We start from the raw sequence: 54,794 nt of genomic DNA, 5'->3' as shown, positions 1-54,794 counted from the left end.
GGGCAGGCGGCAGACCCGCCGGGCGGCTTCCCGCTGCTGAACCTGTCGCCCGACATCAAGGACTTCGCCGACACCGCAGCCATCATGGCGAACCTCGACCTGGTGGTCTGCGTCGACACCTCCGTCGCCCATCTCGCCGGCGCGCTTGGCGTCCCGGTCTGGGTGCTGGTGCCCTTCGCCCCGGACTGGCGCTGGATGCTCGACCGCGAGGACAGCCCCTGGTACCCGACCATGCGCCTGTTCCGACAGGCAAGGCCGCAGCACTGGGACGACACCATCGACAGGCTGGAGCGCGCACTGCGCGAACGCGCCGCCGGATAGGAGGCCATGGCGGGATCGGCACGGCGGGATCGGGTCTGCCAACGGGATCGGGGGCCATGCCCCGCCCGCTGCGCCCGTCATCACCCTGGCTTGCCTGCCTCTCCGGGCGGCCTCTCCGGGCGGGCGGCGCATTCGGGACCGCGAATATAAAAGTGCCACGCCGGAGCGACCGGCGTGGCACAGTTTCGGCTGGAACCCTTTCCCGGGTCCATACAGACATTTGATGATATTTGGCGAACTGTTCAAGCACCTTCTCCTGAACGGCAGCGTTTTGGCTCGGCATCGCCTCTATATTTCCGCAGGGCGGTGGTGGACCCGCATTTGTGGTACCGGCCACCCTTGCAGCATGGACCGTTCAGGGCCGGTGAACCGCGACTCGGGGGGAAACGATACGGTCGAACGGAAGGCAAATGGTGGGCATGATGGCCGCTTGTCAGCCGGACGGGTGTCATGGGATGAAAGCCGCCCCAGCCTGAAAAGCCGACCGCCATGCTCCCCATCCTGCCGCCCGCCGATCTCCAGAGCGATTTGGACGCCGCACGCGACGCCGAGCGGACAGGCGGACCCGAAGCCGCCATGGTGCTCTACCGCCGGGTGCTGGAGCGTGACGCGGACAAGGGCGGAGCCGGAATGGCGGTGGCCCATGACGCGCTCGCCCGGCTGCTGGTCGGACAGGACATGGCGGAGGCGGCCGGCCATGCGCTCGCCTCCTGGCGGCTGACGCCCGCCGACCAGACCCGGCGCTCCAACCTGTGGCAGCTTCTGACCCATTTGGGCAAAGCCGACGACGTGGGCCGCTTCCAGGGCCGCGACGACTGCGTCGGGCTGGTGGCGCTGGGCAATGCGCTGCGCCGCGACGGGCAGGGGCTGCGCGCCGAGCGTGCCTACCGCCGGGCGCTGGAGCTGTATCCGGAGGTCTCCTTCACGCTGAGCCGGCTGGCCTGCCTGTGTGCCGAGCAGCACCGGCTGGAGGAGGCCGACGCCCTGTTCCTCCAGGCGGCGGAGCGCCATGGCGGACGCGATGCCGTCACCCGCACCGCACCGGCCTTCCTGGCGTCCCTGCGCGACGGGCCGCCGCCGGCCGGCATCCGCGCCACGCTGGCCGAAGGGGCGGGAAGCGCCGACCGTCCGCTGGTGGTCTACGCATCCTGCGACGCGGTCTATGCGCGCAAGTTCCTGCCGACCATGGTGCGGTCCATCGTCGAGGACAGCGGCCTGGACTGCGCCATCGCCCTGCACCTGATCAATCCCGACGCGGAGGCCGAGGCGACCGTGGCGTCCCTGGCCGCCGCCCATGGCGCCGGGCGCTTCATGGTCCTGCGCGAGACCATCGACCTGGCGCCGCTGGGCGACAATGCCAAGACCTATTACGCCTGCAGCCGTTTCCTGGTTCTGCCCGACCTGCTGTCCCGCTGGAGGCGGCCGGTGCTGATGCTGGACGTCGACCTGATGGCGATCCGCGACCTGAACCCGCTGCTGGCGGCCTCCGCCCATTCGGATTTGGGGATGATGAGCCATGCGCTGAAGCGGCTGGACATCTGGAGCCTGCTCTATGCCGACGTGCTGCACATCCGGCCGACCATGGGGGCGCTGCGTTTCCTCGACCTGACCCGGCGCTATATCCGCCATTTCCTGGATCGCGGCCTGCCGGTCTGGTTCCTCGACCAGGCGGCGCTCGCCGCCGTGCATCTGGCCGGCTTCACGACGGAGGCGGCCCCGCGCCTGACCGTCTATCCGGCCGACATCCACAGCAGCACGGTGATGGTCGATGGCGAGGGCCGTTATTGGACCGACGACAGCGCCTATTTCTATTCGGTCCGCGCCACCGGCGGCGGCCAGCAGGCGATGCACCGGCTGAAGCGCCGGGCCGGCACCACCGCCGACGTGAAGCCCGGATAAGGCCGGGCGGCGCCGGCCCGCCTCAACGGATCCAGCCTGTCTCCCGGAAGCGGTCGAGGTTGTCGCGCACCAGCCGGGGATGACGGTCGAGCGGCACGACCTCGTACCCCCCACGGGCGCCGGGGGCGCCTTCGGGCAGGGTGCCGCCACCGTCGAGGAAGCTGGCGACGTCCGCCATGTTGCCTTCGCCGAAGGACTGGGCATGCTCCTGGTGGGCATAGGCGTTCAGCTTGGCGGCGAAACGCGACACATCGCCCATCCAGCTGAAATGCCAGCCGGCGTCGCGGATGAGGTGGCCGATGTTCTGCTTGGCGAGATAGCGCACGGCGTTGGGGCCGGTCTGCCGGATGAAGCGGAAGGGTGCGGCCCCGGCGGCACGCCAATCGCGGGAGAAGCGGTAGTTCAGCCGGTAGAAGAACAGGTCGAGTTCGGTGGTGAAGACGGTGTCGAAGGCCGGCCCGCCGCCGCGGAGCCGCTCCACCACCTCGCGCCGCAGGATCTCGTCGACGTCGGAGACGATGACCATGTCGTCATCGCGGCAGCCGTCCAGCCCGCGCAGGATGGCGTCGCGCTGGTAGGCTTCCCGCTGCCAGGAGAAGCTGCCGACAAGCTCGTCCACCACCACGTAGCGGATCTTGTCCATGTAGGGCCGGAACCGTTCGCGATGGTCGCCGAAGGTCAGCGCCTTGGGCTCGCCGGAATGGGTGTGGGACGCCTCCACCACGACGAAGCGCTCGACCACGTCGTAGAGTTCGGCCAGCCGGACCTCCAGGATCTCGGCCTCGTTGAAGAAGGTGCAGCAGTCGAAGACCCGCCGGGATGCCGGTTCCGCCGGGACGGCCGGTCCTCCCGCCATGTCTTTGGCGGCCATGTCTTCGGTGGCCGCGTCTTCGGCGAAGGGATTGCCGGACAGCGGAAGAGTGGGGTTGCGTCCGAGCGCCGCCGCATAGCCGACGAGCGACCGCATGCCGAGCAGGGTCGTCCAGCGCTGCGTCCGGGTCCAGCTGTCGATGCCGGGCGCCTCCAGCAGGCGCTCCATCGTTGCCGACAGGCTGTCGAAGGAGGCACGGGCCGAGGCCTGCCGGTCCATGTCGTAGACATAGGCATAGGCGAAGCCCTTCAGGCTCTCCAGCAGCTCCTCGATGACGAGATACTGCTGGGCCTGCGCCTTGCGCTCCAGTCCGGCCGGGCTGTTCCACAGGTCGAAGCCTCGGCTGTGGGCCTCCAGGGCGTCGCGATAGCCCTGCCGTTCCTGCTGCAGGTCCCCCAGCCAATGCATCGCGGCCGCGGCCGCCTGCCGGCGTGCCTCCGTCCGGCCGGCGCCCTGCCACGCCTCCGCCTGAAACGCCATCCCGCGGCACCGGGTCAGGGCCTCCGCCTGACCGGGCGGGCACAGCCGGCCGAGCGCCCTCAGGAGCGGAGCCGCCGGCCGGTCACGGCCAAGCCACTCGGCAAGGGCGCGGATGCCGGCCGGCATGGCGATGTCGCGCAACTGGCCGGCATGGGCGGTCCCTGGGGCGAGCAGCAGGCCCCGGGCGATCGACATGGCCGCCACCGCCCCGTCGCCGTCGGCGCCGCGCTCGAACTGCCCGACGAGCAGATGCGCCTGGGCGATTGCCGGATCGAGGACCAGCAGCAGCCGGCAGGCGCGCCTGGCGTCGCCGGTCCGCCCGGCATTCGCATCCTCCGTGGCGCGCTGGAGGATCATGGAGATCATGGCTTCGCAGTTGGTGCGAAAGGTGTCACGCGGCGCGCCATATTCCGCGAGAAGGACGAAACACCAGACCGCCACCTCCAGCCGGCCATGCCGGTAGGCGTCGCTTCCCTTCGCAAAGATGTCGGTCAGGACCGTTTTCGACAGCTCGACGGCATCCGTATTCCCGGGATCCCGCTGCAGGATGCGCTGCAGCCCTTCCATGGCGTGCCAGGGGCGCCCCGCTTCGGCATCGGTCCGGACCTGGAGAAAGCTGGCGTCTGTCATACGGCGGATCCTGGCGACGGGATGGCTGAGACGGAGGGATGAGCGGGCTGAATACGGACTCCGCAGGCAGGCGGCGGACGATCCGGGCACGGCACAGCTTGCCGCCGGCTGGGAGCCGCAACGGCTGGGACGGGTGGCTATGCCATGGCGACGCCCGGACTGACAAGCGCCAGGGCGGGGAAGCGCCGCCGTCCCGGCATTCCTCCCGCCCCCCGAAAAACAATTTCATATTTAAATATCATGATTTCATTCTTCTTCTTCATGACGTGAAACCACTTCCATCTTTCCTGTCCTTGCGTGTAGATCCGCAAAGCTCCCGCTCGGGTCACCCCGCTTTCCCCCTCTGCAACCGGGAACCACCGCATGGCTCGGATCATCAGTTTCGCCTCCACCAAGGGCGGCGTCGGCAAGACCAGTCTGGTCATGGCGCTCACCTCCGAACTGCGCCGGCGCGAGGCAAGCGTGCTTCTGCTCGACTGCGACCCCAACCGGCATCTGGCCGAATGGGCGCGGCGGCGGAACGATGCCGGGGTGCGGGTGCTGGACGAGATCACGGAATCGAACGTCCGCCAGACGGTGCAGGAGAACGCGCCGAGCTTCGACTACACGCTGATCGACCTTGCCGGCTTCGGCAACCTGACCATGCTCTACGCCTTCTCGGTCAGCGACGGGGTGCTGATCCCGACCCAGCAGTCCTTCATGGACGTGAAGGAGACGGTGCGCACCTTCAAGGTGGTGGCGGATTCCGTCGGCGTGCTGAAGCACACACCGGCCTCCAGCGTGGTGATCGTCCGCACCCAGGCGGCCATCGAATCCCGCGTCGACCGCCATGCCCGCGGCCTGCTGGACGAACATGGCGTCCCGGCCTTCCGCACCGAACTGATCGAGCGCTCCCTCCTGAAGGAGATGACCTATACCGGCCACGGTCCGGGCGAGGTCAATCCCGACAGCAATGCCGACCTGAACGTCCGCGCCCTGACCGACGAGTTCGTCGCCTTCCTGGAAAGCTCCCCGGCCAATCCACTGATCGCGCGGGGGTGAGGCGGACCGGACGGCTTCCGGCGGGTGTGGGGAAGCGCAGTCGCGGTTTCAGGACATGAGATACATGTCATGGCTTTTCTTGCATATTTCATGAAATGATTTCTATCGCATAACCGGCAGCCTGAGGGTGAGGCGGATCTGCGTTTTTTCGGATTGGCGTATCGGAACCGGAGCCTCACGCCGGTGGGCGGTTCCGGTGCGGGTCGGCTGAGAGATTGGCTGGAGAGATTGGCCTCAGTTCCCCTCCGACAGATGTAAGGGGCGCCATACCCCCGGCAGCGGGGAGGGCAGGATCGGCATCTCATTCCCATTTATCATGTCATGATTTTCAAGCATGATTTCTTGTCAGAACGAGAGTTGATGAAGGCACGAGGCTGAAGCGAGGCCGCGTCGACGCGACCGGAGAAGCACAACAACCCAACCAGCAAAACATGGCTTTTTATCATTTCATGAAATATTGATAGTGCCGGCAGCCGTAAAGGCGGTATCCGCCAAATCATGATCGCCCCCCCCCTGCGAAGCTTCAATCCAGACCGAGGAACTTCCGGACAGGGCAGGACAATCGCGTCTTACCGGATACCCCCGCCAATGCGGGACAACGGCATCCGCCCTTCTCTCAGTCCCACTGCCTCGGGCATGCCGGACAACCGGCACAGCTCCCCACAGCGCCAATCTCTCAGCACATCATTTCATGATTCATTGTCATCATAGCTATCATGCAGGTCTTACCGCCCCGATTGTTCGGCGGCGATGCCTCCGCTCCAGACGGAAAGACCATCCCTCCTCCGCCGATGACCACCCCGCCCCCTCCTGGAGCCTCCGAGGCCACACTTGCTCTCATGTTTTTATGTCATGATTTTTTATGTTGGTGTGATGTCCTGTCATCTATCCCCTGTGCTCCCCGCGCCACGCCGGTCGGCTTTCCACCATGGCACAGGCCCCACCCGCCACATGTCGCGAAGACAGGACACCAAGTCATGATAATGCTTCATGGCTTATTCGGCCGGCCCTCGTTGAGCCGGCATCGCCCCGACCGGAGTGCCCATGTCGACCGACAGCCCCGCCAAGCCGACTGTTAAGCCTGCCGCCAAGCCGGCCCGCCCTCCATTGGGCGGGATCGGGATCGGCGGGCTGGGCACGAACGACATCGATCCGATCCGCCAGTACGGATTGAGCAAGGGCTTCCTGCCGACCGAGACGGAGCCGCCGGCACCGCCGTCGACCGTCTCCCAGCCCGCGGTTCAGCCCGTGCCGCAGCCCCAGCCGGCTCCGGCGCCCACCATCGTCCGTCCGGCGCCGACCCGGCCGTGGCAGGCGATGCTGCCCGATTATCTGGTTGAGGAACTGCGCCAGGCCGCCGCGCGCGAAGGCACCGCCCAGAAGGTGATCGTACTGAAGGCGCTTCGGCAGGCCGGCTTCCGGATCGACGACATCGACCTTCAGGATCTGCGGCGGCGCTAAGCCTCCCGCATGAGCGCCGGGCGGCCTCAAGAAGCACACAAGTGCAGCCGAAGGGACGGTTTGACTCTCCATGAGTAGCCGTCTATGCCCTACCCGCGCTCTGCTCCTGCTCCAAACCGACTGCAGACCACCAGCGACGACGAGAGATGAAGGCAAACATCACCCAGGCCGCCCCGGCGCCGTCCTCCCAGGCAGCCTTGCCCCTTCAGGCCTCGCCGCATCCGATATCGTCGGTTCCGGTATCATCGGTGCCGGCTCCCGCACCGGTCCCGGCCCCAACTCCGGCAGCCAGCCAGGGTGCCCATGGACTCAGCATCGAGATGCTGGAAGGGATGCTGGAGCAGAAGCCGCGGGATCCCAACGTATGGAGCGCGCTGGGCGCCCTGCTGCGGCAGGCCGGCAAGCCGGAGGCGGCGATCGCCTGCCAGCGGCGCGCGCTGGAGATCGACCAGCGCCATGTCGGCGCCTGGACCAATCTCGGCAACGTGCTGGGCGACGTGGAGCAATATGCCGATGCCATCGCCGCGCAGGAGCATGCGGTGGTGCTGTCTGGCGGCAACGCCAACCTGCTGTCCAACCTCGTGGTGGCGCTGCGGCATGGCTGCCAGTTCAACCGCGCGCTGGATATCCTGGACGTCGCCCTGCGCGCCCGGCCCAATGACCCGGGGCTGCTGTGGGACCGCGCCCTGACGCTGTTGCAGGTCGGCCGCTATGCAGAAGGCTTCAGCGATTACGATTCCCGCCTGTCGCTGCCCAGCTACCAGAACCGCATCGCCGACGGCACGATGTGGGACGGCGGGCCGCTCGACGGCAAGACCATCCTGCTGACCACCGAACAGGGGTTCGGCGACGTGCTGCTGACCGCGCGCTATGCGCCGATGGTCAAGGCGCGCGGCGGCCGGGTCCTGCTGGAATGCCATCCGGAGCTGCACCGCCTGCTGTCCGGGCTGGAGGGCATCGACGGCTTCGTGCGCGCCGGCACTCCTTATCCGCCCTATGACGTCCATTGCCCGCTGATGAGCCTGCCGCACCGGCTGGGCACGACCATCGACACGGTGCCGCCGCCCACCCGCCTGACCGTTCCGGCCGAAGCGCGCGAGAGGGCCGCCCGGCTGGTTCCCGGCCCGGACGGCACGATCAAGGTCGGCATCATCTGGTCCGGCCGCGTCACCTTCAAGGACAACGCGCGCCGCGCCACCACGCTCAGCCGTTTCCTGCGCTTCCTCAACGTGCCGAAGGTGCGGCTCTACAGCATCCAGAAGGGCCCGCCGGAGGCGGAGCTGGAGACGCTCGGCACCTCCACCCTGATCACGCCGCTGGGGCAGCATTTCAACGATTTCGCCGACACCGCGGCGGTGCTGGAACGGCTCGATCTGGTGATCATGACCGACAGTTCGGTGGCGCATCTGGCCGGCTCGCTGGGCCGCCCGGTGTGGAACCTGCTGCAGTTCATGCCCTACTGGGTCTATGGCGACGGCAAGGGCGAGTGGGCCGACACCACCCCCTGGTACCCGTCGATGCGCCTGTTCCGCCAGACCACCCCGGGCGACTGGGACAGCGTGTTCGCCGCCGCCGAACAGGCCCTGCATCAACTGGTGGCGCTCAGGACCTGAGATCGGGCGCGCCATCGAGCGTCGGGACGGAGCGGGGTGACCGGCCGCCCCCTACTCCTCGCCTGACGCCCGCGCGATCCGGCCATAACGCGCCAGCAATGGGTCTTGCCGCTTCAGGATGCGCTCCAGGTTCGCAAGCGCATCGTCGACGCCTTCGGCCGGTTCCACCCACCGGTCCGGTTCGGCGGGAGCCACGGGCGCGATTTCGGGAACGGCTCCGGCGGCAACGGCCGCCGCGGACCGCGGCGCCACCTCCCCCAGCATCGCCGCCAAGTCCGCCGCCACGAAGACACGGTGGGTGCGCCGGCGTGTGATCTCCACGGCGATCTCCAGCCGCTGCAATTCCTCCAGCAGGTCGGTGGCGGCACTGGTGGCGCAGCGCAGCCGGGCAGCCAGCCGGGCCGGGCCGATCACGCCTTCCGCCGCCACCGCATCGACGGCACGGCGGATACGGGCGTCGCTGCGCCGGTCGCCGACGCACCGGCGCCAACCGCGCCAGCGATGCAGCAGAGCGGTGAGACCATCCTCACCCTGTTCCGCTTGCCGGGCGATACCGTCGAGGAAAGCAACCAGCCACATTCCGTCCGGTTCGGCGCGGCGGATCGCCTCGACCCCGTTCAGGCAGGGCAGCGGCAGCGGCGTCATCCCTTGAGCGGCGAGGAAACGGGAAACGGCCAGACAGGCTCCGCTGCGATCGCCGCCGGCTTCCAGATGGGCGAAGAAGCCAGTTCCGCACGCGACCAGCACCGCCGGTCCAGCCGTGGCATGGGCCTCCTCCATCCGGGCGAGCGCCCCGTCCATACCGGTCGGCGCGAATGCCGGCGGGCTGGGCTCGGAGAGCATCTGCCGCATCAGGTCGAGGGCCAGCATGGTGGCCCCCCAGTCGCGCAGAGCACGTGTCGGCACCTGGGCCAGCAGAGTGCGCAGTCGGTTGGGATCGACGCGGCGCCCCTGGATATCGGCGATGTCGGCAACAGCCTCGACCCGCGACCGATGCAGCCAAGCGGCCAGAACCGGACTGCCGGTGGTTGCCTGGGCCAGCCGCCCGACAGCCTTGGCTGCTCGCTCCAAGGGACCGAGAAGGAGGAGGGGGTCGGAAAAGCGCAAATCCTTCATATCTTTGTATAACAGTCAGTTATCGATATTTAGCAATGAAAAACTGGCAACATGTCCAATACACCCGGTGTCGGAAATGGGCGATTCCAAGCGCTTCCGCGCGGCGCAATCGACACTCGGGATGTCGGTGCTCACGATGGCGTCGCCCCGGCCCCGCCGGCGATCCTGGCCTTTTGTCGCGCACCAGATACCTGAACCATGAGACGGGGTTACGGGACCGCGATCCGGAGCAGTTTCCCACCTTCGCATCCTGCATCCATGTTCATCTGGGTGGATGAAATCGACTGATATTCTGTACAAAAAGCCCGCCGGGCGCGTCTCCGCCCAGAATGCCCAGGACATCCCGATGGCCCTCGTCGCCTACGCCCGCGTCTCCACCGAAGACCAATCCACCGACTCCCAGCTGCTCGCCCTGCGGCAGGCCGGCTGCACGGTCATCTTCGAGGAGCATGCCTCGGGTGGCGACCGTGACCGGCCGGTGCTGGCCAAGGCGCTCGCCAGCCTGAGGAAAGGCGACACGCTGGTGGTGGCGCGCATCGACCGGCTGGCACGGTCGCTGTTCCATCTGCTGGAGGTGATCGACGGGCTGGGGCAGCGCGGCGTCGCCTTCAAGTCGCTGAGCGACCCGATCGACACCACCAGCCCGCAGGGACGCTTTGCCCTGCAGGTTCTCGGTGCCGCAGCCGAGCTGGAGCGGGCATTGATCCGCGAGCGCTCGATCGCCGGGCTCAGGGCCGCGGTGGCCAGGGGGAAGGAGCCCGGCAATCCCGGCCTGCGCCGACGGGACCCGGCGGCGCTGGAAAAGGCACGGCAGGGCCGTGAGACCGCTCGCGACGAGCTGGTCGTCGCGCACGCCCAGGAGTTCCTGCCGACCGTCGAGGCTCTGCGCCCGACGGCACCATGGGATCAGGTCGTGCGGGCATTGAAGGCGCAGGGGCGGACCCGGCCGTGGGATCGCAAGCCATGGACTCCCAACAGCCTGATCCGCGCCGTCCGCCGGCTGGCCGCAGCGGGGCTGGTTCGTCAGAACCTTCTCGATGCGGCGCCCAAGCGGGTCGACAGCAACGACCTCGTGCTGATGGTGGCGGGGCTGGCGCGGGCCGAGCCCGGCATCACGCTCGATGGCATCGCGCGCCGGCTGCAAAGCATGGGACAGCGCACGCCGCGCGGCGGCCTGCGCTGGAGCCGGTCGTCGGTGAAGAACCTGTTGGATCGCGCCAGGGATCAGGGGATGGTGCGAATGCCGGAGAGCGCGTAGCGAGCGGTCAGCCTTCTGCGCCCCGCCTTGGCGCCCCGGATCGATGCCAGGGACCGGTGATGAGGGGAAAGCACGGGATCAGGCGGGCTCGTCGAGGGCCTGCGGCATCGGATCGGCCGCGGCGATCCTGGTCAGGAAAAGATTGCGGCGAAACAGCAGAGCCTCGGCCTCCCGGCGCTTCACCAAGCCTGGAAGCTGGGTTTTCCTGCCATTGACGGTGGCATAGACCCAGCGGGCGAACTCGCCGGCGGCCCCCTCATGATCACCCATGTTGAGCCGCTTCAGCAGGGTCGAGGATTGGAAGTTGCCCCGTCCCAGATTGAAGACGAAGCTGGCGAGGGCGCCGCGCTGCCCGCCATTCAGCGGCACCGTCACCAGCCTGTCGACCACGGCCGCCGCGGCGGCGAGGTCGCGGGACAGCAGCGTTTCGGCCCTTTTGGCGGTGATGCTCTGCCCGAGCGTCACGCCGGCGGTGTGGCCATAGCCGATGGTGGGGATGCCGGCCGGGCAGAGATAGGCGTCGAGGGACAGACCTTCGAAATGCTTCACAAGGTCGATGGCGGCCTTGCAGATCGGATCGGGCATGGATCGGGACTCCCGGACGATAGGTGGGCCGGTGGGTTGGGAGACAGGGGGAGGACGGACCGGCGGAGCGCTGCCGGGATCGTCGGGGCGGCAGCGCTCCGCCGGATCGGCGGCATGGTCCCGGGGATGGCCCCGGGACCGCCCGCGTCAAGCGACGTAGTCGTAGACGACGTTGACCGGGTAGGGCTTCAGGTTGGTGATGCGGTGGATTTCGGCTCCGGCCGCACCGTTGCGCTTGATCGTGTAATCGATCTTGGCGGCCCCGAGCTCGTACTCGTCGCGGGCCAAAGTCACCGCATCGACGCTGGGCGAGACGTTCGGGTTGGCCGTCTTCAGCGAGAAGGCGAGGTCGATGGTGCTGTAGGCTTCGACGTTCAGGTTCGTGAGGGCAGTCTGCAGGGTCAGATAATCGTTGCCGTTGGTGTCGATGCTGGCCCCGCTGTTGAGGGGCACGACGACCCAGGCCGATCCGTCCCACTTCCGCCACGTCGCCCGGCCGTCGAAGCTGACCAGCCACTTGATGCTGGTGCCGGGCGGGGTGGTCTGCGTGATCGTCGCCGAATGGATCGTGCTCCAGTCCGACACGTCGATGCGGCTGCTGTCGAGCGTCGCCACATAGAAGGGACCGGTGACGTAGCTGCTGCCGTAGGCGAGGGATGGCGGGGTGAAGTTGCCGGTCCAGCGGGCGACATTGGAAACACGGAACTCATCTATGCAGGTGCCACCATACATACCCTGGCCACTGGATGTCGTGTCGAGAAGAGAAAATGCACCGCTCTGCTGGATTAACCCATTAACAGAAGAGAACGAGTTCTTCGCCATACCACCAACATAAATCGTGATCATGCTTCCGCTGCGCACAATTGCAACATGCTGCCATACATTTGCCGTCAGCGTGGCTGAGGCACCGAAACCGTTGCTCGCGGTATCACGATATTCGACTTGCATGGTCAGATTGGACAGATACGCTGATATATCCCACGAGCTATTGGCTGGATTTCCCTTATAAAAGATGCGCCGAGTTCCGGACACATCAGTGGGATTGATCCAGAAATCGTAAGTGAAATCACCGGGTGGAGCGTACGGCGTTCCGTTGCTGACGATATAGTAGGTGCCTGCTGTGGAAGCGTAAAGAGACCCGCTGCCGAACTTGGCATTGCCAGTGGATATGCCGGAGTTGGTCGCGCTGGACGACACCACGGGGGCGATCCACACACCATCCTTCACCGAGCGGGCGTTGCCGTTGGCGGCGATCAGCGCCGTGTTCTGGCTCAGCTCCTTGACCCATTTCTGGCCGACCGCACCGTTGAACTCCCAGAATAGGGTGGTCATATCGTCGGCGACCAAGGTGGCGGGTGTGAAGTTGGCGGTGTAGCGCGGCTGGCCGTTGGTGATGCGGATGGAGTCGATGGCGCCGTTGAGGAATGCCTGCCCGCCGTCCCAATAGGCGCCGACGTAGAGGCGGTAGGCGGCGCTCAGATAGGCCGGGTTGACCTGAGGCCCCATCAGTTGGTTCGACTTGACGCCATCAACATAGACGTACCAGCCGAAGTTGTCGCGGACCAGGGCGATGTGGTGCCAACCCGTGCTCATCGCTGCGTTGGACGGGATGATACTGCCGCTGCCCCAGCCATTGAAGCGCAGGGTACCATCGGTGTGTGTCCATAGCTGCATCGAGTTGGCAACGGTGCCGCTCGCATCGGAGATGTTGAAGATCTGCGGAGAGGTCGAGAAGCTGGCGAAATACATCCAGACTTCGATGCAATGCTTGGTGTTGGTCCCGAAATAGAGCGGGTGGCCGGCACTCGGCTGGGCGAAGGTGATCGAGGCGCATTGGCCGGAGCCATTCAAGGCCAGAGCAGAGCCATGGCCGCCGCGTGCCTGCGCCGACGATAGAGCCGCCCCGCCCTGGAAGGCCAGGGCCGGCAGGGCCGCATCGCCGAAGGCGGTGGCGGTATAGCTCGACCTGCTGCCGTCCAGCGTCACCTTGTCGCCGTTGGAGCCGTCAAAGTGACACAGCAGGATCGTTCGGTCGTCGGCGGTGTAGGGCGCTGCCGGAACAGTGAAGTTGGCCACCCACTCGGCCACACCGCGCTTGATGCGGAGTTCATCCACATAGCCGTTCATGTTGCCGCCACCGACGGCGGGGACATACCCACCAAAGCACCATTTGGTCAGGGCCGCCAATGCCATCGTGCCGATGCTGACGGTGTTCTGGAGCACGCCGTCCTTGAACAGGTAAAGCGTCGACCCGCTGCGCACGATGGCCCAATGGGCAGATGTTCCAACGGTGAAGCTACCCATGGACACACCGTTCACCAAGTCCCAGCCGCTGCCGTTGGTCGACATCCACAGGAGGAGCGAACCGGAGGATGTCTGCACCTGGATACCGAACTGGTTGGTGTTTCCGGCACTGATGAGCACCTGTGCATCGCCGGCGCTGTCGAACCGGGCGTGCAGGTCAATTGTGAAATTGTCCGCACCCAGGTTGAGATCGGCATGGGGTTTGGAGGCGGCGGTTGTCAGGCGTGAGGAGCCAGGCATACGCAGAGAAGAGGCGCCGAACTTCGACCAGCCAGTCGAGATCGTCGCGGTACCTTCGAGACAAAGCTCCTGCCCACTGTTGGACCGATCCTTCAGCACTTGCCCGCCATGGCCGTCGTCGAAGCTGAACAGATGGACAGTATCTGCATCGGTGACAAACGCCGTGGCCGAGGGGGTGAAATTGGTGCTGTAGCGAGCGGTCTTGGAGATGCGGAATTGGTCGAGCCATCCAGTCATCGTGTTGGAGCCAGCAACCGACGACTGGCCGATGACGATCTGGCTGTTGGGCAGCGCATAGGTCTCTGCCCAAGTCAGCGCCGACACGCCATTGACATAGATGGCGGCAATGCCGCTCCGGCGGGTGAAGACGATGTGATAGAAAGCTCCGGTCGCGAGCAGGCCGGTTGCCGTATCCCGGTTGCTGCCGTTGATGGCGATGCGGACCGTGCCGTTGCTCAGGATGATCAAGGCCGGACTGTTTCCCGTGCCGTTGACGCGGGTGTCCCAGACAATCGGATTGGTGCTCAGGCTCTCGAAGCGGGCGTAGATTTCATAGGTGAAGTCCTGCGCCGTGCCGAAGGCCAGCTTGTAGCTGGTCGGCACCGTGAAGTAGGACGACCCGTCGAACCAGCCGCAATGGCTACCGAACGGCGTGATGCCGCGCTCATCGATGATCTCGGTCGAGCCGTTGGCGCCATCGGCGTGGACCAGCAGCTTGGTGGCCGCATCGATGCCGCCGCTGCCGCCCGAAGTGCTGTAAAGCTGGAAAGCCCCGCCGACCTGATCGGTGCCGGTGGCGGCGTTCTCCTGGGTGTATTGTGCCTCGGTGTTGTAATCGACGTTGAAAGCCTGGCCGACGAACTGGCTGTAGACCCCCAGGATGGTTTTGGCGGGAACGTCGAGGCTGCCGGTGGCCGGAAGAACCGTGACGGTCGACTTGGCGACGGTGTTGGCGTTGGTGGCGAGCGGAGCGCCGTTGACGGTCGGGCTGGACTTGAAATCGACGGCGTTGCCGGAGACCGACACCGGCAGGTTGCCCGCATGCCAGACCTTATGGGCGACACCACCCATCGACCAGCCGCCGATCTTGAGCTCGTTGTCGGTGTCGAGACCGACATGCACCGCATAGTTGCCGGGGCGGTGGAAGGACATGAACGCGGCCCCGGCGGGGGTACCGATGCCCTGCGACTGAATTTCGAAACCGGCGGTGTTGCTGATGGCAGACGCAATGCCGGTGTTGGACGGCAAATTCGCGCCGGCTCCGAGTATCGTCTGCTTGCCACTGAAAGTGTTGGCCGTGGCAATCGCGGCATAGTTGCCCGGAACGAGGTTGCCTGCGTGCCAGACATCCTTGTTGTCCACCTGGATGCCGGTGGCGACGTTCAGCTTGGCCCCGCCGGTGGGCATCGCGGTCGTGCCGATGGCAGTCGGCGCCCCACCCTCGGAGATGGCGAAATTCTGCCATGCGCTTGAACCGTAAGCGCCAACTCGACCGAAACCGCCGGATTCATTCCATCCGACGAAAGTGAATTTGCTTCCGGCGCCATTCCCGACATGCATGGCCTCCGCAGATGCCGAGTTCAGGATGCTGACGGTGCCGCTGAGGACGTTGTTGGCGGCAAGCTGCGCATAGCGCCCATCCGCCGCCGCCCGGTCGGGAATGTCGGTCGACGCTGCCGTGCCGATGGCCCGTTTGGCGGCGGTGCCCGCCCCGGTCTGCGTCAGCACGCCGACAGCGTTGTCGAGCGAGGCGAGAGAGGTCAGAAGGGCCGGCTTGTTTTCGACCCCCGACCAGTCCACCGCCGAGGCGCGTGCCGCGGTGTAGGCGCGGTAGCCCGCCGCATTGCCGAGATTGCTTTCGTCGACGACCAGATACATCAGGCCGCCGGTGCCGCCGACCTGCACCGTGTCGCCCTTCTGCACCTGGGCGGTGGTCAAGGCGAAGCGCTCGGCATCGCTGGCGACCGGATACAGGCGTTCCAGCGCCCCTGCCGGCAGGCGGGCGATGTCGATGGTGCCGGTCAGCACCGACGCCGCCACCGCCGTCACCGGGATGACGATGTTCTGCGTGCCGTCGAACGCGGTCGCCGTGCCGGTCGCCCCGCCCGACAGAGCGATGGTGCGCGGCGTCGTCAGCCTGGCCGCCCCGGCCGCCTGCCCGGCACTGATCATGGCGGCGATGGCCGCGTCCGTCTGCGCCTTGCCGTAGGCGGTCGCGGAGCTGTGCAGCTCGCCACCCTTATAGGTCGCCGTCCGGCCGGCGGCCGGGGCGATCTCGACCGCTCCGTCCTCCGTCACCCGCACCGAGCCGCCGCCGTTGGCGATGCTGTCCTGCGACAGGGTGGACAGCCGGTGGTCAATCTCCTCCAGCGCCCCCTGCACGGTGCCGGCGGTGATGTTGCCGGATGCCGCCACCGGCGCGGTCGCGGCATCGAAGCCGAAGGAGACCGCATGGTTGCCCGGGCTGAAGGTGAGCTTGCCGCCCGGGGCCTGCACGAGGTTCAGCAGGGAGCCGGGATTGTCGGCGACGAAGCGTTGCGAGGCGCCGTCGCCGACGATGCCGAAATTGGAGCCGCCGACAATGGTCGCGGCGGTCTGGGCATGGCCCTTGGCCTGCTCCGACCAATGGAAAGCGGAATAGACGCCGGGGCTGGGTTGATAGCCGACGGCACCCTGGGCGAAGGCCTGGGCCAGATCGCGGGCCCCCTGGGCCTCCGTGCGGGCGGCCACGGCCAGATCGCGGGCGGCGGTGGCATCGGACTTGGCCGAGATCGCGTCCGCCGCCGCCGTTGCCGACGTCTGCGCGCTGTTGGCGGCGTTGGTCTGCGACTGGCCGGCCTGGGAGGCGGCGACCTGCGCCGCCGTCATCGCGGTGGCCGCGCTGTCACGGGCCGCCTCCGCCGCGGTCCTGGCCGTGGCGCTGCCGGTCCCGGCGGCCTCCGCCTGCTGCGCGGCGGAGCGGGCGATGTCGGCGGATATGGCAGCAGCGGAAGCCTTGGCGGTCGCGGTCTGGGCGCCGGTCGCGGCATCGCCGGCGGCGGCCTGCGCAGCGGTTGCCGCAGTGTCGAGAGCGGTGGCACTCGCGGCGGCGGCGGCGGCGCTGCCGGCGGCCTCCGTCGCCTTGCCGGTGGCGACGGTTGCCTGGGAGGCCGCGTCCAGGGCATAGGACAGCGCCGACTTCAGGCTGCCGGAAACCGGCGCGTCGGTCTTCACCGCCCAGTCCTGCGCCTGCGTCCGCGCCGTCGTCGCCGCGTCGCGCGCCTGTTGGGCGGCATCCCGCGCAGCGGTCGCGGTGTCGCGCGCCGCCTCGGCCGCCGTTCTGGCGGACAGGGCACCGGTCGCAGCATTGCCGGCTTCGGTCCGCGCCTCCAGCACGATGTCGCGTGCGGTCTCCACGGCGGCAAGCGCCGCGGTGGCGGACGCCTCCAACCCGGCGGCGGCGGCGGCGCTGCCGGCGGCCTCATCGGCATGGTGGACGGCGATGGCCGCCTGGGCGGTCGCGGTCGTGGCGGCGGCTGTGCTTTCGCCGATCTGCGCGGCGACGGTCGCGGCGGCTTGCGCCACGGCCTGCCGGTCGGCACCGACGGCCGTCATCGCTGCCGTGGCGGCAGTGGCGGCCTGCCGTGCCGTCGCCACGTCGTCCTCGATGGCGGCAATGATCTGCGCGGCATGCTCCACCACCCCATCGTCGAGGAGCTGGAGCAGGCGGGCCGGGCTTTCGACCAGACGGGTGACACCCTTGCTGTCGGTGAGCGGATATTTGCCGTCGGCATTCGGGCCGCCGTTCGGGGAGCCGCCCAGCCAGTCGTCATACTGGTCCTCGCGCACCGCCCATTTCGCGACCATCGCCGCGATCTCGCCGGCCAGTTCTGCGTTGGACAGGGTCGCCGACGCGGCGATGACGGCATAGGCGGACGCCCCCGCCGTCTCGCCCTCCCAGGGGCGGTCGAGGGTCAGCGTATGGTCGTTGGCGACCTCGCGGATCTCGTAGAGCGTCCTGCCGTCGGTGGTGAAGGCGGAGCCCGGACGCACGACGCCCATCCACATGGTGCCGGCGCCGGCGACGGCGGCCGATCCGGGGGTCAGGGCGACGGTGCCTTGGCGATACCAGCCGGCCATGTCAGTTCTCCTCGCTGGGGGTCGTGTCGGAATAGGGGTAGAGCGCGCGGATCGCCGAGAAGTCGGCGCGCATGCGCTCCCATTTGGCGGGGTTGCCGTTCAGCATGTCCTGCTGGGCTTCCAGCTGCCGGGCCGCCGGCCATGCGGCGAGGTAGGCCTGCTGGCGCAGCTTCGCGATCTCGTCGCGGGTGCGGGTGTTGATGACTTTCACAGCCGGATCTCCGTGACGAAGTCCATGTAGGGAAAGCGGCGGACCGTCACCCGATAGGTCCCGGGCAGGTCGTCGTATTGGAAGGAGCCGTCGTCGACGGTGTAGCTTTTGGTCGAGCCGGTGATGAGGCAGCGCACCTCCACCACCGCCCCATCCGGCAGTTGGTCGAGACCGGCGATGGTGGGGCGGCGACGCACCGCCGGAGTCTCACCCGACAGGTCGACATAGTCGGTCAGGTGATGCGCTTCCGCGGCGATCACGGCGAGACCGGGGCGGCCGCCGGTCTGCATCTCGACCACGTCGGCGGCGCAGGTGCCGGCACCATGGATGCGACCCTCGTCGTCATAGACGGTGAAGGCGGCGTAGGACGGGTCGAACAGACCGAGCATTCCGGTCAACGGCGGCAAGGGGTCGGCGATGCTGGGCATGGGCTACTTCCGCAGTTCGATGGCGATGATGGTGCATTCGACCTGCCCGTTGGGCGGCAGGTAGGTGGCGAGGATGTCGCAGGCCCGATAGGTGTTCACGCCAGGTGCCGTGCCGATCACCAGCGCGCGGGCGCGAGCGTCGAAACCCGGATCCCACGTCGCGTTTTCACCGCCGCCGCTGCGCCCAGGTACGCCGCTGACGGTGGCGATCAGCGCCACCGGCTTGCCGGTGGTGGCGATGCTGATCGACGGGCCTTCCTGGAAATAGACCGGGGAGGTGATACCGGTCATGTTGCCGGTGGCGAAGTCCTCGATCTTCTGGCCCCGGATCGTCAGATCTTGGATGTGTGCGCTGGAGATCGTTGCATCTCTGATCTTCGCGCTGTTGATCGAGGCGTCCTGGATGAAGGCGGCGGACATGGAGATACGGGACACCCCATCCACCTTGCCGATGACGAAGGGATGGTCGATGCTGCCCCCGAGGCCGGTAATGCCGATCAGGAAACGGTCGGCCCGCACATAGAACTCGGATCGCACCCCGCTCTCGTCGGCCGGGTCCGAGGAAAGTCCGAACCCGCTGACGGCACCATTGTTGTCGATCTTGACCGTCCACTGCCCCGACAGCCCGTCGGTTACTTTCGAGACCTGCTTAATAGACGAGGTGTGATCGCCGACCGTGCTGCTGAGAAGGGTGACCTTGTCGACGGCGGATTTTGCATCCTTGACCGCCAGGTTGACGCTTTCCTGAAAAGACCCTGAAGCATCTTTTATTTCCACGAACGCGCTGTCGATCCGGCTGGCGAGGGCACCGACGGCGTCGGCACGGGCGGTCTGCTCGCTGGTCAGCCCCGCCTTCACGCCGTCGACCGATGCGCCGATCACATCGAGGCGCGTGGTCAGCGCGCCGGTCGCGGTCGCGTTGGCGGTGATGCGGCTGTCATAGCCGGCCAGGCTCTTGTCGTAGCCGGCGACGACGCTGTCGATGCGCTCAGCGTTGGTCCGGGCGTCGTTCGCCGTCGCGGTCAGCTTAGCCTGCACGCCGGCCAGATTTCCGTCCCAGGCAGCGACCACCGTGTCGATGCGCGTCGCCGTCGCCTCGTCCGCCGTCACCAGCGCGGTCAGCTCCTCCTTGACGGTGGCGATCTGTCCGTCGAACTGGGCGGCAACGGTGGTGACCCGGCTCGCCAGCGACTGCGTGTCGTCCCGAACCTGCTTGACGTCCGCCTTCACCTCCGTGACGTCGGCCTCGCGCTTGCCGATCTCGCTGCGGATGCGGCCGTAGCTGTCGTTGACGCGCACCAGACCGGACGTGACCGTCTCGGCGATCTTCTCGATCCCGGTGATCCGCTCGGCCAGGATGGGGACGAGCTTCGATTCCGAGACCAGCTTGTCGGCGAGGTCGTCGTGGGAGATCTGCTCGGTGGTGGCGCCGGTGCCGATGTTGGAATTGACGTCGCTGACATTGCCGCCGAGATCGACGGCACGCACCCAGTAGTAGCGCGTGACCAGCCCACCCAACCCGGCGCGCACGAAGGCGTTGCCCTTGACCGTGCTGATGACGGCGGCGGCCGACAGATCGTTCGCCGCCCCTTCCAGCACCTCGATGTGGGAGAGGTCGGTGTCGGGCGGATTGACCCAGGACAGGGCGATCTGGCGCAACCCGCCCTTGGCGACCAGCCCGGCCGGCTGGCCGGGCGGCGTGCCCTTGCCGCGCACCGTGGCCCGGATTTCCGCCGGCGTCGAGCGGCGGTTGTCATAGGCAAATGCCGTGATGCGGAGGGTGTAGACGCCCTCCGCCGCCGGCTCGATGTCGAAGCTGCCGGCGCGGGTGACCTTCCATTCCTGCCACTGGCCGCCCGGCGTCATCACGTCGGCGCGGTAGCCGGAAATGCGGGCATCGTCGCTGGGCGTCCAGCTGACGGTCAGCCGGGCCTGCGGCAGGCCGTTGACCCAATAGGCGCTTTCCACCGCCGCGAGGTTGGCGGGGGACGGGATGGCGTTGGCGGCGCTCTGGGTCGCCACCGGCTCGATCTGCACGCCCTCCTCGACCCGGGCATATTTGCCGGGCTCGTGCAGCAGAGCGGTGACCTCGTAGACGCCGGGCGACTTCTCGGTGACGGCGCGCACCCGGAACAGGCGCGGGGCGAGGTTGGTGGCGGTCAGGATCCACACCGCATGCGGCTGCGGCACCGCGCCGCCGAGCGGAGCCGCGTCGATGACGAGCTGGCCGGTGGTGTGGTCCTCCAGCACCGGGCGGCGGACCGGACAGTCGACAAGCCGCCCGTCCGGCAGGGTGAGCGCCAGCACATGGCTTTGGTTGGCTTCCAGCGTCACCGTGTCGTCGAGCGTGACGACCTGCCGCTCCGGGTCGTAGCCGACCAGCCGCCCGCCGGTGCGCACCAGCGCCCAGTTCGGGTCGGCCAGCTTGACCACGTCGCCCGGCATGACGTCGAGATGGTCGAAGGAGCAGCGGTAGGTGACGGTCTCGGTCTCGTGCTGCTCGCTGTCGAGCATCCACAGGCCAAAGCGGCGGGCCTGGCTGCGCCGGGTGCAACCATAGGCCGTCGCCTCGATCGGCCGCCAGCCGTAGCGCTGGATCATCCCGGCATTCTCGACGACCTCGACCGTCGGGCGGTAGCCGTCCTCGGGATCGTTGAAGGTGATCAGCGCCGCGGTGTGGCGGGCCTTCAGCGCCGTGCCGGAGTAGGTGAAGCTGCCGCCGATGACGTTGGCCGGAGTGACCAGCTTGATCGGGTCGGCCGGCATGTCGGCGCGGGCCAGCACGCCGCCGGCCGACCAGAAGATCAAGCCGCGGAAGGTCGAGGCGATGGACTGGAGGACGCGGTAGGCCTCGGTCCGGCCGGAGATCACTCCGTTGAAGGTGAAGCGCGGCTCCATGATGTCGCGGCTGCTGGCGTCCAGCCGGCCCGACTTGACCGGCTGGTCGCAATAGACGCCGATGGTGTAGAGCGACCAGCGGTCGACCGCCTCGGCGGAGATCGACTGGCCCAGGCCGTAGCGCCTGTTGGTCAGCAGGTCGTAGAGCACCCAGGCCGGGTTGTCGCTCCAGGCGGTCTTGAGGCTGCCGTCCCACTGGCCTGTATAGCTCCGCGTCTCCGGGTCGTAGTTGGAGGGGACCCGGATCTTCAGGCCCTTGACGTCATAGGCCCGCTCGGGGATCGAGTTGCCGAACTGCTCGGCCTTGACCGTCAGCGCGACCAGCGCCGAATTGTCGAAGCCGAACTTGGCTTCGACGATCTCGCCATAATGGGACCAGGAGAAGCTGTTCTGGACCGAGGCGCGGGTCGCATCGGGGGTAACGCGGGTGACCCGGATGTCGTAGGGCGCCTTGCCCAGCCGGCGCAGCCCGACCTTGTAGGACCGTTCGTAGGCGCTGGTGGTCTTGCCGCTCACCGTGTCGCCGAGCAGGTGCGTCCAGCTGCCATTGGCCGCCCGTCCCTCGATGGTCAGTTCCACCGAAGACCCGTGCAGGTCGCCACTGGACGTGTCCTGCTCGGTCAACGCGTTCCAGCGCAGCACGATGCGTGCGGTGTCGATCTCGTCGCTATGGATGGTGCGGACGACCGGACTGGTCTTCTTCACCTCGACGCCGACCGCGACGGAGGTCTCGCTATCGGTGAAGCCCTCGACGGCGTTCTGGGAGGGCAGCCCATTGAGCAGCTTCCAGCTCACGCCCTTGAAGTTCTCCGTCCCGTCGGAGGCGATCAGCGGCGTGCCGTCGAAATAGATGCCCCTCCCCTCATTCACCAGCCCGACGATCTCGCCCTCGCCCAGCAGATCGATCACCCGGGCGGTCGCATTGGACTGCAGGCTGTTGGCGTCCTCGGTGGCGCCGGAACCGCCGCGGCCGGACTTGCCGCCCTTGGCCCCCTGGATGCCGCCTGCCGGACCTCCGGCCGAAGCGGCGGCGACGACCGATGCCGCCGGCTGGGGCTGGACGGTTCCGACCTGCTCCGTATCCATGCCGGAGGAGATGACCGTCGAACCGACCCAGCAGCGGCCATAGACCAGGGGAACCGACCCGCCCTGTTCGGTGACGTTGACCGGGCCGGAGAACAGGTAGCTCTGCTTGCTGTCCGGCAGGTTGGCCTTGGGGGTCGGCGACAGCATCTGGCTGATGCCGGACAGCATCATCGCCGCGCCGAACAGGGCGATCGAACCGTAGGAGATTCCTGCGACAGCCGGAGCGGACATTGCCGCCGAGAAGCTTGCTGCCGCCCATGGCTGCGCCGCCGCAATCGCCACGACCATGACCAGAGCGCCCATGATCGCCTTGCCGGCGCCGCCGCTCTTGGCGCCGGCCGGAACCGGGATGATGTGCAGGTCGGCGCTGCCCAGCCCGAGCGTCAGGGTGTCGAGGGTCAGGTCGATGCCGCCGCGCGAGCGCGGGCCGCGGACCAGCCGGTAGGAGCCTTCGCGGAAAATCTTCTCGAAATCGGGATGGTTGGCGGCGAGCGCCCGGATCGCCTCGGCGGCGTCGCGGACCTGATAGTCGGCAAGGCGCCCGAATTGGCGGCCGAGCGCGCCGTGCAGATGGATCCTAGCCATGAGCGAGATCCTTGTGACGCAGGATGTGGACGATCTGCCGGTGCCAGGGGCCGAAGGGTTCGCGGCGCGACAGGCGGCGCGGCAGGTGATGCAGCAGCAGGCCGCCGTCGAGGACGACGCCGGCATGGTTGGGCACCGGCGACAGCACGGTCATCAGCGCGACGTCGCCGGCCGCCGCCTCGCCGGAACGGACCACCGAGAAGCCGGCATCGGCGAAATGGTCGAGATAGAGGTTCTTTCCGGCGTGCCACCACTCGTCGTCGCGCGGGAAATCCGGCAGCCGGATACCCCGCTCCAGCTGGAACCAGTCGCGTACCAGGGCGTAGCAGTCGGTCACGCCGTGGCGGAACTCGCGGCCGATCAGATCGGGCACCGGCACGCCGTCGCCCCACAGGATCGGATCGGAGCAGCGCTCCCCGTCGGTGGCCAGGATCGCCCAGGGGACCGCGCTGTCGATCTGGCCGCGCATGTCGGCGGCCGACGGGTGGAGCGGCCCGTCCGGATGGCTGTGGACGATGGCGTCGATGGCGCCGGCATGGGCGAGGTAATCGGCGTCGTCGATGCGGAAATGGGACGCCGGGTCGGCGGCGCGGTTGGACAGGGGCCGGTAGGTGCCGGCCACCACCAGACCGCAGCTCTCACGCGGATAGTCGGCCAGGGCGTGGCGCTTCATCGCGAGGATCGCGTCAGCGGTGAACATGCGCTGCTTGCTCCTCTGGCTGTGAGGGGAGGGGCACCCGGATCAGACCCGGACCCGGGAGACGCCGGGAAAGCCGCCGAAGGGCAGGAGATCGGTCGAGTTGGGGTAGCGCAGGCGGCAGTCGGCCAGCCGCTTGCCGCAGGCATCCCTCGCCGGATCGGTGCGCTCACCGGTCGCGGTGAAGCAGAGGCTGCCGGAATAGGGGCAATCGACCTCTTCGGCCGACCATCCCGATCCCGTCCAATGGCGGTAGCGGCGGGTGCAGCCGTCGCGCAGCACCTGCCGGCCGGGGAGCATGGCGCCCTCCTGGTCGATGGCCGCCGACAGCTCGAACTCGACATGGGTGGCGGTGTGGGCGCTCTTGCGCTCGATCCGGTAGAGGTCGGGCGGGAAGAAGGCGAGCGGGTCGGCCTCCGCCCGGCCGTCGAGATAGCGGTCGAAGGTGCGCAGCCGCCTGACCTTGGCGCCGAGCAGGTCGGAGAACTGGTAGATCAGCGCCGAGATCTGGCGGTTGATGTTGGCGATGCGCAGGCGCGGCGTCGGCAGCGCCCCGGTCGCCGTCCATTCGAACCCTTCGGTCTCCATCTCGACCGGGACATAGGCGATGCCGCCGAACAGGACCTGCTCGCCGCCGCTGCCCGAGGGGGTGAAGTGATGGATCGTGCCGCCGGGATACATGGTCAGGTCCAGCGTGAACAGCGTCACATAGGCACCGGGATCGGGCGACTGGGCGGCGGCGGCAAGCGCCGGCCGTTCATCCCATTTGGGGATGTTGGTCTGGCTCATGGGGATTCCTTGGATGGGCGCCGCCCCCGCCGTCGAAGGGAGCGAAGCGGCCGCAGCAGAGTCAGAGGTCGAAGACCTCGACGAAGGTCGCGGAGATGCTGGAGAACAGGTAATGGGTGCGGGTGCGCTTCCATTTGCTGCAGATCCAGCGCCGGCGGTCGGGTTCGCCGGGCGGCTTCCACAGGAAGCTTTCAGCACCCCGCCGGGCCCGCAGGAACTCCTCGATCGCCCGCGCCTGATCGGTGTCGAGATACTCCCAGCTCAGCGAATACTGGTCGCGGATGTTGTGGATGCCGTCGGGCGCCCGCTGGGTGTAGCCGTCGCCGAAACCGGCGGTCAGCACCTTCACCTCCGGCTCGATGGTGCTGCCGGTCGCCGGCGGACAGGGCGGCAGGAAGACCGGGACACCGTTCTGGCTCGTGGTTTCGCCGGCCATCGCTCAGCCTCCGTAGCTCATGTTGTTCAGCATGCCGCCGGGCCGCATCTGCTGGCGCAGCTCGTTGCCCATCATCGCGCGCAGCTGCTCCTTGACCGACGCGCCGATCCGCTCGGCGAGCGCCTTGTCCTGCTCGCGGTCGCCGGTGGAGCCGCCGGCGACATTCACCGTCACCGACTGGGTCACCGCAGGGCCGCCATCCTGCGCCGCCTGGATCAGGCGGTCAGCGTTCGTCATTTGTTCCGGCGTGAAGACGGCCTCGCCCTTGCGGGCGATGATCGGGATCTCGCCCGCCACCAGACCGCCGGTGTGGAAGCGGGGAGCGCCGGCGAACAGCCCGGCGGACACCATCCGCCCCGGCCGGCCGGTTTCACCGACGATGCCGCCGGTGTGGAAGAGCGCCGAAATGAAGCTGGCGACGCCCGACAGGATGCCACCCAGCGGCCCTTCGGGTTTGAGCAGTGAGGAAAAGAGGCCGGAGATGCTGGACATCAGGCCGCCGAGCAGCCCCTCCGGTTTGAAAAGCGAGGATACCTTCGACCAGATGGTGCCGAACAGGCTGTCGGAGGTGAAGAGCGAGTCGATGAAACTGAAAAGTCCGTTGCCGGTGTCGGCCGTGCCGGTCGATCCGCCGCCGGCTGTGCCATTTCCATTGGCGGACGTGTCGGAGGACGCTTTGGCTTCGTCCTTCTTGTCCGTTTGAGCGGATGACGACGGATCGCCGGCCTTCGCGACGGCTTTACCGTTTTCGGGAATGCTGGTCTTGAAGCCCAGCACGTTGAGCAGCCCGGCGCCGGTCTGCTCCGCAATCGATTTCACGAGGAAATCCCGCAGCTTGTTCCGCATGGTGGTGAACAGCTTCTGAAAAGCGGGACCGATTTGCTGCTTGCCGGTCACGACGCTCAGCACGCCGTCGCTCCAACCGCCGAGCAGGCTTTGCAAACCGTCGCCGAAGCTGGCCTTCACACGTTCGCCAAGCGGACGCAAGGCAGAGCCCATCACCTCATTGTATTTCTTGGCAGCCTCGTCGGTCTTCTGCGCGGGTGCGTCCGACGGAGCGCCCTGCGCAGCCTTCGCATCGGTCTGCCCTTGGGCAAACTGTGCGGCAGCGCTGTAAGGCGCCGCAAAACGGTTCGCCATCGCCTGCGGTGTGATCAGATTCTTGCCAGCCTCATGAATTTCATTGAGCTGCTGGCGCGTCTCATCCAGCAAGGAATAGGTCTGCACTGCAAGATTGTTGACGGTACCATCCAGGCGTTTGATGGAAGCGGTGCAAGATTTATCGAACGTGATTGTCATGATCGGGCCGGCGGCGTTTTCAGCCATGGTTTTCCCTTTCTGTTAGCCGAAGCGGGCACGCAGTCTGGTTCTGGCCTTTTCGGTCAGGCCCGGCTCCCCAACCGCCTGGCCGCCCGCCGGACCGCCATCGGGCAGGTCGGCGAAGGCGAACGGCGTGCCGACCCGCTGGCGCAGCCGGTCGTGCAGTTCGCGGGCACCGACGCCGGCCGCCGTCAGATGCACCGGCAGCCAGTCGGCCATCTCCTCCGCGCGCAGCCGGTCGATCTCGTTGAACAGGGTCCAGAACATCCGCACCGGCAGCGCCAGCAGGCGCAACGGGTCGATGCCATAGAAGCGGCTGACGCGGGCGAAGCAGTAGGCGAAGTCGAGCCGCGTCAGCGGGCCCGACGGCTCCCCCGCTTGCCCGCCCGCGGCTCCCCCGGCTGGCGTTCCGCCGGTTGGCCGTCTCCCACCGGATCGATTCCGCGGATGAAGGCCAGCAGGACCAGGAGCTGGCCCAGATCGAGGCCGAGGATCTCCTCGCGCGGGGTGTCCTCGAGATGGCCGGCGATCACATCGACCAGGATCGGGATCTGCGCCCGGTCGCTGCCGGCCTCCTCGAGCTTCCGCTCGATGTCCCCGGCTTGCAGGAACTGTTCGACGGTCATGTTCTTCAGGATCCGCTCGCGCCCGCCGATGACGACGCTGCGGGAAACGCGGAACTCATCGAGGTTCAGGATGGTGGGCTGGGACATGGAGGGTTCCGGTCGCTGGTGGCGGGCAAGGCCCGCGAGGGCGGCCGCAGGGGCGAAAGCCCCCGCGGCCGTTGACCATCGCGGTCAGGCGGCGACGGGGGCGCCGAAGGCGGCGATGCGGTTGCCGGCGGTGCCGTCCGGATAGCAGCTGAAGGTGACCTCGTAGACGCGCTCGCCGCCGTTCTCGTACTTGAAGGTGAAGTTGGGCAGTGGTGCTGCCTTGAAGGCGATGAAATCGTCCTTGGTGGTGGAGGCGGGCAGGGCGGTGGGGTGCAGCTTCAGCGGGGCGGCGATGGCCAGCAGGTCGATGTTGACGCCGGAGCGGATCTCGACCCCGACCTCGGCACCGGCCGCGCCGACGCCGACCGCCTGCGGCATCACCGCCAGCAGCTTGGTCAGGTTGGTTTCCAGCATCGGCACCTTGACCGACACCTCGGTGCCGGTGATGACGTCCTTGATCGGGGTCTCGCCCATCTGGTCGGCCTTTACCTGATAGTTCGTGGTCTTGACGGTCACTTCGACGCCGCCCTTGGTCGAGCCGAGATCGATGCCGTCGAAGGCGACGTCGCAGATGCCGAGGGCGATGTCTTCGGTGGTGATGGCCATGGGTATAGTCTCCTAATCAGGCGACACGCCAGTCGGCGCGATAGTTGACGATGAAGGTGAAGGTGCTTGCCGTCTCGTCGTGGGGCATCAGCGGCTCGTGCTGGGGCAGGCACGAGATGACGAAACAGCCCCCGGCCGGAGCCGCCCGCAGGGTCAGGGCGTCGGCGATCGCCAGGGCACGGGCCTCCCCGGCGAGATAGTCGGGATCGTGGGTGCGGACCTGGAAGGAAAGCCGGCGAAGCCCTTGCGCATAATCGCGGCGGGTTCCGCCCCGCGGCAGGAAGACCGATCCCGCGGCGGTGTCCTGCGGCGCCCGGCCCAGGAACAGGGTCCCTCCTTCGGTTCCCAGCCCTTCGGCTTCGACGTGTTTGAGCAATGCGTGCAGCAGCATGGCCTCGGGACTCCGATAAGACGGTCAAGGGGAGGCGAATGGCGGGAGGACATTCGTCCCATTGAACCTTCATCCGTTAAAAGGATATAATTCCTTTAAGCGGATGATTATCTTACCGCACGGGCAGGCGCTACATCTTTTTGGAAAAGCATTCAGGAACAAGGGGTTGACCCGAAATTCGGGACGTGGCCGAGGCCACAGATGGCTTTGTCCCTCGAACGGTCAGCGAAGCCCGGTCCGTCCGCTCCACGGCATGCCCCGGCTGGACAGACCGATCCCGATCCTGCCGCTCAGGCTTGTTCGACGCGGTTCCTGCCGGTGGCTTTCGCCTTGTACAGCGCGGCATCGACGCGCTGGAGCAGGCTGTCGATATCCTCGCCGGCCGTGGCCTGGCCCACGCCGATGCTGATGGTGACCGCCCCGCCGCACGCCATCCGTTGCGCGCTCACCCTCTGCCGCAGAGCGTCGAGAACGCCCAGGGCGATGGGCAGGTCGGTCTCGGTCAGCAGCAGGGCGAATTCCTCGCCCCCCCAGCGCGCCAATGCATCCGAGCGGCGCAGCCGGTCCGACAAGGTGGCGGCGACCACGCGCAGGGCATCGTCACCCGCCTGATGCCCATGCGTGTCGTTGAAGCGCTTGAAATGGTCGATGTCCATCAACGCCAGGATATAGGGGCGCCCGTACCGCTCGAGCCTGGCCGCGGCCTCACCCACCGCCTGCTGGAACCGCCGGCGGTTCCACACCCCGGTCAGCGGATCGTGCATCGCCGCCTGTTGCAGTTCCGCCTCCAGGCCCTTGCGGTCGGTGATGTCCAGCAGCACGCCGTTGAACAGCAGGGTGCCGTCGTTCCGGCGGCGCGGCTGGGCGCGGCCCAGCACCCAGCGTCCGCCGGCGATCTCCATCTCGCCTTCCCAGACCCGACCGGCGCGGCCGGCCTGCCGCAGGCCGCGCCGGACCCGCGCCCACCCCTTCAGCGTCATCACAGGCGCCAGAGTCCGCGCAGCAGTCAGGTCGGCATCCGGCCGCACGCCGAACAGGGAGGCTGCGGCGGTGCTGAAATAGGTCGCGCGCAAGCCTCCGCCGGGATGGAGTTCGGCCTGGAACACCGCGCCGGGAAGGGCATTGGCGAGATCGCTCGCCTGGGCTTCCCGTTCGCGCTCCTCCGTCAGGTCGAAGAAGCTGATGACCACGCCGACGATCCCGTCATTGTTGCGGATCGGGCTGGCGGTCAGGCGTACGGGAAAGGACGTGCCGTCGCCGCGGTACAGCACCGTCTCGATGTCGCGCACCGGCTCTCCGGCCTCCGCAACCCGGAACACCGGATGGGATCTGCCACCTTGATCCGGGCCACCTTCATCGGGGCCGCCGCGGAAGGAGTCACGAAACAGGAAGCGTCCGATATGGCTGCGAATCAGCTCGCTTTCATGACGGAAGCCGAAGGAGCGGATGGCGGTGGGATTGACAAAGGTGACGGCGCCCGAGCGGTCGATGCCGCACACCCCGACCTGCACGTTCTCCAGCAGCAGGCGATTGAACTGCTCGGCCTCGATCACGGCGGTGATGTCGTGGATGATGCACAGCAGAAGCTTGCGCCCGCCGAGATGGATGGGGCCGGCATAGACCTGCACATCGCGCACCGACCCGTCGGCCAGCCGATGGTGGAAACGCTGCGGGTAATGGCCGCCCTCCCAGGACGCGATCTCGCGCATCGCCGGCAGGATCGCCCTCCCGAGCTGGTTGATGTCCCAGACATGAAGGCTGCGCAGCCGATCCAGGCTGTGGCCGTAAAAGACGGCGGCCCGCGGGTTGGCATCGACGATGGCGCCGTCGCGTCCGGGATCGATCAGCAGGATGGGAGCGGCGTTGGTGGAGAACAGCGCGTCCAGCACGCCGGCTCCATCCATGCCGCACACGCTGCCGTCGCCCGGCCACAGGGGGAAAGCGCCCGGCCTGGGATCGGCGGACGCCCCGCCGTCCATGTCGCGCTCACCCTGCTCCGCCATTGCGGACTCCCCCCATCGATCGTCCAGGATCGGTCGAACGGCCAGAGAACATGCTGCATATCCTGGCAATCAATAATATAGGGAATCAAGCTTAAACAAAGCGTTGTCGCAGGGTGGGGGAAAGGGCCGGCTTGCATTCCGGCAAGGAGACTTAACCCCGTCCATTCAAGGGTTCCACGGGACGAAGGTTCGGCAGGACGCCGGACCCTGTGGGCGATATCGCGATCCGGTTGGTCCACCCACCCTGTTCTTCTGCCACATCGCCCTGCCCGAACGCGTGAACTCACTCCCGCGGGAGTGGATTTATCCTCGTCTGCGCACCGGCATCCGCCGGCCTTCGGCAACCCTGGCAGCAGTGGGAGGTTGGCATGAGTATGATTAGGCGCAGCTCCGCTGAGTTTCTCGGGACATTTTGGCTGGTCTTCGGCGGCTGCGGCAGTGCCGTCCTCGCCGCCGCCTTTCCGCAGGTCGGGATCGGATTGCTCGGGGTGTCGCTCGCCTTCGGCCTCACCGTCCTGACCATGGCCTATTCCATCGGCCACATCTCCGGCTGCCACCTGAACCCGGCGGTCACGGTCGGGCTGTGGGCCGGCGGGCGGTTCCCGGCCAAGGACATCCTGCCCTATGTGCTGGCCCAGCTGGTCGGCGCCTTCGCGGCGGCCCTGGTCCTCTATGTCATCGCCACCGGGAAGGCCGATTACAGCCTGGCCGTCAACGGCCTCGCCGCCAACGGGTACGAGGCGCATTCGCCCGGCCAGTACAGCATCACCTCGGCCCTGGCGATCGAACTGGTGCTGACCTTCTTCTTCGTGCTGGTGATCCTGGGCTCCACCGACCGGCGGGCACCGGCCGGCTTCGCGCCGCTGGCCATCGGCATGGCGCTCGTGCTGATCCACCTGATCGGCATCCCGGTCACCAACACCTCGGTGAACCCGGCACGCAGCACCGGTCCGGCCCTGGTTGTCGGCGGGTGGGCGCTTCAGCAGCTCTGGCTGTTCTGGCTCGCCCCGCTGGCCGGCGGCCTTGCAGGCGGGCTGGCCTACCGCGCCCTTGCCGAGGAGATGCCGGCGAAGCCCGCCATCACCGGGCAGGCGGAAAGCTCCACCTGAAGCGGGCGCAAGACGCCCTTATCGCCGCCCTTACCGCCGATGGGACCGGTTCGCAGGGATCCGGTCCCGGAATGGCCCGCCTCCCGTGGCACGCCCCCTATACCACGCCGATGTCGCAACGCCTCGCCGCCGTCCACTGTTATTCAGGCAGGACCAACGGCGCAGAAGGCGTATTCATGCGGCAGTTCGACCCCGATTCCAACCCGATGACGGAGGCCGATTACGGCATCGTGCTGGGCCTGTTCATCGGCATCTATCTCGGCCTCCTGGTGATGTCCGCGCTGCCTTGACCGTCACGGCCCCGGCAATCACGGCTGCGGTAATCACGGCCCTTCCGGCAGCATCAGGCAGCGGCTCACCAGATTCATCAGCTCGCTCTGGCGGGTGGTTCCGGTCTTGGCGAAGACGCTGCGCAGCTGGCTGCGCACCGTGCTGATCGCCACGCCGCGGCGCTCGCCGACCTCGGCCGGGGTCAGGTCGGCCAGCAGGTCGGCGACGAGGCCGGCTTCCACCGCCGTCAGGCCGAACAGGGCGCCCAGCCGCCTTCCCAACCCCGGCGCCATTGCGGCCGGATCGACGATGTAGACCATCGCCCCGATGCGCGCACCGCCACCGCCACTGCCCCCGCCGTCCGCATCGTCGAACGGTCCTGCCGTCTCGGGCGGCAGCGGCAGAACGCTCAGCAGATAGGGCGCCCGGCCGGAGGGACGCGACACCCGAAGGTCGGCCGCCTCCCCCCGGCGCGCCGAAGTCCCCTTTCCGCCCGACGACACCGCAGCCTCGAGCAGATGGGCAAGCCGGCGCGCCTCGCCCCCCTGTTCGGCCTGCAACCGCCCCTGCACAAGCCGCAGGCCGTCCCGCCCATCGATCATCGCCTGCCCGGCCCGGTTCAGGCCGGCGATCCGCCCGGCGGTGTCGAGCAGGACGACACCCATCGGCAGCCGGTCGATGGCGCGGCCGCTCCAGCGGGCTTCCTCCCGGCCGTCCCGGTCTGCCAGCAACCGGACGCGCAGCCGCATCGCCCGCTGGAGATGGGGGGCGCAGTCCTGGAGAAGACGGACCGTCTCGTCGGAAAAGGGGAGGGCATCGACGGGCCGATGAAGGCTCAGCACCGGCTGCACCGATGAAAGCTCGCCGCCGTCGGACAGGGTGAGTGCGCACAGCCGGCCCATGCCGTGATCCCGCAGTAGCTCGTTGAAGAAGGCCGAGCGCCACAGAACCGCATCCGGCACCAGTTCCTCGCCGCGGCGGACGACGCAGCGGTTCAGCAGGCCGCGCGCCGCCGCGGCGTTCGTCCAGACATCGCGATGGCGGAAATGTGTGGTGTAGTCGGCCAGTTGCCTGTCCGTGATGTTGTGGCGGGCCCACAACGCGGCGGTCAGGCTGTCATGGCGGGGGGCGGCGGTGAACAGAAAGCCGTGCGTCGCATCGGTCAAGGCGCAGAGCCGCTCCAAAACCCCTCCCCAGCGCTCCGGGAAGGTCACGGCGTCGTAGATGTCCTCGATCAGCTGGTCAGCGCCGCCCACTATAGGGAAATCCTCCGTTTCAGATCAATTTCCCGTAAGCAACGGTTCGCACTCAAGCGCCATCGGTTGCATATGACCATCGTTCGAACGTCTCGTCCGTCATGTGAAGGATGCGATCCCCGGAATTTTCCTCAAAAGTCACCGGACAGAATCCCTGCCGCAGACAGGAGCCTTCGAACCGGAGCACGCCCCCATGACCGCGTCCATGATCGATGACGGCCGAATGGATCATGCCGGCCCATCGCCGCAGCAATGGGCGACCGGAGGCCGGATGCGCTGGGCCCTGGTCGCCGACCGCAATCCGTTGCTGCGCGAGGGGCTGCGGCTTTACCTGGAGACGCTGGGCTGGGGGGTGGTGGCGGGCGGCACGATGGAGGAAGGGCTGGCTCTGCTGGCGCGGTCTCCTGCCGCCTTGTTCGGCGCCATCGGTCCCGACCTGATCGTACTGGGGGAGACCGGACCGGAGCACCGGGAAGCCGGAGGGCCGTGGCCATCCGGCTTCGACCGTCTGACCGCGATCCGCAGTGCCGCCCGCCCTGTCCTGCTGTCCATCGCCGCGACCAATCACGACCTGATGGTCCGGGCGCGGAACCGCGGCTTCGAAGCCATCCACATCGACATACCGCCGCTCAATCTGGAGGAATTGCTGCTCGGCTGCGTTCGCCGGATCGAACGGGGGTGAGGTAATGGTATGATCTCATCATATATTTTCATGAAGACATGCCATTTTATTTTGAGATCGTTTGATTTGGAGAAAGCGGTATCCGGGTTGACAACAAGACTACCCAAGCGGCTTCTCAACCCGACCGACCCTTAGAGTCCCGCCGCCATCATGCCCGACACGTTCCCCAAAGCCCGGAATGCCGACCGCCGCAAGGCCGCCTTCTTCGACCGCGACGGTGTGCTGAACGAAGACATCGGCTTCGCCCATCGTCCCGACCAGATCACCTGGATGCCGGGAGCCAGGGAGGCGGTGAAGCGGCTGAACGACGCCGGCTTCCTGGTCTTCGTCGTCACCAACCAGGGCGGGGTCGCCCGTGGCCTGTACAGCGAGGAGCATGTGCGCACCCTGCATCGCTGGATGCAGCAGGAGTTGCGCGCCGTCGGCGCTCATGTCGACGCCTTCTATCACTGCCCGCACCACCCCGATCATGGCGAACCGCCCTACCGCACCGACTGCACCTGCCGCAAGCCGGAGCCGGGGATGCTGCTGCAGGCGATGGCCGAATGGCCGGTGGAGCCGAAGGGCAGCTTCCTGATCGGCGACCGCGACACCGACGTGCAGGCGGCACAGCGGGCGGGCATCGAGGGGACGCTCTACCGCGGCGGCGACCTCGACGCCGTCGTGGCCGGGATCCTGGCGAGGATGGCGTGAGAGCGTAACGGCTAGACCATCCAGCCTTCGAACGACGGCGCCAGCCACAGCGGGACGCCCGCCGCCAGATAGACCGCCGGCACGTCGCGCTTGATCGTGCGCGCCCATCTCTTTGCCGCCGGGAGCATGATCTGTCCGGCCTATCCCGCCCGCTGAACGGCGGAGGAAAGGGAGGGCGAGCCGGCGAGATGGTATCCCAACCCCGACAGCCCGTGCAGACCGACGTAAAGCCCGACCGCCAGGATCAAAGCACCGGAGACATAGGGGGCTTGGCGGGCGATGCGGCCGAAGGCGCCGGACCAGCGGCGCTCGGCATGGCGCATCCCCACCGCCGCGATCACGCCGGCCGACATCAGGGTCAGCGCCAGCCCGATGCTGAAGCACAGCACCAGAACGCCGCCCAGAGCGACCTCCTTCAACTGCAGGCACAGCAGCAGGACGGTGATAGCGGCGGGGCAGGGGATCAGGCCGCCGGTCAGGCCGAACAGGACGATCTGGCCGGTGGTGACCGGCCGCCCGTCAAAGCGGCGGCGGATTTCCTCGGCATGCGCCTGCGCGTGCGCATCCTCCGGCTCGTCGTCATGATGGTGGTGAGCATGGCGATGGCCGCAATCATGGCCGTGCTCATGATCGTGGTGATGGCCGTCATGATGGTGATGGGAGTGCTGCTCCCGCCATGTCCTTGCCATCATCCACAGCGCCACCCCGACGATCAGCACCGCCGAGGCGACCTGGAAATAGGGTTCGGTCGTCGCGGCGTCCCACCCCTGGCCCAGCCGCAGGCCGACGAGCGCCACCACCCACACCACCAGCGTGTGCGAAACCGTCGCCGCCAGCCCCAGCAGGACCGCCTGCAACACCGTGCCGCGGATGGCGACGATGAAAGCGGCCATCATGGTCTTCGAATGGCCGGGCTCCAGCCCATGCAGGGCGCCCAGCAGGATGGCGCTCGGAACGAACAGCCAGGCCTGCCCGGCTCCCTGCTGCAACAGGGCGGCGAAATCCGGCATTCCAGCCCCCTTAGAGGTATTTGGTGATCGCCTTGAACTCGGCGACGGAGCGGCGGGACTCCTCCGGTCCGGCATCGACCGCGGCGTCCAGGCAATGGTCGAGATGGTCGTGGATCAGCAGCTTCTTGGCCTCGCGCACGGCGCTTTCCACCGCGTGGAGCTGCTGCGCGATGTCCAGGCAGGGGCGTTCGGCCTCGATCATCTCGATGATGCCGCGCAGGTGACCGTCGGCGCGCTTCAGGCGCTTGACGATGTCGGGATGGGAATGGTGCTTGCTCATGCCCTGATCCTATCCCCCTGGAGGGGATAGAGTCAAAAGCAAGGTCTTCCCCGTCCGGGATGGCGCTTGGGGCCGCCACCCCGGATGCGGCAAGGCGATCAGTGGCGGGCGAAGACCTGCGGGCCGCCGGCGGCGCCGAACAGCATGACCTGATAGGGCTGGCCGCTGGCCATATCCATGCCGGGGGCGTCCTGCGGCATACCGGGGACCGCCAGCCCACGGGCCTGCGGCCGTTCGGCCAGCAGCCGCGTCACATCCTCGGCCGGCACATGGCCTTCCAGCACATAGCCGCCGACCCGCGCCGTGTGGCAGGAGGCGAGATCGTCCGGCACGCCGGCCATCCGCTTCATCGGCGTCACATCGTCGACGGTGTGGACAGTGACGTCGAAGCCGGCCGCGCGCATGTGCCGCACCCAGCCTTCGCAGCATTCGCAGCTCGCCGCCTTCCAGACCTCCACCGCCGCGTTGCCGGTTGGGACGGCGGCGCGGACCATGCCCGGCAGCCCCACGGACCCGAGGCCGAGCGCCAGGACGGCAAGCGCCGCCCCCTGCATCATCGTCCGCCGTGTCATGTTCATAGAACTTCTCCTAAGATAATCAATGCCTTGCCCAGAACGCTCACGGGCGGATGGACAGAAGGCGCAGGGCGTTGGCCGTGACCAGCACGGTGGCGCCGGTGTCCGCCAGGATCGCGGGCCACAGCCCGGTGACACCAAGCACGGTGGTAAGCAGGAAGACCGCCTTCAAGCCCAGAGCCAGTGCGATGTTTTGACGTATGTTGGCCATGGTGCGGCGCGACAGCGCCACCAGCGCCGCCACGTCGCCGACCCGGCCGTGCAGGATAGCGGCATCGGCCGTCTCCAGCGCCACGTCGGTGCCGCCGCCCATCGCGATGCCGACATCGGCGGCGGCGAGCGCCGGGGCGTCGTTGATGCCGTCGCCGACCTTCGCCACCCGCTGCCCCCGGGCCTGGAGATCGCGGACGATGCGCAGCTTGTCGTCCGGCAGCAGTTCGGCATGCGCCGCCATCCCCAGCATCCCGGCGACCGCCCCTGCGGTGCGGGCATTGTCGCCGGTCACCATCAGCGAGCGGATGCCGGCGCGCTCCAGTGCTTCGATCCCGCTGCGGGCATCGGGGCGCGGCTCGTCGCGCATGGCGATCAGTCCGGCGGGGATGCCGTCGACCAGCAGGACCGAGACCGTCTTGCCCGCCTCGGCGAAGGCGGCGGCCCGATCCGCCTGTGCCGCACTCAGCGACGATGCCGCGGCCTGGGGCGACAGCAGGGCCAGCAGACGGCCGTCCACCTTGCCGGTCAGCCCGGCGCCGGGAAGGGCGGTGGCCTCGTCGGCCGCCGGCGGAGCGATGCCGCGTTCAGCCGCTGCGGCCAGGATGGCGCGGGCCAGCGGATGACTCGATCCGGCCTCCAGCGCCGCGGCATCGGCCAGCAGCTCCGCCTCGCTGCCCAGCAAGGGGATCAGGTCGGTGACGCGGGGCTTGCCCTCCGTCAGGGTGCCGGTCTTGTCGAAGGCGACGGTGGTGATGCCGCCCAGCGCCTCCAGCACGGCGCCGCCCTTCAGCAGCAGTCCGCGCCGCGCGCCGTTCGACAGGCCGGCGGCGATGGCCGCCGGGGTGGAGATCACCAGCGCGCAGGGGCAGCCGATCAGCAACACCGCCAGGGCGCGGTAGATCCACTCCGTCCAGTCGCCGCCGGAAAGCAGCGGCGGCACCACGGCGACCAGGGCCGCCACCCCGACGATGCCCGGCGTGTAGAAGCGGGCGAAGCGGTCGATCAGCCGCTCGGTCGGGGCCTTGCTCGCCTGCGCCTCCTCCACCAGCCGGACGATGCGGGCGATGGTGTTGTCGCGCGCCGCCGCGGTGACGCAAACGCGCAGGGCACCGTCGGCGTTGATGGTGCCGGCGAAGACCTCGTCGCCTTCGGCCTTCGGCTTCGGCACGCTTTCGCCGGTGACAGGGGACTCGTCGACCGCGCTGCGGCCGGACAACACAATGCCATCGGCCGCCACCCGGTCGCCCGGCCGTACCAGAATGACGGAGCCCACGGCCAGCCCGGCGGCGGGAACGGAGTGCGGGGCACCGCCGTCCTGTTCCAGCAGCGCCGTGTCGGGGACCAGCGCGGTCAGGCCGCGGATGCCGGCGCGCGCCCGGCCGGCCGCCACCCCCTCCAGCAGTTCGCCGACCAGAAAAAGGACAAGGACCGTCGCCGCCTCCTCCACCGCGCCGATCAAAAGCGCGCCGATGGCGGCGACCGTCATCAGCATCTCGATGGAGAAGGGGGTGCCGGCCCGTGCCGCCGCCAGGGCGCGGCGGGCCACCGGAACCAGCCCGACCAGCAGCGCCAGAGGGAAGGCCCAGGGCTCCGCCGCCGGCACCAGCAGTCCCAGCGCCGTCGCGGCGGCCAGGGCCGCACCGGCCGCCAGGGTCAGCCGAGCCTTGCGGCCCCGCCACCAGGGGGCTTCGGACGCATCGTCGTGGCCATGGGAGTGCCCATGGGAATGGTCTTGGGAATGCTCATGGGAGTGGCTGTGGGAATGTGGCTGGGCCTCGGCCCCGCAGCAGCCCCCGCCGCAGCTTGACGGTCCGGCCTCCGCCACCGCATCGGCGGGGGTGGCGCCGTAACCAAGCGCCGTCAGCGGACGCACCACCGCATCGGCGCCCAGCATGCTCTCGTGCGAGACGGTCACCGTCCCGGCGGGCACCGACACCCGCACCTTATGGATCCCCGGCACCCGGCGCAGCGCCGTCTCGATCTTGGCGGCGCAGGAGCCGCAATCCATGCCGGAAACCCGGTAGCGGCTGGTGCGCAGGGCGGTGCCGGCCAGAGGATCGGAAAGGGAGTCGGAAATCGGTCCGTGCATGGAAGAAGCTCCTCGATCATGGCCGTTGCCGGCAGCTCTTCCAAAGCCTAGATCCTCCAGTGACTGGAGGATCAAGAGGGAAATGCCGACCATGTCCAGCCTGCCCGCCACCCCGCCATCCCCCCTGACCATCGGGGCGCTCGCCAAGCAGACCGGCGTGAAGATCCCGACCATCCGCTATTACGAGAGCATCGGCCTGCTGCCGGAGGCACCGCGCACCGACAGCAACCGGCGCACCTACGACGGCGGGTCGGTCCGCCGCCTGCGCTTCATCCGCCATGCCCGCGAGCTGGGGTTCGAGGTGGAGGCGATCCGCCAGCTGCTGGCCATGGCCGACGATCCGGGCCAGCCCTGCCGGGAAGCCGACCTGCTGGCCCGCACCCATCTGGCCGAGATCGAGTCCCGGATCGCCCGGCTGGAAGCCCTGCGCGACGAGGTGCGGCGGATGGTGGAGGGCTGCGCCCAGGATCAGGTGCGCAGTTGCCACGTGATCGAGGTGCTGGCCGACCACGCCCACTGCCTGCACGACCGGCACTGAAGCCCTGGCTTGCGCTGAAAACCTGGCCGGGACGAAGCGCCGCAGCGGGCGGGCACGCCCTATGACCTGGAAGCGGTTGCCCGGCGGGCCACGGGGTTTATAGTCAAGCTCATGCAGTGTCGAAACCTTCCGTAACTCCGGCAGGCGCCACGAGGTGGCCTGCAGGAGGATCGGATCGCCATGGCGACGATAAAGGGAGCAGGCTCGGACATGAGTGGGGGAGCGGCGGCAAAGGCGGACCGGAAGCGGGCCTCATGCTGCGGCTTTTGAAGGAAAACCGCCCGCTCCAGCGTATCGGGGCGCTCGGCATCGGCCTGCTCGCGGTGCTGTGCGGCGGCACCGCGATGGTCCTGGACCGACTGCACGACGAAACGGTGACCGAGGCGATGCTGGGCCTGCGCACGCTCAACGCCTCGCTGGCCGAGCAGACGGCGCGCACCATCGAAGGGATCGACCTGACCGTCAGCGGGATCGCCGAGCAGATCCCGCTTGAGAACCGGCGCAGCCCCGAAGCCTTCAGCCGGCTGCGGACGGACCGGCAGGTCTACGAAATCCTGAAGGCCAAGGCATCCAGCCTGCCGCAGATGGAGGCGCTGAGCCTGATCGCCGCCGACGGCACCCTGGTCAATTTCACCCGCCAGTTCCCGGCCCCGGTGCTCGACCTGTCCCAGCGCGACTATTATCTGGCGCTCAAGGATGCCGATCCGGGACGCGCCTATCTCAGCCGGCCGACGCAGAGCCTGGTCACCCGGGACTGGACGCTCTACATCGCGCGGCGCGTGAACGACCCGGACGGCAGGCTGGCCGGGCTGGTCGTCGGGGTCATCCGCCTGTCCTATTTCGAGCAGTTCTACCGCAGCCTCCATGTGACGCCGGGCAGCGGCTTCAGCCTGTGGTGGCGCGACGGCATGCTGCTGGCGCGCTTCCCGCCGACGCCGGACAGGATCGGGATCGTCGCCGCCGACCCGATCATCGACAGTCAGCTCTCCCAGTCCGGCATCGCCGCGACCACCCTGAAAAGTTCGATCGACGGCGAGGACCGCATCCTGTCGGTCCAGCATCTGCGCAACTACCCGCTGGTCGTCGCGGTCAGCCGGACGCGCGGGAAGATTCTGGCGCGCTGGGAGAGCCAGGCGGTCGTCATCGCCGCCGCCGGGCTGGTCAGCGCGGTGGCGCTCGCCCTGATGCTGTGGGCGATGGCCCGCCAGTTCCTGGCCTACGAGACCGCCAACCGGGCGCTCGGCGAGCGGCGGCAGGCGGTGGAGGCCCGCGACGAGGCGGAGGAGCATGTCCGCCAATTGCAGAAGATGGAGGCGCTGGGCCAGCTGACCGGCGGCGTCGCCCACGACTTCAACAATCTGCTTCAGGCGGTACGCTCCAGCCTGCACATGCTGGAGGCGGGCGGCGAACTGCGCGGGGCGGAGAGCCGCCGGGCCCTGGAGGTCGCGAGCCAGGCGGTCGACCGCGGCGCCACCCTGACCCAGCATCTGCTGGCCTTCGCCCGCCGCCAGCGGCTGGCCCCGGCGCCGGTCGATCTCGGCGCCCAGGTGGCGGGGATGGCGACGCTGCTGGAGCGCACGCTGGGCGGCGCCATCCGCATCCGCATCGACCGCGACGCCGATGTGCCGCCGGCGCTGGTCGATCCCCACCAGTTCGACATCGCCCTGCTGAACCTCGCCATCAACGCCCGCGACGCCATGCCGGACGGCGGCACCCTGACCATCGCCGTCACCAGCCTGCCGGTGGGAACGGTGGGGGAAGGCATTTCCCCGGCCCTGGCGCCCGGCGGCTATGTCGCCGTGACCGTGCGCGACAGCGGGGCCGGCATGCCGGCGCACGTGCTGGCGCGGGCCTGCGACCCCTTCTTCACCACCAAGCCGGTCGGGCAGGGCAGCGGGCTGGGGCTGAGCATGGTGCATGGCCTGACCGCCCAGTCCGGTGGCGGCATCCGGCTGGAAAGCCATCCCGGCCTGGGCACCGCGGTGACGCTGTACCTGCCCCACGCCCCGGCGGAAAACCCGCCGGAAATCAGGTTGGGAAGCAGGGCGGACACGCCCGGCGGCCCGGCGGTCTCGACCGGAACCGACCCCCTGCCTGCGCCGTCCGCCGCTCTGCGCATCCTGCTGGTCGAGGACGACGCCCTGGTCCGCATGGCGAATGCGGCGGTGCTGGACGAGGCCGGCCTCATGGTGTCGGAGGCCGCCGGCGGCGAGGAGGCCCTGGCCCTGCTGGAGGCGGACGAGGGCATCGGCGTGCTGGTCACCGACTTCGCCATGCCCGGCATGACCGGCGCCGACCTGACCCGCCTCGTCCGCCGCCGCCGCCCCGGCCTGCCGGTCCTGATCGTCACCGGCTATGCCGAGAAGGCGGTGCTGCAGGATCTGGGGCGTGAGCCCGGCATCCGCATCCTGTCCAAGCCCATCCCGCCATCGGCCCTGATCGGGCACATCATGACGGCGCTGCGGGACCCCCGCGCCGCCATGGGTGCCGACATCGGGTGCTGAGGTCGCACACCGGCGTCAGGTGTCCTTCAGGCAAGCCCCCACATGGGTGAAGCGGAAGCGCGCATCGATCGGCACATCGGGAAAGGGCAGTCCATGGCCGTCATGGGCGCTGTCATGCACGAGGCAGCAGCCCTCGATCAGCGGCCAGACGACCCGACCGAGGAAGCGCTGGTCCCCCAAGCGTCCGTCTTCGGCGCGGGCGGCAACCTCCACCAGAGAGGCCATCGGCGGCAGAATGCCGGCCCGCCCGCCCCACATGCCGGCCAGCATCAGCTCGGTGTGCATGATGTGATCGCGCATGACGTGGAAGGGGAGGCCGGAGGCCAGCCAGGCATCCACCGCGGCCCGCTCCCGACTGTTCAAACGGGAATCGGCGTCGCGGCACAGGAAATGGCTGACCGTCGGGTCGTCGGAGACGAGGAAGCGCCAGAACAGGCCTCGCACCGGTCCGCTGCCCGCTTCCATGGCGACCAGTTCCGCCCCCGCCGCGGCCAGCTCGTCGAGAACGGATGCCGGCACGGACTCGTCATGGTGGATGCGGCAGGTCCAGCCCGGATAGAACTCGGCCGCAAGCCGGACATTCTCCAGCGCGCCCTGCGTGTACAGGGATGCGGAGCCCCACAGGCTGAAACTGATGATCCGCCGCGTCCGGCCGTCCTGCGAAGCTGCGGGAACCGGTGCCGCTCCGACGCCCTGCTGGCCCTCCCGCGCCGCTTTCGCCTTCCACGTCAGGATCGCACAGGCTTCGCTTGCCGCCTCCGCCATCCGCCCGCAGTGGAAAAGCGTCGCGACGAGGTATTCCTGCGTATCCAGATGATCGGGGGCGAGGGTACCGGCACACCGGAAGGCGGTCACCGCCTCCGCCATCCGCCCGGCGTTGCAGGCGGCGACCCCGGAATTGTACCAGACAAGGCGCGAGGACGGAGACAGTGCCAGGACAGCGCGGTAAGCCGCCAGGGCGGCCTCCCAGTCCTGCCGGTCGAAGCGGGCATCCGCCAGCCCGGTGCGGATGCGGAGATCGCCGGGACGCAAACGCGACGCCTCCATGAAGGCCGCTTCGGCAGCGGTCGGGTCGCGGCCGTCCAGGCAACCTGTGCCGTGATCCAGCAGCAAGCCGGACAGCGGCTCGGCAGCCTGCGGCGCGCCCAGGGCATGCGCCCGCCGATAGGCGTCCATCGCGGCCCCGGTGCGGCCGGCGGCACGCAGCAGGTTGCCGTAATTGAGGAGATACTCCGCCGAGTCCGGCCGCCGGGCCACGGCTTCGGCGATCCGGGCCAGCCCTTCCTCCAGCCGCCCGGTCTGGCCCAGCAGGATACCGGACAGATGAAGCGCGTCCGGATATCGCGGCTCGGCCTCCAGAACGCGGGCATAGAGGGTTTCCGCCTCGGCAAACCGTCCTGCGGCGTGCAGATCAAACGCCAGAAGAGTCGCTTCGGAGAGGGTGGCCATCGTCCCCTACATAGCCGAGAACAGGCCCCCGATCCAAAACGAAATCCAAAGACGCCTTCCGCGGCGCCTCACCGGTCCTGAAGCGCGAAGCAGCCCTTCCCGGCCGTCTTCAGGGCGGTGCAGGCCGCATCGGCCTTCGTCGCGGCGAAGCCGGTCAGCCGGGCCTTGTAGAGACCGCCGGAGCGGACGACCGCAGGGCTGGTGCCGGCGGCAAGGGCGCCCAAGCTCTTGGCCGTGGCGCGAGCGCTACTCTGTGCGGCGGCATGGCTGGCGAAGGCGCCGACCTGGATGGACCAGGGACCGCCGGTGGATTTCGCAGCCGACGGCTTCACCGCAGGGGCGCCCACGCTCACCGCCGTGCTGCGCTGGGCGATCGAGGCGCTGTTCCTGGTGATCAGCAGATCCGGCTGCACGGGCGCCGGCCTGGCCGGGCTGGTCGGGCGCTTGAAGCCGGCATCCAGCAGGTCGGCCACCCGGTCGTCGCGGGAGTTGGCGCTGTGCCCGCCCATCACCACCGCGATCAGGCGGCGGCCGTCCCGCACCGCCGAGGCGGCGAGGTTGAAGCCGGAGGCGGCGATATAGCCGGTCTTGATGCCGTCCATGCCGGGATAGCGCGCCATCAGGCGGTTGTGGCCATAGACCGTGTCGCCCTGCCAGTCGAAGCTGCGGCGCTGAAAATAGGCGTAATGGCGGGCGTGGCCGCGGATCAGCGCACGGGACAGGATCGCCATGTCGCGCGCCGTCGTCCGCTGCAACCGGTCGGGCAGGCCCGACGCGTTGCGGAAGACCGTGCGGCGCATGCCGAGCGCGTGGGCACGGGCGGTCATCTTCGCGGCGAAGGCCGTCTCGCTGCCGCCCAGCGCCTCGCCCAGCACCACTGCCACGTCGTTGGCCGAGCGGGTGACCAGCGCCAGGATCGCCTGCTCCACCGTGATGGTGCTGCCGGGGGCCAGCCACAGCCGCGACGGCGGCATCGACGCGGCATGCTGCGACACCACGAGGCTCTGGTCCAGCCGCAGCGAGCCGCGCTCCAGCGCCTCGAAGGTCAGCATCAGCGTCATCATCTTCGTCAGCGACGCCGGATAGGTCAGGGTGTCGGCATTGCGCCCCTGCAGGACCGTGCCGCTGCCGGCGTCCATCAGGATTTCCGCGGCGACCGGCAGGGAAGTCTTCTTCGCCGAGCGCTTGGCCAAGGCCGGCAGGGGCGTCAGCAGGACCGCGACCAGAACCGTGAGAACGGTCAGGGAGAGCAGCAGCGTCGAGACGCGGGCGAGCGGGTGCATCGTCTCAGGTCTCCCTAGATGCCGGGGGAAAGGCGGGACAGGATGGGGCAGGGCAGCAGGCGTCATCCGCCGGCCGGGCCGTTGGAAGGGCTGTCGGAAAGGCCGTCGGACAGGAGTTTCCGCACCATGGCGCGGAAGGCGTCGACCGCCACCGGCTTGGCCAGCATGCGCATGTTGCGGCCAAGCCCATCCTCGCCGTCGCCGCGCCTGTCGTCCAGGGCTTGAAAGGCATAGCCGGTCAGGAACAGGACCTTCAGATCGGGATAGTGCGCCTGCGCCACCTCCGCCAGCTGACGGCCGTTCAGGCCGGGCAGCCCGACATCGGTCACCAGCAGGTCGACCGGTGGATTTGGCCCGGCCACGCCTTCGGTTCCCGCTTGGGCATTTGTCAGTTGGGCAAGCGCCGAGGTGCCGTCGGCGGCTTCCAGCGTGGTATAGCCGTCGCTTTCCAGCACCTCCACCAGCAGCATGCGGACCAGCTCCTCGTCCTCCACCACCAGCACGGTGCCCCGGCCGGTCCGGCCGGGCGGCAGCGCAGGCAGGGCGGCGGGCTCCGCCTGCCCGGTGCAAGCGGCGGCGGCATGATCGCGCGGCAGGTGGAGATGCACCGCGGTGCCGCGGCCGACCGCGCTGTCGATGCGGACGAATCCCCCGGACTGGTGGGCGAAGCCATAGAGCTGGCTCAGCCCCAGGCCGGTGCCCTGGCCGATCGGCTTGGTGGTGAAGAAGGGCTCGAAGACGCGGGCCAGCACGTGCGCCGGCATGCCGGTTCCGCTGTCGCGCACGGTCAGCACCGCATAGTCGCCGGCCTCCACCCCGGGATCGTTGACGAGGTCGGCCGGTGCGAACGCGGCGTTGGCGGTTTCAACCGTCACGCACCCGCCGTCGGGCATGGCGTCGCGGGCGTTGATCACCAGGTTCAGCAGGGCGCTTTCGATCTGGTTCACGTCGGCACGGACCGGCCACAACGGCTCCCCCAGCGGCTCCCCCAGCCGCCGCTCCAGCCGGATGTGCTCGCCCACCGAGCGGCCCAGCAGGTCCCACAGCCCGGCCACCAGCGCGTTCAGGTCGACGCGCTCCGGCTTCAGCGGCTGGCGCCGGGCGAAGGCCAGCAGGCGCCGGGTCAGGGTAGCGGCCCGGTCCACCGCGGCGCGGGCGGTGGCGGTGAAGGGGGCGATGTCGCTGCGCCCGGCCGACAGCCGCTGGTCGATCAGTTCCAGGCTGCTGCCGATCGCCTGCAGCAGGTTGTTGAAGTCGTGGGCGACACCGCCGGTCAGCTGGCCGACCGCCTCCATCTTCTGCGCCTGGGCCAGGGCCTCGCGCGCCTCATCCAGCGCCTGCTGGGCCTTGCGGCGCTCGGTGATGTCGCGGGTAATCTTGGCGAAGCCGCGCAAGGTCCCGGTCTCGTCACGGATGGGGTCGATGACGACGCTGGCCCAGAAGCGGGTGCCGTCCTTGCGCAGGCGCCAGCCCTCCGCCTCGAACCTGCCCTCCGACAGGGCGGCGGCAAGCGCGCGCTGCGGCATGTCGGCGGCGCGGTCCTCCGGCGTGTAGAAGCTGGAGAAATGCCGGCCGATGATCTCGTCGGCGGCATAGCCCTTCATCCGGGCCGCCCCAGCATTCCAGCTGCGGACGACGCCGGTGGGATCGAGCATGAAGATCGCATAGTCGACCACGCTCTGGACCAGCAGCCGGAACTGCCGTTCGCCGGAGATGGGCTCCCAGGCGGGCGCGACACGTTCGTCCTTCATAACAAAGACTTTCCGGAACACGGGGGAGAGTGAGACACGGGAAGTCCGATGATTCCCGTTCGATGCCGACGGGGTCAATAATCCAATGCGAATAGTCGGGTATTATTCCGCCGCATCACGCGGGATATTCCGGGATTGATCCGGCGCGATTTGAGGGCGGGAAAATTCGATAATAGGGAAATTCGCGGGGGAATTTACGGTCGGGACGGAAAAACGACCGTCGCGAGAAAAGAGCGGGCATGAGAAAGGGGCGGGGCGGCGGACCGCCCCGCAAGATCCCTTTGGCGCAAGCTCAGCGCGGGGCCAGCACCATGACCATCATGCGGCCTTCGACCCGGGGCATCTGCTCGACCTTGGCGATGTCCTGGAGCTGGTCACGCACGCGGACGAGCACGTTCAGACCGAGATCCTGGTGCGCCATCTCGCGACCGCGGAAGCGCATGGTCATCTTGACCTTGTCGCCTTCCTCGATGAAGCGGATGGCGGAGCGCATCTTCACGTCATAATCGTGATCGTCGATGTTCGGCCGAAGTTTGATTTCCTTCAGCTCGATGATCTTCTGCTTCTTCCGCGCCTCGTTGGCCTTCTTCTGCTCCTCGAAACGGAACTTGCCGTAATCGAGGATCTTGCAGACAGGCGGATCCGCCTGGGGCGCCACTTCGACGAGGTCGAGGTCGGCATCCGCGGCGGCTTCCAGCGCTTGGCGGAGCGGCACCACGCCGACCATCTCGCCGTCGGCGCCGACGAGGCGGACCATACGGGCGGTGATTTCACGGTTGAGGCGCGGGCCTTCGCGGACGGGGTCCGCGTCGTAGAGCTTGGCTATGGTGATCTCCTGTGGTTGTGGATAGGTAGAAAGGGACGAGCCCGGGCCGATAGGGTCAGCCCAGGATGTCGAGCACAATCTGCCGCAGTTCGCCCCGGGTCAAGCCGGACGGCTCGGGACTGGAGCGAAAATCGGGCTTTTTGCTCTCAACTGCGGCGAATTGGCCAGCGGTGAGGCGGGTGGAGGCCCGTTGGACCGGCGCAAAGGCGGGCGGGGCGGCAAAATGGCCGGCGGTCTGCGAAAGGGCGGAAACGATCGGGGTCGTCATGAAAATTCTCCAGGCCGGATGGGCGGACCGATGGATTTCGGTGCCGGCCGGCTCTTGTTTGTGTGGCGTCGTGAACAGGAGCCTCCTGCGGCGGTGTTGCGCCGCGGCGGCTCCGATAAAGCAAAACAGGCCCCGGTATGGGCATGTTCCAAACGGCCGGCGCCCCCACGAAGGCTCTCTCCCGTCGGAACGGGAAAGGTGGGGGACGGCACAGCCCGAGCGGTTCTGCCCAGACGGTTTTCGGCTTTTCTCCAGATGGGGAGCGGGGTGGGATTTTCAAGCCGTTCCGCACCGGTTCCCCATCTTGCCGCCGGACCCGCAGGGAACGTGGGAAGCCCTCGATGGTTTCGTCTCCACCGGACCTGACGATCGGGACGGGCGGGGCCGAAGGAGGGTGGCGATGCGGTGGCAGGGCGGACGGGAAAGCGAGAATGTCGAGGACCGCCGCGGACAGGGAGGCCTGGGCGGCGGGGCCGGGCTTGGAGGCGGGGGCTTCCGCATCGGCCCGGGCGGGCTGGGCGTCGGCGGCGTCATCGTGGTGCTGCTGGTCTCGATGGTGCTGGGGGTCGATCCCACCGTGCTGCTGGGCGGCGGCGAGCAGGGCGACCGGACCACGGCGGGCCGCACCCAGATCGGCGAGGCCGCCCCGCGCAGCCAGGCCGACGACGAGCTGAAGCGCTTCGTCTCCGTCGTGCTGGCCGACACCGAGGACACCTGGCAGGGCCTGTTCCAGCAGATGGGGCGCCAGTACCAGGACCCGGCGCTGGTGCTGTTCACCGGCACGGTGTCGTCGGGCTGCGGCCGGGCCCAGGCGGCGATGGGGCCCTTCTACTGCCCGATGGACCGCAAGCTCTATATCGACCTCGGCTTCTACCGCGAGCTGCGCGACCGCTTCCAGGCGCCGGGCGACTTCGCCCAGGCCTACGTCATCGCCCATGAGGTCGGCCACCATGTGCAGAACCTGCTGGGCATCTCCGACAAGGTGCAGGCGGCCCAGCAGCGGGCGGGCGGCCAGGCCGAGGCCAATGCCCTGTCGGTGCGGCTGGAGTTGCAGGCCGACTGCTTCGCCGGCATCTGGGGCAACCACGCCAACCGCGACCGCAAGATGCTGGAGCCCGGCGACGTCGAGGAGGCGCTGACCGCCGCCAGTGCCATCGGCGACGACCGCCTGCAACGTCAGGCACGCGGCACCGTCAGCCCCGACAGCTTCACCCATGGCAGTTCCGCCCAGCGCGTCCGCTGGTTCCGCACCGGCCTGGAAAGCGGCCGGCTGGAAGCCTGCGACACCTTCGGCACGGACCGGCTGTGAAGGCTGGAGAGAGGCCTAACCTCCCGGCCCGCGCATGAGCCGCAGATAGTCGAGCACACGGGCGGTGCGCCAGTCGGGGTCGGCCCAGCAGGCGGCTTCCCGGGCGCGGCGGCAGGCGGCGACCGCCTCCAGCCGGGGCTGGCCGGTCAGCGGGCGCAGGTCGGCGGGGATGGCGGCAAGACAGGTGGCGGCAAGGTCGGCCGGCGGGGCGGGGCCGGTCTCCAGCCAGCGTTCGGCCTGCTCGAACCGGTCGCGGCACATCAGCGCGATCATGTAGTCGCAGGCCGATTGCAGGCCGGGCGCCAGCCGGCCGGGACTGACCGACAGCATCGGCAGCAGCGGGGCCAGCGTCGGCGCCAGATGGTTGGCGTAGAGCGTCGCCCCCCAATACCGCTCCGCCGTCTGCCGGAAATGGTCGAGGTCGCGCACCGGCACCAGGCCGGACTCCGCGACGGGCAGGATCTCCACCTTCGGCTTGGTGACCACCACCGTGTCGTTCGACACGTCGACATAGAGCGCCCCGATCTGGAGCGCGTTCTGGAAATACTGCCCGCGCAGGACTCCCCAGACGCTGTGCAGAACGCCGCCCCCCTCGACGAAGGCGCGCAGCGCGCGCTCCACCGGCCCGGCCGGCTGGGCCAGACGCTGCGACAGGCGGGCGAAGAGGTCGCGGGTGATCTCCTCGCAGCGGCCATAGGGATAGGGCTTGCCGCCGGCCGGCGGCAGGCCGGCGAGCGCCCGGTCGCTCTCCTCGCGCAGGTCCATGAAATAGCCGAAGAGGGCCGCCGGGTCGCCGCCCAGATGGAGGGCGGTCAGCGCCGACTGGCGGTCGTCCACCGGGGCGATCTCTTGGGGAAGACGGGGCGGGTGCCGGGTTGTCATGGCGGGTTGGTCTGGGCGAGTGGGCGGAGAGAGTCCGGGGAAGTTGGCACCCTTCCCGGTCCCGGCGCCAGGGTTTCCGATCCCCAGGCTCCCATGGACGGGTCCTGCCGGCGGAAGGGGGGGTTGCGCAAAGCCATCCCGCCCGTCACACATTCGCCGACCGCAGGCGGGACACCTGTCCGGGCGGTCCAGTCCTTTCGAACGGAACGGCACGATGAGCACAGCGGACACCCAGCCCGACATGCAGGCACCCGACATCCAGTCCCTGGAAAGCGCCTATCGCGGCCGCAGCGCGCGGGTGGCGGTGGTCGGGCTCGGCTATGTCGGGCTGCCGCTGGCCCTGGCGCTGACCGGGGCCGGCTTCACGGTCACCGGCTTCGACATCGACCCGGCCAAGGCGGCGGCGCTGAACGGCGGACGCTCCTACATCCGGCAGATCGCCGACGGGCGCGTCGCGGAGGCGGTGGCGACCGGCCGGTTCCGGGCGACGACCGATGCCGACGCATTCGCCGCCTGCGATGCCGTGATCGTCTGCGTCCCCACCCCGCTGTCGCCGCAGCGCGAGCCGGACCTGAGCTTCGTCGAGGCCTCCACCCGGCTGATCCGCGACCGGCTGCGCCGCGGCCAGCTGGTGATCCTGGAATCGACCACCTGGCCCGGCACCACCGACGAGGTGATGCGGCCGATCCTGGAGGAGACCGGGCTGGCCAGCGGCCGCGACTTCTTCCTGGCCTACTCGCCCGAGCGCGAGGACCCCGGCAACATCGACTTCACCACCAGCACCATCCCCAAGGTGGTCGGCGGCGACGACGAGGGCGCGCGCCGGCTGGCGGTGGCGCTCTACGAGCAGGTGGTGCCGCAGGTGGTGCCGGTGTCGGGCACGCGGGCGGCGGAGGCGACCAAGCTGACCGAGAACATCTTCCGCTCGGTCAACATCGCCCTGGTGAACGAGCTGAAGATCGTCTTCGAGCCGATGGGCATCGACATCTGGGAGGTGATCGAGGCGGCGAAGACCAAGCCCTTCGGCTTCATGCCCTTCTATCCCGGCCCCGGCCTGGGCGGCCACTGCATCCCGATCGACCCCTTCTACCTGACCTGGAAGGCGCGCGAGTACCAGATCTCCACCCGCTTCATCGAGCTGGCGGGCGAGGTCAACACGATGATGCCGCGCCATGTGGTCGACCGCCTCGCCCTGGCGCTCGACCGGCAGGCCGGGATCGGGCTCAGCCGGTCGCGCATCCTGCTGGTCGGCATGGCCTACAAGAAGAACGTCGACGACAGCCGGGAATCGCCGGGGCTGCGGCTGATGGAGATGCTGCTGGAGCGCGGGGCCGCGGTCGAGTACCACGACCCCTTCATCCCCGTGCTGCCGGTCACCCGCGAGCATGCCGCCCTTGCCGGCCGCCGGTCCGTCGAGTGGACGGCGGAGCGGCTCGCCGGCTTCGACGCGGCAGTGATCGTCACCGACCATGACGGCATCGACTGGCAGGGCCTCGCCGCCCACTGCCCGCTGGTGATCGACACCCGCAACGCCATGCGGGCCGTCGAGGGCTTCGCCGACCGCATCGTGAAGGCCTGAAGCGCGGGGCAGAGCCGCAGGCGGTTGCGACAGCGTGGAACGTGCCGGGCGGGGGCGTTCCATCGCCAGGGCCGATGGGAAAGACAGCTGGAGAGACGGCTGGAACAGCGTGGAACAGGCCGGACGCTGCCGTTCCATCCGGCGGACCGGCTGCTGGGTCGGCGGCGGGGCCGGATGGAACGCTGTGGAACAGGCCGGACGGCGGCGTTCCATCGGTCGGTGAAGTCCCCTCCCACGCCTTGGCGCAGGCGATCCTGAACAGGGGGGAGGGGAAGGCATGGCGTCGGCTCCGCAACGGTGAGTCCGACGCCATCATATAGGAATTTTCTCCGCAATGGCGGCACTCAGTTCAACGGAGCGCCGCCATCAGGGATGGACTCATACCAGTGCCGGAAAGCTCCGACCTGTGGTCGGCACTTTCCAGCCCCTCAGACGCCGGGCGGCCCGCGTCCGCGGGCCTTGGCTTCGCGGGCATGTGCCCGCGCGGCCGCCGTCGCGGCCGATACCAGGGTCAAAAAGTCAAAACTTTCTGACCCTGGTATCACATCTCCTCTTCGCCGCCGAAATCGCCCCAGCCGCTGTCCTCGACCGTCTGTTCGACATGGTCGGTGGCGGCGGTGGCCGCATCGGTGGCGGCACCGGCGGCCTCGGCCGCCACCGCCTCGCCGCCGGAGAACATGCTGGAGAGCGCGCTGCCGATCAGCATGCCGCCGGCGACGCCGGCCGCCGTCTGCATGGCGCCGGCCATGAAGCCGCCGCCGGCCCGCGGCTGCTGGGCATAGCCGGCGACGCGCGGGTCGCCATAGGCGGGCGTGCCCGATGCCGCCGGCGGACGGCCCCAGGGCGAGCCGGCCGGCATGGCGGCCGCAGGGGCGGCGGCGGCCGGGGCAGACGCCGGATATGAGGGCTGCGGAGCGGGACGGCTGCTGCCACCGAACAGGCTGCCGAACAGGCCGCCGCCGGACTGGGCCGGGGCGGCGGGAGCGGCGGCGGGACGCTCGCGCAGCTGGCGCTCCAGCTCCTCGTTGCGGCCCTGCGAGGCGGCGAGCGCCTGCTCCATCATCACGATGGCCTGGGCCATCAGGTAGGGGGCGGCCGGCTGGCGGGCGATCCGCTCGCGGATCAGCGCCTCGGCCTCGGGATCGCGCGGGCCGGATTGCGCCTCGGCCTGATGCAGCTTGGCGAACAAGTCGTCGATGATCTGGCGTTCGGTGTGGTCCATGGCGATGCTCGTCTTCATCAAAAGGTTGGGAATGAGGCGGGGGAAGACTTCAGGGGCTCGGTCCCGGGCCCGGCGCCCCGAAGGCGCACGAAACCGACCGCCCGAAGGGCGGCAAGCCGACCGCCAGGAGCGGCGGCGAAGCCGTGCGGCGCGCCGGAGGGTCGACGCGCTTTGCGGAAAGGTCGGGAGCGGGGAATGCCGGAGGCCGGGGGCGCTGTCTCAGGGGCAAGGGCATCAGTCCCTCCAAGTGCGGTCACGCCCGTCGGCGCAAGAGCAGGTGAAGAGATCCGACATCGCGACCACGTCTAAGTCGCCAGAGGGGCCCGGATCCGGTTGTAGAGCACGTGGCCCCGTTCCGGCCTGCTTTCAAGACACCCCGCTTGCCTTTTCCTTAGATAAGAACATATTGCGAACATCTGGAAGGAAGAGGGAAGCCATCGCGGTGGACGACGCGCTGCTCGACAAACTCGAAATCCTGGCGGATGCGGCGAAATACGACGCCTCCTGCGCATCGTCGGGGGCGAAGCGGCGGACGGGCGGGCCGGACGGCATCGGTTCGACCACCGGCGCCGGCATCTGCCACGCCTATACCCCGGACGGGCGCTGCGTCTCGCTGCTCAAGATCCTGCTGACCAACTACTGCCTGTTCGACTGCGCCTACTGCATCAACCGCCGTTCCTCCAACGTGCGGCGCGCACGGTTCAGCGTCGACGAGGTGGTGCAGCTGACGCTGGGCTTCTACAAGCGCAACTGCATCGAAGGGCTGTTCCTGTCCTCCGGCATCATCCGCTCGCCCGACCACACGATGGAACAGCTGATGCTGGTGGCGCGCACGCTGCGGCGCGACCATGGCTTCGCCGGCTACATCCACCTGAAGACGATCCCGGAGGCCAGCCCCTGGCTGATCGAGCAGGCCGGGCTGTGGGCCGACCGGCTGTCGATCAACCTCGAACTGGCCTCCGACCGCAGCCTGAAGGAGTTCGCGCCGGAGAAGGACGGCAGCTCGATCAAGGCGGTGATGGGACAGGTCGGCGAACGCATTTGGCAAGCCAAGGAGGAGAAGCGGCGCTTCTCCCCCGCCGGGCAGAGCACCCAGATGATCGTCGGCGCCGACGCCTCCACCGACCTGTCGGTGCTGGAGACCAGCGACACGCTCTATCGCCGCTATGGGCTGCGCCGGGTCTATTATTCCGCCTTCAGCCCGATCCCGGAGGCCAGCTCCGCCCTGCCGGCCAAGCCGCCGCCGCTCCAGCGCGAGAACCGGCTGTACCAGGCCGACTGGCTGCTGCGCTATTACGGCTTCACGGTGGACGAGATCGCCGCCGGGGGCGAGGGCGGGATGCTGGATCTGGGCATCGACCCCAAGCTGGCCTGGGCCCTGAAGAACCGCGAGCGCTTCCCGGTGGACGTCAACAGCGCTGACCGCGAGATGCTGCTGCGCGTGCCGGGGCTGGGGGCGCGGGCGGTCGACAAGATCGTCGAGGCGCGGCGCCACACCACCCTGCGGCTGGAGGATGTGGCGCGGCTGTCGTCGGGGCTGAAGCGGGCGCGCGCCTTCCTGATCGCCGCCGACCACCATCCGGGCGGGCTGACCGACCGCGCCGATCTGCGGCAAAGGCTGGTGGCGCCGCCCAAGCAGCTCAGCCTGTTCTGAGGGGCCGAGCCATGCGGCATGTGGAGCTAAGAGACGGCGCCGACCTGGACGGCTTCCGCCATGCGCTGCGCGGGCTGGTCGCGCTCGGCGCCGATCCGGACGGGGTGGTGTGGAGCCGCGGGGCGATGCCGTCGTTGTTCGGTGATGCGGAGCCCTTGCCAGCCGACGCGCCGCCGGTTCCGCTGCCCCGCCCGGTGGGGGCGCTGATCGAAAGCGTGGTCTGCCACCGCGATCCGGAGCGCTATGGCCTGCTGCACCGGCTGGTCTGGCGGGTGGTGCGGGGGGAGCGCGACATTCTCGACCACCATGCCGACCCGCTGGTCCACCGGCTGGCGCTGCTGGACAAGGCGGTGCGGCGCGACCTGCACAAGATGCACGCCTTCCTGCGCTTCCGCGAGGTTCGCGATCCGGCCAACTCCGAAGACCGGGGCGGGGAGCGCTACGTCGCATGGTTCGAGCCCGACAATTTCATCGTCGAGGCGACCGCGCCCTTCTTCGTCGAGCGGTTCGAGAGCCTGGTCTGGACCATCCTGACGCCGGTGGGATCTCTGCATTGGGACCGGCGCTCGCTGACGGTCGGGCCGGCGGCTTTGAGGCCGGAAGGGCTCGACCGCGACGACCGCTTCGCCGAGGGCTGGCAGCGCTATTACGAGAGCACCTTCAATCCCGCACGGGTGAACCCGACGGCAATGCGGGCGGAGATGCCGCGGAAATACTGGGCCAATTTGCCGGAGGCCGCGGCCATTCCCGGAATGATCCGCTCCGCCCCCGCCCGCGTCCAGGCGATGATCGAGGCGGAGGCCGCCACCCCCCGCCGCCGCAACCCCGACAAGGCCGTCGCCGCCATGGCCCGGCAGGAGCCGGCGACGCTGGCCGAGCTGAACCGCATCATCCGGGCTGCCGATCCGCTGGTGCCGGGGGCGACGCAGGCGGTTCTGGGCGAGGGGCCGGAGGGGGCCGCCATCGCCATCGTCGGCGAGCAGCCCGGCGACCGGGAGGACATGGAAGGCCGCCCCTTCGTCGGCCCGGCCGGGCAGCTGCTGGACCGCGCACTGGAGGAGGCCGGGATCGAGCGCAGCGCCGCCTACCTGACCAACGCGGTGAAGCATTTCAAGTTCGTCGCCCGCGGCAAGCGCCGCCTGCACCAGTCGCCGACGGCCGGCGAGGTGAAGCATTACCGCTGGTGGCTGATGAAGGAGCTGTCCTTCGTCCGCCCGCGCCTGGTGGTGACGCTGGGCGCCACCGCGGCCC

The 54,794-nt window shown here is 68.5% G+C and carries 44 protein-coding genes (1 of these 44 running past the window's edge); 15 read left to right on the top strand and 29 right to left on the bottom strand.

What is annotated here, in order from left to right:
• Together CRT60_RS01880 and CRT60_RS01875 are read left to right on the top strand one after the other, a co-directional pair.
• A partial coding sequence (locus CRT60_RS01880) for a glycosyltransferase family 9 protein (protein WP_143273018.1) occupies window positions 1-321 on the top strand: 321 nt, incomplete at its 5' end.
• Window positions 322-810: 489 nt separating this feature from the next.
• Window positions 811-2,220 (top strand): tetratricopeptide repeat protein, encoded by a 1,410-nt coding sequence (locus CRT60_RS01875; RefSeq protein ID WP_098734739.1) that lies wholly within the window; start codon window positions 811-813, stop codon window positions 2,218-2,220.
• Window positions 2,221-2,242: 22 nt separating this feature from the next.
• Here CRT60_RS01875 and CRT60_RS01870 read toward each other — a convergent pair whose 3' ends face one another.
• Window positions 2,243-4,201, bottom strand: coding sequence for a glycosyltransferase family 17 protein (locus CRT60_RS01870; protein ID WP_098734738.1), 1,959 nt, complete (start codon window positions 4,199-4,201; stop codon window positions 2,243-2,245).
• Window positions 4,202-4,338: 137 nt separating this feature from the next.
• Entirely contained in the window at window positions 4,339-4,464 is a 126-nt protein-coding gene (locus CRT60_RS37450) for a hypothetical protein (RefSeq protein ID WP_280177187.1), read from the bottom strand.
• Window positions 4,465-4,564: 100 nt separating this feature from the next.
• Between CRT60_RS37450 and CRT60_RS01865 the strand changes: the two genes are divergently transcribed.
• From CRT60_RS01865 to CRT60_RS01855, 3 genes are all read left to right on the top strand, one after another.
• Entirely contained in the window at window positions 4,565-5,242 is a 678-nt protein-coding gene (locus tag CRT60_RS01865; RefSeq protein WP_098734737.1) for a ParA family protein, read from the top strand.
• Window positions 5,243-6,286: 1,044 nt separating this feature from the next.
• A complete protein-coding gene (locus CRT60_RS01860; protein WP_098734736.1) occupies window positions 6,287-6,703 on the top strand; it encodes a hypothetical protein in 417 nt (138 codons plus the stop codon).
• A gap of 146 nt (window positions 6,704-6,849) precedes the next feature.
• Window positions 6,850-8,316 carry a tetratricopeptide repeat protein gene (locus CRT60_RS01855; RefSeq protein WP_098734735.1) on the top strand — a complete coding sequence of 489 codons (1,467 nt, stop codon included), beginning with the start codon at window positions 6,850-6,852 and terminating at the stop codon, window positions 8,314-8,316.
• Window positions 8,317-8,367: 51 nt separating this feature from the next.
• Here the strand turns inward: CRT60_RS01855 and CRT60_RS01850 are convergent, their stop codons facing one another.
• Window positions 8,368-9,423: a hypothetical protein gene (locus CRT60_RS01850; protein ID WP_143273015.1), complete on the bottom strand. Its 1,056-nt coding sequence runs from the start codon at window positions 9,421-9,423 to the stop codon at window positions 8,368-8,370.
• A 355-nt stretch (window positions 9,424-9,778) separates the two neighbouring features.
• On the opposite strand from CRT60_RS01850, the gene CRT60_RS01845 reads away from it, so the two are divergent.
• Complete coding sequence (locus tag CRT60_RS01845; protein WP_098734767.1) at window positions 9,779-10,690, top strand: recombinase family protein; 912 nt, start codon at window positions 9,779-9,781, stop codon at window positions 10,688-10,690.
• A gap of 78 nt (window positions 10,691-10,768) precedes the next feature.
• Here CRT60_RS01845 and CRT60_RS01840 read toward each other — a convergent pair whose 3' ends face one another.
• The 14 genes from CRT60_RS01840 to CRT60_RS01775 all read right to left on the bottom strand — a co-directional run bounded on the left by CRT60_RS01840 (window position 10,769) and on the right by CRT60_RS01775 (window position 30,101).
• Window positions 10,769-11,275 (bottom strand): lysozyme, encoded by a 507-nt coding sequence (locus CRT60_RS01840; RefSeq protein ID WP_098734733.1) that lies wholly within the window; start codon window positions 11,273-11,275, stop codon window positions 10,769-10,771.
• A 147-nt stretch (window positions 11,276-11,422) separates the two neighbouring features.
• On the bottom strand, window positions 11,423-17,938 hold the full coding sequence (locus tag CRT60_RS01835) for a LamG domain-containing protein (protein ID WP_244592211.1): 6,516 nt from the start codon (window positions 17,936-17,938) through the stop codon (window positions 11,423-11,425).
• Window position 17,939: 1 nt separating this feature from the next.
• Window positions 17,940-18,149 carry a hypothetical protein gene (locus CRT60_RS01830; RefSeq protein ID WP_098734731.1) on the bottom strand — a complete coding sequence of 70 codons (210 nt, stop codon included), beginning with the start codon at window positions 18,147-18,149 and terminating at the stop codon, window positions 17,940-17,942.
• Window positions 18,146-18,577, bottom strand: a complete 432-nt coding sequence (locus CRT60_RS01825) for a hypothetical protein (protein ID WP_098734730.1) — start codon at window positions 18,575-18,577, stop codon at window positions 18,146-18,148. The genes CRT60_RS01830 and CRT60_RS01825 overlap by 4 nt, the downstream gene beginning before the upstream one ends.
• A gap of 3 nt (window positions 18,578-18,580) precedes the next feature.
• Window positions 18,581-23,146, bottom strand: a complete 4,566-nt coding sequence (gene gpJ / locus CRT60_RS01820) for a TipJ family phage tail tip protein (protein WP_244592210.1) — start codon at window positions 23,144-23,146, stop codon at window positions 18,581-18,583.
• Complete coding sequence (locus CRT60_RS01815) at window positions 23,139-23,846, bottom strand: C40 family peptidase (RefSeq protein WP_098734729.1); 708 nt, start codon at window positions 23,844-23,846, stop codon at window positions 23,139-23,141. Before CRT60_RS01815 ends, gpJ begins: the two co-directional genes overlap by 8 nt.
• Before the next feature lie 42 nt (window positions 23,847-23,888).
• A complete protein-coding gene (locus tag CRT60_RS01810; RefSeq protein WP_098734728.1) occupies window positions 23,889-24,632 on the bottom strand; it encodes a phage minor tail protein L in 744 nt (247 codons plus the stop codon).
• A 61-nt stretch (window positions 24,633-24,693) separates the two neighbouring features.
• A complete protein-coding gene (locus CRT60_RS01805; RefSeq protein ID WP_098734727.1) occupies window positions 24,694-25,068 on the bottom strand; it encodes a phage tail protein in 375 nt (124 codons plus the stop codon).
• A gap of 3 nt (window positions 25,069-25,071) precedes the next feature.
• A complete protein-coding gene (locus CRT60_RS36385) occupies window positions 25,072-26,394 on the bottom strand; it encodes a hypothetical protein (protein WP_098734726.1) in 1,323 nt (440 codons plus the stop codon).
• A 15-nt stretch (window positions 26,395-26,409) separates the two neighbouring features.
• Complete coding sequence (locus CRT60_RS01795; protein WP_244592209.1) at window positions 26,410-26,682, bottom strand: hypothetical protein; 273 nt, start codon at window positions 26,680-26,682, stop codon at window positions 26,410-26,412.
• A 59-nt stretch (window positions 26,683-26,741) separates the two neighbouring features.
• Window positions 26,742-27,101, bottom strand: a complete 360-nt coding sequence (locus CRT60_RS01790) for a hypothetical protein (RefSeq protein WP_098734725.1) — start codon at window positions 27,099-27,101, stop codon at window positions 26,742-26,744.
• 84 nt (window positions 27,102-27,185) lie between these two features.
• Window positions 27,186-27,707: a hypothetical protein gene (locus tag CRT60_RS01785; RefSeq protein ID WP_098734724.1), complete on the bottom strand. Its 522-nt coding sequence runs from the start codon at window positions 27,705-27,707 to the stop codon at window positions 27,186-27,188.
• A gap of 16 nt (window positions 27,708-27,723) precedes the next feature.
• The gene (locus tag CRT60_RS01780) at window positions 27,724-28,098 is read right to left on the bottom strand and encodes a minor capsid protein (RefSeq protein WP_098734723.1); all 375 of its coding nucleotides are present in this window, start codon (window positions 28,096-28,098) and stop codon (window positions 27,724-27,726) included.
• Window positions 28,099-28,388: 290 nt separating this feature from the next.
• Complete coding sequence (locus tag CRT60_RS01775) at window positions 28,389-30,101, bottom strand: sensor domain-containing diguanylate cyclase (protein WP_244592208.1); 1,713 nt, start codon at window positions 30,099-30,101, stop codon at window positions 28,389-28,391.
• A 368-nt stretch (window positions 30,102-30,469) separates the two neighbouring features.
• Between CRT60_RS01775 and aqpZ the strand changes: the two genes are divergently transcribed.
• Window positions 30,470-31,210: an aquaporin Z gene (gene aqpZ / locus CRT60_RS01770; RefSeq protein WP_098734722.1), complete on the top strand. Its 741-nt coding sequence runs from the start codon at window positions 30,470-30,472 to the stop codon at window positions 31,208-31,210.
• 323 nt (window positions 31,211-31,533) lie between these two features.
• On the opposite strand, the gene CRT60_RS01765 is transcribed toward aqpZ, so the two are convergent.
• Complete coding sequence (locus CRT60_RS01765; RefSeq protein ID WP_098734721.1) at window positions 31,534-32,736, bottom strand: helix-turn-helix transcriptional regulator; 1,203 nt, start codon at window positions 32,734-32,736, stop codon at window positions 31,534-31,536.
• 193 nt (window positions 32,737-32,929) lie between these two features.
• Between CRT60_RS01765 and CRT60_RS01760 the strand changes: the two genes are divergently transcribed.
• Window positions 32,930-33,418, top strand: a complete 489-nt coding sequence (locus CRT60_RS01760) for a response regulator (RefSeq protein WP_098734720.1) — start codon at window positions 32,930-32,932, stop codon at window positions 33,416-33,418.
• Window positions 33,419-33,568: 150 nt separating this feature from the next.
• Complete coding sequence (locus CRT60_RS01755; RefSeq protein WP_098734719.1) at window positions 33,569-34,111, top strand: D-glycero-alpha-D-manno-heptose-1,7-bisphosphate 7-phosphatase; 543 nt, start codon at window positions 33,569-33,571, stop codon at window positions 34,109-34,111.
• Window positions 34,112-34,251: 140 nt separating this feature from the next.
• Here CRT60_RS01755 and CRT60_RS01750 read toward each other — a convergent pair whose 3' ends face one another.
• The 4 genes from CRT60_RS01750 to CRT60_RS01735 all read right to left on the bottom strand — a co-directional run bounded on the left by CRT60_RS01750 (window position 34,252) and on the right by CRT60_RS01735 (window position 38,278).
• Window positions 34,252-35,121, bottom strand: coding sequence for a nickel/cobalt efflux transporter (locus CRT60_RS01750; protein WP_098734718.1), 870 nt, complete (start codon window positions 35,119-35,121; stop codon window positions 34,252-34,254).
• Between the two features lie 10 nt (window positions 35,122-35,131).
• Window positions 35,132-35,401 (bottom strand): metal-sensing transcriptional repressor, encoded by a 270-nt coding sequence (locus CRT60_RS01745; protein ID WP_098734717.1) that lies wholly within the window; start codon window positions 35,399-35,401, stop codon window positions 35,132-35,134.
• A 98-nt stretch (window positions 35,402-35,499) separates the two neighbouring features.
• Window positions 35,500-35,979, bottom strand: a complete 480-nt coding sequence (locus CRT60_RS01740; protein WP_098734716.1) for a DUF411 domain-containing protein — start codon at window positions 35,977-35,979, stop codon at window positions 35,500-35,502.
• Between the two features lie 40 nt (window positions 35,980-36,019).
• Window positions 36,020-38,278 (bottom strand): heavy metal translocating P-type ATPase, encoded by a 2,259-nt coding sequence (locus tag CRT60_RS01735; protein WP_098734715.1) that lies wholly within the window; start codon window positions 38,276-38,278, stop codon window positions 36,020-36,022.
• A 91-nt stretch (window positions 38,279-38,369) separates the two neighbouring features.
• On the opposite strand from CRT60_RS01735, the gene CRT60_RS01730 reads away from it, so the two are divergent.
• Both CRT60_RS01730 and CRT60_RS01725 read left to right on the top strand, forming a co-directional pair.
• The gene (locus tag CRT60_RS01730) at window positions 38,370-38,816 is read left to right on the top strand and encodes a MerR family transcriptional regulator (protein WP_098734764.1); all 447 of its coding nucleotides are present in this window, start codon (window positions 38,370-38,372) and stop codon (window positions 38,814-38,816) included.
• A 254-nt stretch (window positions 38,817-39,070) separates the two neighbouring features.
• The gene (locus CRT60_RS01725) at window positions 39,071-41,320 is read left to right on the top strand and encodes a hybrid sensor histidine kinase/response regulator (protein ID WP_098734714.1); all 2,250 of its coding nucleotides are present in this window, start codon (window positions 39,071-39,073) and stop codon (window positions 41,318-41,320) included.
• Between the two features lie 15 nt (window positions 41,321-41,335).
• On the opposite strand, the gene CRT60_RS01720 is transcribed toward CRT60_RS01725, so the two are convergent.
• The 5 genes from CRT60_RS01720 to CRT60_RS01700 all read right to left on the bottom strand — a co-directional run bounded on the left by CRT60_RS01720 (window position 41,336) and on the right by CRT60_RS01700 (window position 46,897).
• Entirely contained in the window at window positions 41,336-42,769 is a 1,434-nt protein-coding gene (locus tag CRT60_RS01720; RefSeq protein ID WP_098734713.1) for a tetratricopeptide repeat protein, read from the bottom strand.
• A gap of 68 nt (window positions 42,770-42,837) precedes the next feature.
• On the bottom strand, window positions 42,838-44,052 hold the full coding sequence (locus CRT60_RS01715; protein WP_098734712.1) for a D-alanyl-D-alanine carboxypeptidase family protein: 1,215 nt from the start codon (window positions 44,050-44,052) through the stop codon (window positions 42,838-42,840).
• 62 nt (window positions 44,053-44,114) lie between these two features.
• Window positions 44,115-45,803, bottom strand: a complete 1,689-nt coding sequence (locus tag CRT60_RS01710) for a PAS domain-containing sensor histidine kinase (protein ID WP_098734711.1) — start codon at window positions 45,801-45,803, stop codon at window positions 44,115-44,117.
• Window positions 45,804-46,095: 292 nt separating this feature from the next.
• Entirely contained in the window at window positions 46,096-46,629 is a 534-nt protein-coding gene (infC, locus tag CRT60_RS01705) for a translation initiation factor IF-3 (protein WP_081506050.1), read from the bottom strand.
• Window positions 46,630-46,684: 55 nt separating this feature from the next.
• On the bottom strand, window positions 46,685-46,897 hold the full coding sequence (locus CRT60_RS01700; RefSeq protein ID WP_098734710.1) for a hypothetical protein: 213 nt from the start codon (window positions 46,895-46,897) through the stop codon (window positions 46,685-46,687).
• 400 nt (window positions 46,898-47,297) lie between these two features.
• Between CRT60_RS01700 and ypfJ the strand changes: the two genes are divergently transcribed.
• Window positions 47,298-48,206, top strand: a complete 909-nt coding sequence (gene ypfJ / locus CRT60_RS01695; RefSeq protein ID WP_098734709.1) for a KPN_02809 family neutral zinc metallopeptidase — start codon at window positions 47,298-47,300, stop codon at window positions 48,204-48,206.
• Between the two features lie 15 nt (window positions 48,207-48,221).
• Here the strand turns inward: ypfJ and CRT60_RS01690 are convergent, their stop codons facing one another.
• Window positions 48,222-49,088 carry a hypothetical protein gene (locus CRT60_RS01690; RefSeq protein WP_098734708.1) on the bottom strand — a complete coding sequence of 289 codons (867 nt, stop codon included), beginning with the start codon at window positions 49,086-49,088 and terminating at the stop codon, window positions 48,222-48,224.
• Between the two features lie 214 nt (window positions 49,089-49,302).
• Here CRT60_RS01690 and CRT60_RS01685 point away from each other — a divergent pair, with 214 nt between their 5' ends.
• Entirely contained in the window at window positions 49,303-50,667 is a 1,365-nt protein-coding gene (locus CRT60_RS01685; protein WP_098734707.1) for a nucleotide sugar dehydrogenase, read from the top strand.
• Between the two features lie 541 nt (window positions 50,668-51,208).
• On the opposite strand, the gene CRT60_RS01680 is transcribed toward CRT60_RS01685, so the two are convergent.
• A complete protein-coding gene (locus CRT60_RS01680) occupies window positions 51,209-51,889 on the bottom strand; it encodes a DUF2076 domain-containing protein (protein ID WP_098734762.1) in 681 nt (226 codons plus the stop codon).
• A 442-nt stretch (window positions 51,890-52,331) separates the two neighbouring features.
• On the opposite strand from CRT60_RS01680, the gene CRT60_RS01675 reads away from it, so the two are divergent.
• Together CRT60_RS01675 and CRT60_RS01670 are read left to right on the top strand one after the other, a co-directional pair.
• Complete coding sequence (locus CRT60_RS01675; RefSeq protein WP_098734706.1) at window positions 52,332-53,543, top strand: putative DNA modification/repair radical SAM protein; 1,212 nt, start codon at window positions 52,332-52,334, stop codon at window positions 53,541-53,543.
• Between the two features lie 11 nt (window positions 53,544-53,554).
• Window positions 53,555-54,794, top strand: partial view of a UdgX family uracil-DNA binding protein gene (locus CRT60_RS01670; RefSeq protein WP_098734705.1) — the 5' portion only. The gene runs 194 nt beyond the window's last position; only the first 1,240 of its 1,434 coding nucleotides appear in the window; its start codon is at window positions 53,555-53,557; the stop codon falls past the right edge of the window.

Source organism: Azospirillum palustre (assembly GCF_002573965.1).
In the GTDB taxonomy this organism is placed as follows: domain Bacteria; phylum Pseudomonadota; class Alphaproteobacteria; order Azospirillales; family Azospirillaceae; genus Azospirillum; species Azospirillum palustre.
This window is presented reverse-complemented; position numbering and strand designations above follow the sequence as displayed.

What these genes read in the sequence shown, in the direction of transcription:
- CRT60_RS01875 (WP_098734739.1), top strand. Translation starts at nt 811, where the DNA reads ATGCTCCCCATCCTGCCGCCCGCCGATCTCCAGAGCGATTTGGACGCC.
- CRT60_RS01870 (WP_098734738.1), bottom strand. Translation starts at nt 4,201, where the DNA reads ATGACAGACGCCAGCTTTCTCCAGGTCCGGACCGATGCCGAAGCGGGG.
- CRT60_RS37450 (WP_280177187.1), bottom strand. Translation starts at nt 4,464, where the DNA reads ATGAAGAAGAAGAATGAAATCATGATATTTAAATATGAAATTGTTTTT.
- CRT60_RS01865 (WP_098734737.1), top strand. Translation starts at nt 4,565, where the DNA reads ATGGCTCGGATCATCAGTTTCGCCTCCACCAAGGGCGGCGTCGGCAAG.
- CRT60_RS01860 (WP_098734736.1), top strand. Translation starts at nt 6,287, where the DNA reads ATGTCGACCGACAGCCCCGCCAAGCCGACTGTTAAGCCTGCCGCCAAG.
- CRT60_RS01855 (WP_098734735.1), top strand. Translation starts at nt 6,850, where the DNA reads ATGAAGGCAAACATCACCCAGGCCGCCCCGGCGCCGTCCTCCCAGGCA.
- CRT60_RS01845 (WP_098734767.1), top strand. Translation starts at nt 9,779, where the DNA reads ATGGCCCTCGTCGCCTACGCCCGCGTCTCCACCGAAGACCAATCCACC.
- CRT60_RS01840 (WP_098734733.1), bottom strand. Translation starts at nt 11,275, where the DNA reads ATGCCCGATCCGATCTGCAAGGCCGCCATCGACCTTGTGAAGCATTTC.
- CRT60_RS01835 (WP_244592211.1), bottom strand. Translation starts at nt 17,938, where the DNA reads ATGGCCGGCTGGTATCGCCAAGGCACCGTCGCCCTGACCCCCGGATCG.
- CRT60_RS01825 (WP_098734730.1), bottom strand. Translation starts at nt 18,577, where the DNA reads ATGCCCAGCATCGCCGACCCCTTGCCGCCGTTGACCGGAATGCTCGGT.
- gpJ (WP_244592210.1), bottom strand. Translation starts at nt 23,146, where the DNA reads ATGGCTAGGATCCATCTGCACGGCGCGCTCGGCCGCCAATTCGGGCGC.
- CRT60_RS01815 (WP_098734729.1), bottom strand. Translation starts at nt 23,846, where the DNA reads ATGTTCACCGCTGACGCGATCCTCGCGATGAAGCGCCACGCCCTGGCC.
- CRT60_RS01810 (WP_098734728.1), bottom strand. Translation starts at nt 24,632, where the DNA reads ATGAGCCAGACCAACATCCCCAAATGGGATGAACGGCCGGCGCTTGCC.
- CRT60_RS01805 (WP_098734727.1), bottom strand. Translation starts at nt 25,068, where the DNA reads ATGGCCGGCGAAACCACGAGCCAGAACGGTGTCCCGGTCTTCCTGCCG.
- CRT60_RS36385 (WP_098734726.1), bottom strand. Translation starts at nt 26,394, where the DNA reads ATGGCTGAAAACGCCGCCGGCCCGATCATGACAATCACGTTCGATAAA.
- CRT60_RS01790 (WP_098734725.1), bottom strand. Translation starts at nt 27,101, where the DNA reads ATGTCCCAGCCCACCATCCTGAACCTCGATGAGTTCCGCGTTTCCCGC.
- CRT60_RS01785 (WP_098734724.1), bottom strand. Translation starts at nt 27,707, where the DNA reads ATGGCCATCACCACCGAAGACATCGCCCTCGGCATCTGCGACGTCGCC.
- CRT60_RS01780 (WP_098734723.1), bottom strand. Translation starts at nt 28,098, where the DNA reads ATGCTGCTGCACGCATTGCTCAAACACGTCGAAGCCGAAGGGCTGGGA.
- CRT60_RS01775 (WP_244592208.1), bottom strand. Translation starts at nt 30,101, where the DNA reads ATGGCGGAGCAGGGTGAGCGCGACATGGACGGCGGGGCGTCCGCCGAT.
- aqpZ (WP_098734722.1), top strand. Translation starts at nt 30,470, where the DNA reads ATGAGTATGATTAGGCGCAGCTCCGCTGAGTTTCTCGGGACATTTTGG.
- CRT60_RS01760 (WP_098734720.1), top strand. Translation starts at nt 32,930, where the DNA reads ATGACCGCGTCCATGATCGATGACGGCCGAATGGATCATGCCGGCCCA.
- CRT60_RS01755 (WP_098734719.1), top strand. Translation starts at nt 33,569, where the DNA reads ATGCCCGACACGTTCCCCAAAGCCCGGAATGCCGACCGCCGCAAGGCC.
- CRT60_RS01750 (WP_098734718.1), bottom strand. Translation starts at nt 35,121, where the DNA reads ATGCCGGATTTCGCCGCCCTGTTGCAGCAGGGAGCCGGGCAGGCCTGG.
- CRT60_RS01745 (WP_098734717.1), bottom strand. Translation starts at nt 35,401, where the DNA reads ATGAGCAAGCACCATTCCCATCCCGACATCGTCAAGCGCCTGAAGCGC.
- CRT60_RS01740 (WP_098734716.1), bottom strand. Translation starts at nt 35,979, where the DNA reads ATGAACATGACACGGCGGACGATGATGCAGGGGGCGGCGCTTGCCGTC.
- CRT60_RS01735 (WP_098734715.1), bottom strand. Translation starts at nt 38,278, where the DNA reads ATGCACGGACCGATTTCCGACTCCCTTTCCGATCCTCTGGCCGGCACC.
- CRT60_RS01730 (WP_098734764.1), top strand. Translation starts at nt 38,370, where the DNA reads ATGTCCAGCCTGCCCGCCACCCCGCCATCCCCCCTGACCATCGGGGCG.
- CRT60_RS01725 (WP_098734714.1), top strand. Translation starts at nt 39,071, where the DNA reads ATGCTGCGGCTTTTGAAGGAAAACCGCCCGCTCCAGCGTATCGGGGCG.
- CRT60_RS01720 (WP_098734713.1), bottom strand. Translation starts at nt 42,769, where the DNA reads ATGGCCACCCTCTCCGAAGCGACTCTTCTGGCGTTTGATCTGCACGCC.
- CRT60_RS01715 (WP_098734712.1), bottom strand. Translation starts at nt 44,052, where the DNA reads ATGCACCCGCTCGCCCGCGTCTCGACGCTGCTGCTCTCCCTGACCGTT.
- CRT60_RS01710 (WP_098734711.1), bottom strand. Translation starts at nt 45,803, where the DNA reads ATGAAGGACGAACGTGTCGCGCCCGCCTGGGAGCCCATCTCCGGCGAA.
- CRT60_RS01700 (WP_098734710.1), bottom strand. Translation starts at nt 46,897, where the DNA reads ATGACGACCCCGATCGTTTCCGCCCTTTCGCAGACCGCCGGCCATTTT.
- ypfJ (WP_098734709.1), top strand. Translation starts at nt 47,298, where the DNA reads ATGCGGTGGCAGGGCGGACGGGAAAGCGAGAATGTCGAGGACCGCCGC.
- CRT60_RS01690 (WP_098734708.1), bottom strand. Translation starts at nt 49,088, where the DNA reads ATGACAACCCGGCACCCGCCCCGTCTTCCCCAAGAGATCGCCCCGGTG.
- CRT60_RS01685 (WP_098734707.1), top strand. Translation starts at nt 49,303, where the DNA reads ATGAGCACAGCGGACACCCAGCCCGACATGCAGGCACCCGACATCCAG.
- CRT60_RS01680 (WP_098734762.1), bottom strand. Translation starts at nt 51,889, where the DNA reads ATGGACCACACCGAACGCCAGATCATCGACGACTTGTTCGCCAAGCTG.